The organism is Microbacterium sp. NPDC088619 (genome assembly GCF_044752825.1).
GTDB lineage: Bacteria > Actinomycetota > Actinomycetes > Actinomycetales > Microbacteriaceae > Microbacterium.
Genome location: NZ_JBIVLZ010000002.1, coordinates 55806 through 112118, shown reverse-complemented (window position 1 = coordinate 112118; position 56313 = coordinate 55806). Strand labels below are relative to the sequence as shown.

Annotated in this window: 53 protein-coding genes (2 of these 53 running past the window's edge); 27 read left to right on the top strand and 26 right to left on the bottom strand. The window is 68.2% G+C overall.

Annotation, left to right across the window (positions count from 1 at the left end; genetic code table 11):
- Window positions 1–805, bottom strand: the 5' portion of a protein-coding gene (trpS, locus tag ACIP5T_RS14995) for a tryptophan--tRNA ligase (RefSeq protein WP_400865103.1). The gene continues 200 nt to the left of window position 1, outside the view; only the first 805 of its 1005 coding nucleotides appear in the window; its start codon is at window positions 803–805; its stop codon lies off the left edge, out of view.
- A gap of 57 nt (window positions 806–862) precedes the next feature.
- Between trpS and ACIP5T_RS14990 the strand changes: the two genes are divergently transcribed.
- Window positions 863–1186 carry a hypothetical protein gene (locus tag ACIP5T_RS14990; protein ID WP_400865100.1) on the top strand — a complete coding sequence of 108 codons (324 nt, stop codon included), beginning with the start codon at window positions 863–865 and terminating at the stop codon, window positions 1184–1186.
- Window positions 1187–1219: 33 nt separating this feature from the next.
- Here the strand turns inward: ACIP5T_RS14990 and ACIP5T_RS14985 are convergent, their stop codons facing one another.
- The 6 genes from ACIP5T_RS14985 to sdhC form a co-directional block, all read right to left on the bottom strand.
- Complete coding sequence (locus tag ACIP5T_RS14985; protein ID WP_400865097.1) at window positions 1220–2062, bottom strand: exodeoxyribonuclease III; 843 nt, start codon at window positions 2060–2062, stop codon at window positions 1220–1222.
- 10 nt (window positions 2063–2072) lie between these two features.
- Window positions 2073–3278, bottom strand: coding sequence for a YihY/virulence factor BrkB family protein (locus ACIP5T_RS14980; RefSeq protein WP_400865094.1), 1206 nt, complete (start codon window positions 3276–3278; stop codon window positions 2073–2075).
- Between the two features lie 76 nt (window positions 3279–3354).
- On the bottom strand, window positions 3355–4122 hold the full coding sequence (locus ACIP5T_RS14975) for a succinate dehydrogenase iron-sulfur subunit (RefSeq protein ID WP_400865091.1): 768 nt from the start codon (window positions 4120–4122) through the stop codon (window positions 3355–3357).
- A 2-nt stretch (window positions 4123–4124) separates the two neighbouring features.
- Window positions 4125–5951 (bottom strand): succinate dehydrogenase flavoprotein subunit, encoded by a 1827-nt coding sequence (sdhA, locus tag ACIP5T_RS14970; protein ID WP_400865088.1) that lies wholly within the window; start codon window positions 5949–5951, stop codon window positions 4125–4127.
- A gap of 19 nt (window positions 5952–5970) precedes the next feature.
- Window positions 5971–6414 carry a succinate dehydrogenase hydrophobic membrane anchor subunit gene (locus tag ACIP5T_RS14965; RefSeq protein ID WP_400865084.1) on the bottom strand — a complete coding sequence of 148 codons (444 nt, stop codon included), beginning with the start codon at window positions 6412–6414 and terminating at the stop codon, window positions 5971–5973.
- Window positions 6414–6848, bottom strand: a complete 435-nt coding sequence (gene sdhC, locus ACIP5T_RS14960) for a succinate dehydrogenase, cytochrome b556 subunit (protein ID WP_072591539.1) — start codon at window positions 6846–6848, stop codon at window positions 6414–6416. The genes ACIP5T_RS14965 and sdhC overlap by 1 nt, the downstream gene beginning before the upstream one ends.
- A gap of 179 nt (window positions 6849–7027) precedes the next feature.
- On the opposite strand from sdhC, the gene ACIP5T_RS14955 reads away from it, so the two are divergent.
- The 10 genes from ACIP5T_RS14955 to ACIP5T_RS14910 all read left to right on the top strand — a co-directional run bounded on the left by ACIP5T_RS14955 (window position 7028) and on the right by ACIP5T_RS14910 (window position 18536).
- Window positions 7028–8143: a mannose-1-phosphate guanylyltransferase gene (locus ACIP5T_RS14955; RefSeq protein WP_400865081.1), complete on the top strand. Its 1116-nt coding sequence runs from the start codon at window positions 7028–7030 to the stop codon at window positions 8141–8143.
- A gap of 147 nt (window positions 8144–8290) precedes the next feature.
- Window positions 8291–9403: a BMP family protein gene (locus ACIP5T_RS14950; protein ID WP_400865078.1), complete on the top strand. Its 1113-nt coding sequence runs from the start codon at window positions 8291–8293 to the stop codon at window positions 9401–9403.
- A gap of 161 nt (window positions 9404–9564) precedes the next feature.
- Window positions 9565–11079 carry an ABC transporter ATP-binding protein gene (locus ACIP5T_RS14945; RefSeq protein WP_400865076.1) on the top strand — a complete coding sequence of 505 codons (1515 nt, stop codon included), beginning with the start codon at window positions 9565–9567 and terminating at the stop codon, window positions 11077–11079.
- Window positions 11076–12395, top strand: coding sequence for an ABC transporter permease (locus ACIP5T_RS14940; protein ID WP_400865073.1), 1320 nt, complete (start codon window positions 11076–11078; stop codon window positions 12393–12395). The genes ACIP5T_RS14945 and ACIP5T_RS14940 overlap by 4 nt, the downstream gene beginning before the upstream one ends.
- Window positions 12392–13678: an ABC transporter permease gene (locus ACIP5T_RS14935; RefSeq protein WP_400865070.1), complete on the top strand. Its 1287-nt coding sequence runs from the start codon at window positions 12392–12394 to the stop codon at window positions 13676–13678. Before ACIP5T_RS14940 ends, ACIP5T_RS14935 begins: the two co-directional genes overlap by 4 nt.
- Window positions 13679–13685: 7 nt before the next feature.
- Window positions 13686–14084 carry a cytidine deaminase gene (locus ACIP5T_RS14930; RefSeq protein ID WP_042536471.1) on the top strand — a complete coding sequence of 133 codons (399 nt, stop codon included), beginning with the start codon at window positions 13686–13688 and terminating at the stop codon, window positions 14082–14084.
- Entirely contained in the window at window positions 14081–15373 is a 1293-nt protein-coding gene (locus tag ACIP5T_RS14925; protein ID WP_400865066.1) for a thymidine phosphorylase, read from the top strand. The genes ACIP5T_RS14930 and ACIP5T_RS14925 overlap by 4 nt, the downstream gene beginning before the upstream one ends.
- 52 nt (window positions 15374–15425) lie before the next feature.
- A complete protein-coding gene (locus tag ACIP5T_RS14920) occupies window positions 15426–16541 on the top strand; it encodes an adenosine deaminase (RefSeq protein ID WP_400865063.1) in 1116 nt (371 codons plus the stop codon).
- Between the two features lie 3 nt (window positions 16542–16544).
- Window positions 16545–17648: a polysaccharide deacetylase family protein gene (locus ACIP5T_RS14915; protein ID WP_400865060.1), complete on the top strand. Its 1104-nt coding sequence runs from the start codon at window positions 16545–16547 to the stop codon at window positions 17646–17648.
- A 30-nt stretch (window positions 17649–17678) separates the two neighbouring features.
- Window positions 17679–18536 (top strand): carbohydrate kinase family protein, encoded by an 858-nt coding sequence (locus tag ACIP5T_RS14910; protein ID WP_400865057.1) that lies wholly within the window; start codon window positions 17679–17681, stop codon window positions 18534–18536.
- A 35-nt stretch (window positions 18537–18571) separates the two neighbouring features.
- Here ACIP5T_RS14910 and ACIP5T_RS14905 read toward each other — a convergent pair whose 3' ends face one another.
- From ACIP5T_RS14905 to ACIP5T_RS14870, 8 genes are all read right to left on the bottom strand, one after another.
- A complete protein-coding gene (locus ACIP5T_RS14905; protein WP_400865054.1) occupies window positions 18572–19321 on the bottom strand; it encodes an alpha/beta hydrolase in 750 nt (249 codons plus the stop codon).
- A gap of 48 nt (window positions 19322–19369) precedes the next feature.
- On the bottom strand, window positions 19370–20674 hold the full coding sequence (locus tag ACIP5T_RS14900; RefSeq protein ID WP_400865051.1) for a flavin-containing monooxygenase: 1305 nt from the start codon (window positions 20672–20674) through the stop codon (window positions 19370–19372).
- A gap of 85 nt (window positions 20675–20759) precedes the next feature.
- Window positions 20760–21917, bottom strand: coding sequence for a mannitol-1-phosphate 5-dehydrogenase (locus ACIP5T_RS14895; protein WP_400865048.1), 1158 nt, complete (start codon window positions 21915–21917; stop codon window positions 20760–20762).
- Window positions 21917–22348, bottom strand: a complete 432-nt coding sequence (locus tag ACIP5T_RS14890; protein ID WP_400865045.1) for a PTS sugar transporter subunit IIA — start codon at window positions 22346–22348, stop codon at window positions 21917–21919. Before ACIP5T_RS14890 ends, ACIP5T_RS14895 begins: the two co-directional genes overlap by 1 nt.
- Before the next feature lie 67 nt (window positions 22349–22415).
- Window positions 22416–24050 (bottom strand): PTS mannitol transporter subunit IICB, encoded by a 1635-nt coding sequence (locus tag ACIP5T_RS14885; protein ID WP_400865042.1) that lies wholly within the window; start codon window positions 24048–24050, stop codon window positions 22416–22418.
- Window positions 24047–25732, bottom strand: coding sequence for a phosphoenolpyruvate--protein phosphotransferase (gene ptsP, locus ACIP5T_RS14880; RefSeq protein WP_400865039.1), 1686 nt, complete (start codon window positions 25730–25732; stop codon window positions 24047–24049). The genes ACIP5T_RS14885 and ptsP overlap by 4 nt, the downstream gene beginning before the upstream one ends.
- Entirely contained in the window at window positions 25729–26010 is a 282-nt protein-coding gene (locus ACIP5T_RS14875; protein ID WP_400865036.1) for an HPr family phosphocarrier protein, read from the bottom strand. The genes ptsP and ACIP5T_RS14875 overlap by 4 nt, the downstream gene beginning before the upstream one ends.
- Window positions 26007–26324: a PTS sugar transporter subunit IIB gene (locus ACIP5T_RS14870; protein ID WP_400865033.1), complete on the bottom strand. Its 318-nt coding sequence runs from the start codon at window positions 26322–26324 to the stop codon at window positions 26007–26009. The genes ACIP5T_RS14875 and ACIP5T_RS14870 overlap by 4 nt, the downstream gene beginning before the upstream one ends.
- A 164-nt stretch (window positions 26325–26488) precedes the next feature.
- On the opposite strand from ACIP5T_RS14870, the gene ACIP5T_RS14865 reads away from it, so the two are divergent.
- Window positions 26489–28411, top strand: coding sequence for a BglG family transcription antiterminator (locus ACIP5T_RS14865; RefSeq protein ID WP_400865030.1), 1923 nt, complete (start codon window positions 26489–26491; stop codon window positions 28409–28411).
- 8 nt (window positions 28412–28419) lie between these two features.
- Here ACIP5T_RS14865 and ACIP5T_RS14860 read toward each other — a convergent pair whose 3' ends face one another.
- The 3 genes from ACIP5T_RS14860 to ACIP5T_RS14850 are packed head-to-tail and all read right to left on the bottom strand — an operon-like array spanning window position 28420 to window position 31189.
- Window positions 28420–28683 carry an HPr family phosphocarrier protein gene (locus ACIP5T_RS14860; RefSeq protein WP_400865027.1) on the bottom strand — a complete coding sequence of 88 codons (264 nt, stop codon included), beginning with the start codon at window positions 28681–28683 and terminating at the stop codon, window positions 28420–28422.
- Window positions 28684–28688: 5 nt separating this feature from the next.
- Window positions 28689–30359 (bottom strand): phospho-sugar mutase, encoded by a 1671-nt coding sequence (locus ACIP5T_RS14855; protein ID WP_400865024.1) that lies wholly within the window; start codon window positions 30357–30359, stop codon window positions 28689–28691.
- A complete protein-coding gene (locus ACIP5T_RS14850; RefSeq protein ID WP_400865021.1) occupies window positions 30356–31189 on the bottom strand; it encodes a purine-nucleoside phosphorylase in 834 nt (277 codons plus the stop codon). Before ACIP5T_RS14850 ends, ACIP5T_RS14855 begins: the two co-directional genes overlap by 4 nt.
- Window positions 31190–31237: 48 nt before the next feature.
- On the opposite strand from ACIP5T_RS14850, the gene ACIP5T_RS14845 reads away from it, so the two are divergent.
- Window positions 31238–32692 (top strand): NAD(P)H-quinone dehydrogenase, encoded by a 1455-nt coding sequence (locus tag ACIP5T_RS14845; RefSeq protein ID WP_194285947.1) that lies wholly within the window; start codon window positions 31238–31240, stop codon window positions 32690–32692.
- 64 nt (window positions 32693–32756) lie between these two features.
- Window positions 32757–33638, top strand: a complete 882-nt coding sequence (locus tag ACIP5T_RS14840) for a hypothetical protein (protein WP_400865017.1) — start codon at window positions 32757–32759, stop codon at window positions 33636–33638.
- Window positions 33639–33694: 56 nt separating this feature from the next.
- On the opposite strand, the gene ACIP5T_RS14835 is transcribed toward ACIP5T_RS14840, so the two are convergent.
- Both ACIP5T_RS14835 and ACIP5T_RS14830 read right to left on the bottom strand, forming a co-directional pair.
- Entirely contained in the window at window positions 33695–35461 is a 1767-nt protein-coding gene (locus ACIP5T_RS14835) for an acetyl/propionyl/methylcrotonyl-CoA carboxylase subunit alpha (RefSeq protein ID WP_400865014.1), read from the bottom strand.
- Window positions 35462–35539: 78 nt separating this feature from the next.
- Entirely contained in the window at window positions 35540–36178 is a 639-nt protein-coding gene (locus tag ACIP5T_RS14830) for a Maf family protein (RefSeq protein ID WP_400866975.1), read from the bottom strand.
- Between the two features lie 23 nt (window positions 36179–36201).
- Here ACIP5T_RS14830 and ACIP5T_RS14825 point away from each other — a divergent pair, with 23 nt between their 5' ends.
- From ACIP5T_RS14825 to ACIP5T_RS14805, 5 genes are all read left to right on the top strand, one after another.
- Entirely contained in the window at window positions 36202–37431 is a 1230-nt protein-coding gene (locus tag ACIP5T_RS14825) for a class I SAM-dependent RNA methyltransferase (protein ID WP_400865011.1), read from the top strand.
- A 41-nt stretch (window positions 37432–37472) separates the two neighbouring features.
- Window positions 37473–38135: a response regulator gene (locus tag ACIP5T_RS14820; protein ID WP_400865008.1), complete on the top strand. Its 663-nt coding sequence runs from the start codon at window positions 37473–37475 to the stop codon at window positions 38133–38135.
- Window positions 38125–39357 (top strand): ATP-binding protein, encoded by a 1233-nt coding sequence (locus tag ACIP5T_RS14815; RefSeq protein WP_400865005.1) that lies wholly within the window; start codon window positions 38125–38127, stop codon window positions 39355–39357. Before ACIP5T_RS14820 ends, ACIP5T_RS14815 begins: the two co-directional genes overlap by 11 nt.
- Window positions 39354–40367 (top strand): hypothetical protein, encoded by a 1014-nt coding sequence (locus ACIP5T_RS14810; RefSeq protein ID WP_400865002.1) that lies wholly within the window; start codon window positions 39354–39356, stop codon window positions 40365–40367. Before ACIP5T_RS14815 ends, ACIP5T_RS14810 begins: the two co-directional genes overlap by 4 nt.
- Before the next feature lie 300 nt (window positions 40368–40667).
- Window positions 40668–41867 carry an ROK family transcriptional regulator gene (locus ACIP5T_RS14805; protein ID WP_400864999.1) on the top strand — a complete coding sequence of 400 codons (1200 nt, stop codon included), beginning with the start codon at window positions 40668–40670 and terminating at the stop codon, window positions 41865–41867.
- 195 nt (window positions 41868–42062) lie between these two features.
- Here ACIP5T_RS14805 and ACIP5T_RS14800 read toward each other — a convergent pair whose 3' ends face one another.
- From ACIP5T_RS14800 to ACIP5T_RS14785, 4 genes are all read right to left on the bottom strand, one after another.
- Window positions 42063–42308: an acyl-CoA carboxylase subunit epsilon gene (locus ACIP5T_RS14800; protein ID WP_400864996.1), complete on the bottom strand. Its 246-nt coding sequence runs from the start codon at window positions 42306–42308 to the stop codon at window positions 42063–42065.
- Window positions 42305–43894 carry an acyl-CoA carboxylase subunit beta gene (locus ACIP5T_RS14795; protein ID WP_400864994.1) on the bottom strand — a complete coding sequence of 530 codons (1590 nt, stop codon included), beginning with the start codon at window positions 43892–43894 and terminating at the stop codon, window positions 42305–42307. Before ACIP5T_RS14795 ends, ACIP5T_RS14800 begins: the two co-directional genes overlap by 4 nt.
- 117 nt (window positions 43895–44011) lie before the next feature.
- Window positions 44012–44998 carry a hypothetical protein gene (locus tag ACIP5T_RS14790; protein ID WP_400864991.1) on the bottom strand — a complete coding sequence of 329 codons (987 nt, stop codon included), beginning with the start codon at window positions 44996–44998 and terminating at the stop codon, window positions 44012–44014.
- A gap of 80 nt (window positions 44999–45078) precedes the next feature.
- Window positions 45079–45771 (bottom strand): NTP transferase domain-containing protein, encoded by a 693-nt coding sequence (locus tag ACIP5T_RS14785; protein ID WP_400864988.1) that lies wholly within the window; start codon window positions 45769–45771, stop codon window positions 45079–45081.
- 252 nt (window positions 45772–46023) lie between these two features.
- Here ACIP5T_RS14785 and ACIP5T_RS14780 point away from each other — a divergent pair, with 252 nt between their 5' ends.
- The 3 genes from ACIP5T_RS14780 to ACIP5T_RS14770 are packed head-to-tail and all read left to right on the top strand — an operon-like array spanning window position 46024 to window position 49695.
- Window positions 46024–47847: an ATP-binding cassette domain-containing protein gene (locus ACIP5T_RS14780; RefSeq protein WP_400864985.1), complete on the top strand. Its 1824-nt coding sequence runs from the start codon at window positions 46024–46026 to the stop codon at window positions 47845–47847.
- Entirely contained in the window at window positions 47823–49388 is a 1566-nt protein-coding gene (locus tag ACIP5T_RS14775; RefSeq protein ID WP_400864982.1) for a hypothetical protein, read from the top strand. Before ACIP5T_RS14780 ends, ACIP5T_RS14775 begins: the two co-directional genes overlap by 25 nt.
- A 40-nt stretch (window positions 49389–49428) precedes the next feature.
- Window positions 49429–49695 (top strand): DUF3039 domain-containing protein, encoded by a 267-nt coding sequence (locus ACIP5T_RS14770; RefSeq protein ID WP_042536500.1) that lies wholly within the window; start codon window positions 49429–49431, stop codon window positions 49693–49695.
- 22 nt (window positions 49696–49717) lie between these two features.
- Here the strand turns inward: ACIP5T_RS14770 and ACIP5T_RS14765 are convergent, their stop codons facing one another.
- Entirely contained in the window at window positions 49718–51043 is a 1326-nt protein-coding gene (locus ACIP5T_RS14765) for a nicotinate phosphoribosyltransferase (RefSeq protein ID WP_400864978.1), read from the bottom strand.
- 74 nt (window positions 51044–51117) lie between these two features.
- Here ACIP5T_RS14765 and murI point away from each other — a divergent pair, with 74 nt between their 5' ends.
- From murI to ACIP5T_RS14740, 5 genes are all read left to right on the top strand, one after another.
- Window positions 51118–51951: a glutamate racemase gene (murI, locus tag ACIP5T_RS14760; RefSeq protein ID WP_400864975.1), complete on the top strand. Its 834-nt coding sequence runs from the start codon at window positions 51118–51120 to the stop codon at window positions 51949–51951.
- Between the two features lie 46 nt (window positions 51952–51997).
- Window positions 51998–52732: a ribonuclease PH gene (rph, locus tag ACIP5T_RS14755; RefSeq protein ID WP_400864972.1), complete on the top strand. Its 735-nt coding sequence runs from the start codon at window positions 51998–52000 to the stop codon at window positions 52730–52732.
- Window positions 52732–53325, top strand: a complete 594-nt coding sequence (gene rdgB, locus ACIP5T_RS14750; protein ID WP_400864969.1) for an RdgB/HAM1 family non-canonical purine NTP pyrophosphatase — start codon at window positions 52732–52734, stop codon at window positions 53323–53325. Before rph ends, rdgB begins: the two co-directional genes overlap by 1 nt.
- Before the next feature lie 56 nt (window positions 53326–53381).
- Window positions 53382–53957: a dihydrofolate reductase family protein gene (locus ACIP5T_RS14745; protein ID WP_400864966.1), complete on the top strand. Its 576-nt coding sequence runs from the start codon at window positions 53382–53384 to the stop codon at window positions 53955–53957.
- Window positions 53958–54042: 85 nt separating this feature from the next.
- The gene (locus tag ACIP5T_RS14740; protein WP_400864963.1) at window positions 54043–54963 is read left to right on the top strand and encodes a cation diffusion facilitator family transporter; all 921 of its coding nucleotides are present in this window, start codon (window positions 54043–54045) and stop codon (window positions 54961–54963) included.
- Window positions 54964–54967: 4 nt separating this feature from the next.
- Here ACIP5T_RS14740 and ligD read toward each other — a convergent pair whose 3' ends face one another.
- Window positions 54968–56313, bottom strand: partial view of a non-homologous end-joining DNA ligase gene (gene ligD / locus ACIP5T_RS14735; protein WP_400864960.1) — the 3' portion only. It continues 640 nt past the right edge of the window; 1346 of the gene's 1986 nt are visible here — the last part of the coding sequence; the start codon falls outside the window, past its right edge; the stop codon is at window positions 54968–54970.

Sequence of the window (56313 nt, the reverse complement as noted above, 5' to 3'; positions counted from 1 at the left end):
CGCGGCCCGCGTACTCGTCCTCGATCGCGGGAACCTGTCGTCCTGAGAGCGCGGCGTAGATGGTCAGCAGGTTCGAGACCCCGGGCTTGCTCTCGCGATCGAAGCGGACCGAGCCCTCGTTGTCGGTCACCGCGCGCATGATCTTCTTGGCCGACTTCGCCGGGTCGTCCAGCATCCACAGCACACCCGCGTCGCTCTCTGCCGACTTCGACATCTTCGACGTCGGGTTCTGCAGGTCGTAGATGCGCGCCGTGTCCTTCTGGATGACAGGTCGGGGAACGACGAACGTCTCGCCGAATCGCGAGTTGAAGCGCTCGGCGAGGTCGCGGGTCAGCTCGACGTGCTGCTTCTGGTCGTCGCCGACCGGCACGACGTCGGTCTGGTAGAGCAGGATGTCGGCCGCCATCAGCACCGGGTAGGTGAACAGGCCGACGCTCGTGGCGTCGGCGCCGTATCGCGCCGACTTGTCCTTGAACTGCGTCATGCGGCCAGCTTCACCGAATCCGGTGATCGTCGAGAGGATCCAGGCGAGCTCTGCATGCGCGCGGACGTGCGACTGCACGTACAGCGTCGACAGTGAGGGCTCGATGCCCGCCGCGATGTACTGGGCGGCGGTGCGACGGGTCTTCTCTCGCAGCTCTGCAGGATTCTGCGCGACAGTGAGCGCATGCAGGTCGACCACCGAGAAGTAGGCGTCATAGGAGCTCTGCAGGTCGCGCCACTGCAGGAGAGCACCGATGTAGTTGCCGATCTGCAGAGAGTCGGCGGAGGGCTGCATTCCTGAGTAGAGGCGAGGTTTCGTCACGGTATCAATCCTATGGGGGTGGTGGTGGTCCGCGAGCCGGCGGGGGAGACTCGCTCCATGACGACTGCTGCTGGCACCGAAGGGCAGCGTCGGGATCTTCTCTCCCGCATCATCGGACTCGTGCTCACGGTGCTGTTCGGCGCATCGTTCGTCCTGCTCGCATGGATGGCGTTGAGCAGCCGGTTCGGATGGACGAGCGGCGATCCGCACGGATACGGGATGATCTTCGGCACGTTCCTCGCGCTCATCACCGGCATCCTCGTTGCGATCGCGGTGCCGCTCATGTTCCCACGCGCACGCAGGGGAACCGCCTATCTGTGGAGCTTGATCGGCTACCTCGCGGTCGCGGTCGGGCTGATCGTCGCGCTCGTTACGGCCTGATAGCCCCGAGACCGAGACCGAGACCGCGGGCGATCAGTACGTGTAGTCGACGACGACCGGAGCGTGGTCGCTCCAGCGCTGATCGTAGGCTGCTGCACGGGCGACGTGATAAGCAGTGACCCGCTCGGCGAGAGAGGGAGTCGCGAGGTGGTAATCGATGCGCCACCCTGAATCGTTGTCGAATGCCTGACCGCGCATCGACCACCAGGTGTACGGGCCCTCGACCTCGCCGTGGAACACGCGTCCGACGTCGACCCAGCCGAGACCGGTGCCGGTGGATCCGTCTGCGCCCTCGACCGTCTCGCCAGCTGCTCCGAGGAATCGGTCGAAGTAGGCGCGCTCGCGGGGGAGGAAACCGGCCTTCTTGCGGTTGCCGCGCCAGTTCTTGATGTCGAGTTCACGGTGCCCGACGTTCAGATCGCCGGTCACGAGTGCGAGCGCGTCGTCAGTCTCAGCGAGCGCGGCCAGGCGCGTGCCGAAGGCGTCGAGGAACCTCCACTTCTCCTCCTGCTTCGGAGTGTCGGCCTCGCCGCTGTGCACGTAAGCGCTGACGACGGTGAGAGGCCGGTCGCCGATGAGGAAGTCGGCCTCGATCCAACGGCCCTTCGAATCGAAGTCGGCATCTCCGAAATCGGTACGCGAGGCGAGGGCCGGGACGCGGCTCGCGATCGCCACACCTGCGCGGCCCTTGGCCGTCGCCTCGTCGTGCACGAACGTCCAGCCCGGAAGTGCGGCCTCGAGGTGCTCGTCCTGACCGCGGACCTCTTGCAAGGTCAGGATGTCGACGTCGGCGGCGTCGAGCCAGCCGCTCATGCCGTTGCGAGCCGCCGCTCGGATACCGTTGACATTGACCGAGGCGATACGCAGATGAGGCATGCTCACCAGCCTAACGAGGACCGCCGACATCCTTGGACGGACGCTGCAGCTCCGCGAGGAGGCGCTGAGCGAGAGGCGTGCTCTCATCGACGGGCGGGGGAGCGGATGCCTCGAGGGACTCGAGTTCCTTCTCAGCCGCACGCAGGGCGCGTTCGGTCTGCCAGGTGCGGTACCACGGCGCGTCGTCGCGAGCGGCCCGGGCTTCGCGAACCCGGATCCGCGCCGCCTCCAGCAGCGTCTGATGCTCCGCCAGCCGTCGCTCCGCCTCCGTCTGGGAGAGCAGAGGGAGATCCCGGTCCTGGGCGCTGACTGCGATCCACGAGGACGCCACCAGCATCACCACGCCGTTGACCCGGAACCAGAGCAGCAGGCCGATGAAGATCGCGAACGTCGCGAGCAGGGGGTTGGACGGGGTGTAGCTCAGCAGGAACCCCGCCCCGAACTGCAGCACCGTCATGGCCCCGCCGCCAAGGAGCGCTCCGGGCCAGATCGTTCCCCAGTGCAGAGATGTGCCGGTGAGGAAGCGGACCATCGCCGCGAGCGATGCTGACAGCACCGCGAAGGAGACCAGCACAGTGCCGATGCGGATGCTGGTCAGGCCGTCGAGGGAGGCTCCCCACCCGAGGAGACTGAGAATCCAGGCCAGCGCGACCGCGCTGGCGGAGCTGAGCAGCGAACCGGCGATCAGCGAGACGCCGAAGATGAGTGCGGCGAGCAGATCGCGCGCCTTCAGGATGATGTAGCTGCGGCGATCGGGCGGCAGGCCGAAGATGTCGCGCGTCGCGCGTCGCGAGAACGTCACCCACCCGATGGCGGTCCAGATCACCGTTCCGAGTGCGATCAGACCGGTGATGCTCAGGATCCCCGTCGTGCTGGCCGCGATCTCCCGCACCTGGGCCGGCGTGAACACCCCGCCCTGATCCTGGATCAGATTCGGGATGTAGCTGTTGATGATGTCGATCATGCCGTCGACCGCTTCGCTGCTGCCACCGAGCCAGAGACCGGCGATCGCGAAGGCGAGGTAGATCGCCGCGAAGATCGCGAAGAGCGCCTGATAGCTCACCCCTGCGGCGAGCAGGAATCCGTTGTGCTGCAGGAAGTGGCGCCAGACACGCACAGGGAACAGCCCCAGCGTGCGCTTCGTCAGCGCGGTCGCGCGCTCGACGGCCGCATCCAGGCGGCCGGCCTCTGACGCCGCGCGATCGGGATCTGACACGTCTTCACCTTATCCAAGCGACGAAAACGGGCGGGTCCCCGTGGGGAGCCCGCCCGTTCTCAGATCCGCGTAATCGTCAGGGACGACCGCGCAGCACTGCCTGCTTGACCTCGGCGATCGCCTTGGTGACCTCGATGCCGCGGGGGCATGCCTCGGAGCAGTTGAAGGTCGTGCGGCAGCGCCAGACGCCTTCCTTGTCGTTGAGGATGTCGAGACGGACCGCTGCGTTGTCGTCGCGGGAGTCGAAGATGAACCGGTGCGCGTTCACGATGGCTGCGGGTCCGAAGTACTGACCGTCGGTCCAGAAGACGGGGCACGACGAGGTGCACGCGGCGCAGAGGATGCACTTGGTGGTGTCGTCGAAGATCTCGCGATCGGCGATCGACTGGACCCGCTCCTTGCCCTTCTCCGGCACGGAGTTCGCGACGAGGAACGGCTGCACCTCGCGGTACGACGCGAAGAAGGGCTCCATGTCGACGACGAGGTCCTTCTCGAGCGGCAGGCCCTTGATCGCCTCGACGTAGATCGGCTTCGAGATGTCGAGGTCCTTGATCAGCGTCTTGCACGCCAGGCGGTTGCGGCCGTTGATGCGCATCGCATCGGATCCGCAGATGCCGTGGGCGCACGAGCGGCGGAACGTGAGCGAGCCGTCGACCTCCCACTTGATCTTGTGCAGAGCGTCGAGGACGCGGTCGGTCGAGTACAGCTCCACGTCGTAGTCGACCCAGTGCGGCTCGGAGTCGATCTCGGGGTCGAATCGACGGATGTTGAACGTGACGATGAACGACTGGATGCCCGTCTCCTGCGTCGTGTCCGCGGGAGCTTCGGCGATGGCGCTCGACATGCTCAGTACTTCCTCTCCATCGGCGGGTAGTTCAACTCGCCCTGCTCGTTCTTCGTGAACACGACCGGCTTCCAGTCGAGCTTGATGTGGTCGCTCGGAGTGGAGGAGTGCGGATCGCCCGTCAGGTAGGCCATCGTGTGCTGCATGTACTTCTCGTCGTTGCGAGTGGGGAAGTCGTCGCGCATGTGGCCGCCACGGCTCTCCTCGCGGTTCTGCGCCGCGTAGACGACGACCTCGGCGATGTCGAGCAGGAACCCCAGCTCGACGGCCTCGAGCAGATCGGTGTTGAACCGCTTGCCCTTGTCGTCGACGTGCACGTTCATGTACCGGTCGCGCAGCTCCTTGATGACACCCAGCACGTGCTCGAGCGACTCGTGCGTGCGGAAGACCTGCGCGCCCTTGTCCATCTCGTCCTGGAGCGCCTTGCGGAGCACGGCGATGCGCTCGGTGCCCTGGTTGTTGCGCAGGCCCTCGAGCATGTCGGAGACGAACGCGGCGGGGTTCTCGGGCAGCGGCACGAACTCGGCGGTCTTGACGTACTCCACCGCGTTGCGCCCTGCGCGCTTGCCGAACACGTTGATGTCGAGCAGAGAGTTGGTGCCGAGACGGTTGGCGCCGTGCACCGAGACGCACGCGCACTCGCCGGCGGCGTAGAGACCCGGGACGACCGTGGTGTTGTCGGCGAGAACCTCTGCGTCGTTGTTCGTGGGGATGCCGCCCATCGCGTAGTGCGCCGTCGGCATGACCGGCACGGGCTCGACGACCGGGTCGACGCCCAGGTACGTGCGGGCGAACTCGGTGATGTCGGGCAGCTTGGTCTCGAGCACCTCAGCGCCCAGGTGGGTGCAGTCCAGCAGCACGTAGTCCTTGTGGGGGCCGGCGCCGCGGCCTTCGGCCACCTCCTGCACCATGCAGCGGGCGACGATGTCGCGAGGTGCGAGGTCCTTGATGGTCGGGGCGTAGCGCTCCATGAAGCGCTCGCCCGAGGCGTTGCGCAGGATCGCTCCCTCGCCGCGGGCGCCCTCGGTGAGGAGAATGCCGAGGCCGGCGAGGCCGGTGGGGTGGAACTGGAAGAACTCGAGGTCCTCGAGGGGGAGACCCTTGCGCCAGACGATGCCGACGCCGTCGCCCGTGAGGGTGTGCGCGTTCGACGTCGTCTTGAAGATCTTGCCGAAGCCGCCGGTCGCGAAGATCACGGCCTTGGCCTGGAAGACGTGCAGTTCGCCCGTCGAGAGGTCGTACGCGACGACGCCGGAGACCTGGGTCTTGCCGTCGGCATCCTTCACGGTGAGCAGGTCGAGCACGTAGAACTCGTTGAAGAAGTTGATGCCGAGCTTGACGCAGTTCTGGAAGAGCGTCTGCAGGATCATGTGGCCGGTGCGGTCGGCGGCGTAGCATGCGCGGCGCACCGGGGTCTTCCCGTGCTCGGCGGTGTGGCCGCCGAATCGACGCTGGTCGATCTTGCCCTCGGGCGTGCGGTTGAAGGGGAGACCCATGTTCTCGAGGTCGATGACCGCGTCGATCGCCTCTTTAGCGAGGATCTCCGCAGCATCCTGGTCGACCAGGTAGTCGCCGCCCTTGACGGTGTCGAAGGTGTGCCACTCCCAGCTGTCCTCTTCGACGTTCGCGAGCGCAGCCGCCATGCCGCCCTGCGCCGCGCCGGTGTGCGAGCGCGTGGGGTAGAGCTTGGAGATGACCGCGGTCTTCGCGCCGGAGCCTGCCTCGATGGCCGCCCGCATGCCGGCGCCGCCGGCGCCCACGATGACGATGTCGAACTGGTGGTAGTGCACGCCGTCGCGCACGACGGAATCCTGGGTCTCGGTAGTCACTTCTCGTATGCCTTCTCTTCTACTTGCCCAGCGTCTGGCACTGTTCCCACAGTGTGCTCGACTCGGTCACGCCGAGGCACGGGTCGAATGTGAAGACGACCAGGGTGCCGAGGATGATGAGCAGGGCCGCGGCCAGGCCGAGGGCCCAGATCAGCGCCTTGCGAGCGGTGTTGTTCGTCACATAGTCGTTGACGATCGTGCGCATGCCGTTGGCGCCGTGGATCAGCGCGAGCCAGAGCATGATGACGTCCCACCACTGCCAGAACGGCGTGGCGAACTTGCCGGCGATGAACGCGAAGTCCAGAGCGTGGATGCCCTCGCCGACCATCAGGTTGATGAACAGGTGGCCGAAGATGAGCACGACGAGCACGACGCCGGAGGCGCGCATGAAGAGCCAGCCCCACTTCTCGAGGTTGAATCCGCGCTGACGGCGGACAGGGGCTGCGACGGTCTGAGCGGTCATCAGTGTCCTCCTCCGAAGCCGGCGAACGCGAGCATCAGGTGCCGGGGCACGAAGCCTGCCATGATGATTCCCCACACCAGGAGTACGCCCCAGAACAGCTGACGCTGGTACTTGGCGCCCTTCGACCAGAAGTCGACGGCGATGATGCGGAGTCCGTTCATCGCGTGGAACACGATGCCCGCGACCAGCACGACCTCGCCGAGCGCCATGATCGGGTTCTTGTACGTGCCGATGACGGCGTTGTACGCCTCGGGGGAGACCCTGATGAGTGCAGTGTCGAGCACATGCACCAACAGGAAGAAGAAGATGGCGACTCCGGTGATGCGGTGAAGCACCCACGACCACATGCCTTCGCGACCCCTGTAGAGGGTGCCGCGGGGCGTCTTGGAAGTGGTTTCCGAAATCGACGGTGTCAAGCGAGCGCTTGTGGACACGGTCGTCCTCCCTGGATCGAAGTGACTCGGTCGCGTGCAGTGCGTCTTCCAAGCGTGAGCCTGCTGTCATCAGGCACGGCCGATCGGACACCATCCTATTCCCGTGAAGCGACCGCGGGCGACGAAGGGGAGCCTAAGTGTCTCGATGTCGAGACTTTTCGTGGCTATACCCTTGCAGGGTGAGTCAACCCATCGAGAACTTCTACGCCGTGATCCCCGCCGGCGGAATCGGCAGCCGACTCTGGCCTCTCTCCCGCGCGGACGCGCCGAAGTTCCTGCACGACCTCACGGGCTCGGGGCACTCCCTTCTCCGCGACACGTGGGACAGGCTGGAGCCGTTGGCCGGGGCCGGCCGCATCGCCGTGGTCACCGGACGGGCGCACCGAGCGGCTGTCGAGGCGGAGCTGCCCGGGATACCGGATCTGAATGTGTTCCTGGAGTCGGAGCCGCGGGAGTCCGCCGCGGCGATCGGGCTGGCGGCCGCGATCCTGCATCGCAGGGACCCCGATGTGATCATCGGCTCGTTCAGCGCCGACCACGTCATCCGCAGCACTCGGGTGTTCGAGTTCGCCGTCCGCGACGCCGTCGAGGTCGCGCGCGAGGGATACATCTGCACGATCGGCATCTCGCCGACCGAACCGGCGATCGGATTCGGCTACATCAAGACGGGTGCGGAGCTCGTCGTCGAGGGGGCGCGCGAGGCCGCCCTCGTCGAGAGCTTCGTCGAGAAGCCCGACCTCGAGACCGCGACGGCCTACTTCGCCGACCGTGGCTACCTCTGGAACGCCGGCATGTTCATCGCGAAGGCGAGCGTGCTGCTCGATGAGCTCGCCGCGAACGAGCCTGCCCTGCACGCCGGGCTGCTCGAACTCGCCGAGGCATGGGACGACCGTGAACGCCGCGGCCCCGCGGTGGATCGGATCTGGCCCGGGCTGAAGAAGATCGCGATCGACTACGCGGTGGCGGAGCCGGCTGCGCGTCGCGGACGCCTCGCGGTCGTGCCGGGCCACTTCGACTGGGACGACGTGGGGGACTTCGCCTCCCTCACCAAGCTCATCAACAACGGTCGGAAGAACGACCTCGCCGTCCTCGGGCCGAAAGCCCGCGTGCTGTCGGATGCGGCCAGCGGCATCCTCGTGAGTCAGACCTCGCGTGTGATCAGCCTGATCGGCGTGAAGGACATCGTGGTGGTCGACACTCCCGACGCCCTGCTCGTCACCACCATCGAGCATGCGCAGCGCGTGAAGGGCGTGGTCGAGTCCCTGAAGCTGACCGGTCGGAGTGACGTGCTCTGATGAGCAGGGGGTGTCGCTCATCGGCTGGCTTGGTTTCAGCTTTGTAACCATTCGCCAGCGCTTCGCCGTCGTGCATGCGCAAATGTCGAAACACTGGGTAACTTTGAGCGATCCGCGAGGGCCGCGGCACCGTTCAGGAGGCATGAGTTGACCATCTCCACCACCAAGAAGCTGCTCGGCGCGACCATCGCCGCTGGCGTCGTCTTCGCACTCGCCGGCTGCGGCCAGGCTCCTACCGAATCGGGCGGCACCGGCGGCGGCGAGGCTGACTCCGACTTCATCCCCTGCCTCGTCTCCGACGCCGGCGGCTGGAACGACAAGTCGTTCAACCAGTCTGCCAAGGAAGGCATGGACCGGGCCGCGGAGACTCTCGGCGTCAAGCCGATCGAGTTCGAGTCGGCCAACGACAACGACTACGCGCCGAACCTCGAGACCGCGGTCTCGGAGGGCTGCTCGCTCATCGTCGCAGTCGGCTTCAAGCTCTCGGCCGCGACCGTCGAGTCCGCTCTGGCCAACCCCGAGATCGACTACGCGATCATCGACGACTACGCCGACAACGACTTCGACGGCACGACCGACGCTCCCAACATCAAGCCCCTCGTGTTCGACACGGCTCAGGCCGCCTACCTCGGTGGCTACGCCGCCGCAGGCTGGTCCGCTGCGTCGGGCGTGAGCAAGGTCGGCACCTTCGGCGGAATGCAGATCCCGTCGGTCGCCGTGTTCATGGACGGCTTCCAGCTCGGAGTCGAGAAGTACAACGAGGACAAGTCCGGCGCCGTCGAGGTCTTCGGCTGGGACGCCGCCACGCAGAAGGGCTCCTTCACCGGCGGCTTCGACGCGAACGACACCGCCAAGCAGACCGCCCAGGGCGTGCTCGACCAGGGCGTCGACGTGATCCTCCCGGTCGGTGGACCGATCTACCAGAGCGCTGCGGCTGCCATCGCCGACAGCGGCAAGGACACGCTGCTGGTCGGCGTCGACAGTGACCTCGCAGTGGCCGACGAGAGCGTGGCCGACGTCACCCTCTTCTCGATCATGAAGGCCATCGACGTGGCCGTCGAGGACGCGACCGTCGCCGCATCCGAGGGCGACTTCGACCCGGCTCCCTACATCGGCACGCTCGAGAACGAGGGCGTCAAGCTCTCGGGCTTCGGTGCCTTCGAGGGCGACCTGCCCGACGGCCTGCTCGACGAGATCTCCGCTCTGCAGGAGCAGATCATCTCGGGTGACATCACGGTGGAGTCGGAGAACTCCCCGTAAGCAGTTCACATCCATGGCGGGGCGAGTGGCGCAAGCGGCCACTCGCCCCGCGCCGTGGACGGACGATGACGACTGTTCGCGGCGCATCCGGGCGATCCCCGTGCGATGCGCCGAAGATTCTTCGGACTCTTCTGGATGACACTTCTGGATAAGGTGCAGATATGAAGCTCGAACTTCGCGGTATCACCAAGCGGTTCGGAACCCTGGTGGCCAACGACCACATCGACCTGGTCGTCGAGCCGGGGCAGATCCATGCGCTGCTCGGCGAGAACGGCGCAGGCAAATCGACTCTGATGAACGTCCTCTACGGTCTGTACCAGGCCGATGAGGGCGAGATCCTCCTGGACGACGTCGTCCAGCGGTTCCGCGGCCCCGGCGACGCGATGAACGCCGGCATCGGCATGGTGCATCAGCACTTCATGCTCGTCCCCGTGTTCACGGTGGCCGAGAACGTCATGCTCGGTCATGAGCAGACCAAGGGACTGGGCACCCTCGACATCACCAAGGCGCGTGAGCATGTCCGCGCCGTCGCCGCCCGCTTCGGCTTCGACATCGACCCTGACGCCATCGTCGGCGACCTCCCCGTCGGTGTGCAGCAGCGGGTCGAGATCATCAAGGCGCTTTCGCGCGACGCCAAGGTCCTGGTCTTCGATGAGCCCACCGCCGTGCTCACGCCGCAGGAGACGGACGAGCTGATGGGCATCATGCGTCAGCTCCGAGACGAGGGCACGGCGATCGTCTTCATCACCCACAAGCTGCGCGAGGTGCGCGAGGTCGCGGACACCATCACGATCGTCCGCCTCGGCCGGATCGTCGGCGAGGCATCGCCCACGGCGACCAACGCCGAGCTGGCCTCGCTGATGGTCGGCCGCGCGGTCGAGCTCACGGTGCACAAGGACCCGCCGCGCCTCGGCGAGGGCGGCCTCGAGGTCAAGGGACTTCGCGTGCTCACCTCCGCGGGAGCGATCGTCGTCGACGGCATCGACTTCTCCGTGCGCCCTGGCGAAGTGCTCGCCGTGGCCGGGGTGCAGGGCAACGGCCAGACCGAGCTGGTCGAGGCCATCGTCGGCCTCGCGGCCAGAGTCGAAGGATCGATCACCCTCGGGGGAACCGAACTGGTCGGAAAGAGCGTCCGAGCGATCCTCGACGCCGGCGTCGGCTTCGTTCCCGAGGACCGGACCGAGGATGGACTCGTCGCAGGCTTCTCGGTCGCGGAGAACCTGATCCTCGACCGCACGGGCGACGACGAGTTCAGCCGGGGTGGGACCATCCGCCGATCCGCGCTCGAGGACTTCGCCCGCGCACGGATCAGCGAGTACGACATCCGCACGCAGGGCCCGCACACCCCGGCAGGAACCCTCTCAGGAGGAAACCAGCAGAAGGTCGTGATCGCCCGTGAGATGAGCCGCGAGCTCAGGCTGCTCGTCGCCGCGCAGCCGACCCGAGGAGTCGACGTCGGCTCCATCGAGTTCATTCACAAAAGGATCATCGAGACGCGGGACGCCGGCATTCCGGTCGTCGTCGTCTCGACCGAGCTCGACGAGGTGGCGGCTCTCGCCGACCGCATCGCGGTCATGTACAGAGGCACGATCGTCGGGATCGTTCCCGGCGACACCCCGCGCGAGACGCTGGGACTGATGATGGCGGGCGCCGCCGAGGGAGAGGTGGCCGCATGAGCGGTACGACCCCACAGGGGAGCAGCTCGGCGGGTCAGGGATCCGCTGATCAGCTCTCGGTGAACACGACCACGACGATGCGCGATTCGGGCGCCGTTCCGCCGCCTCCGCGCGGCAACGTGATCCTGAAGGAGATGCTCCGCGGCAGCGCGGTCACGACGATCCTCGCGATCTTCCTCGCGCTGGTCGTCGGCGGCATCCTGATCGCCTTCACGAACGAGGATGTGCTCGAGGCATCCGGCTACTTCTTCCAGCGTCCGAGCGACACCTTCGCCGCGATCTGGAACGCGGTCTACAACGGCTACGAAGCGCTCTTCCGCGGAGCCATCTTCAACGCACGAGGCGCGGACTTCGCCGCGCAGATCCGCCCGTTGACCAACACGCTGGGCTTCGCGGCACCCCTGATCGCCGCCGGTCTCGGCGTCGCCCTCGCCTTCCGCGTCGGCCTGTTCAACATCGGTGCGCGCGGTCAGATGCTGATCGGCGTCGCCGCCGCCGGGCTCCTCACCTTCCAGCTCGACCTGCCGTTCTGGCTGCACATCCCGGTCACCTTGATCGCCGGAATCGCCGGCGGCGCACTGTGGGGAGCGATCGCCGGTCTGCTCAAGGCGCGCACGGGCGCTCACGAGGTCATCCTCACCATCATGCTCAACTACGTGGCGTACTACCTGCTGCTGTGGATGATCCGCACCCCCGGTCTGCTGCAGAAGCCGGGCACGAACCAGGCGCTCGGCTACGCCACCCCGGAGAGCGCGCAGTTCCCCGAGCTCCTCGGCCCGCAGTTCCCGCTGCTCGATCTCGGGTTCGTGATCGTCATCATCGCCACCCTGTTCGTCTGGTGGCTGATCGAGCGCTCCTCGCTCGGAATGCGGATGCGCGCGGTGGGCGAGAACCCGCATGCCGCACGTGCGGCCGGAATCAGCGTGCAGCGCGTCTACGTCTACGCCATGCTCCTCGCCGGCGGTCTCGCCGGACTCGCGGGCATGAACCAGGTGCAGGGAGCGGTCACCACAGGCATCACCGAGACGATCGACGCGGGCATCGGCTTCGACGCCATCACCGTCGCCCTGCTCGGACGGAGCCGCGCGTGGGGCGCCTTCGCCGCAGGCATCCTGTTCGGCGCGCTCAAGGCCGGCTCGTTCTCGATGCAGGCGCAGGACATCCCGGTCGACATCGTGCTCGTCGTGCAGTCGCTCGTCGTGCTGTTCATCGCCGCGCCGCCGCTGCTGCGCACGGTGTTCTTCCTGCCGAAGACCGATGCGGAGAAGGCAGCCAAGGCGAGAGCCAAGGCCGCGAAGAAGGCGGTGACCGCATGACCTCCCTCGTCCAGAGTGAAGCCGCCGACGGAACCGTGCAGCTCGCCACCGTGCGCGAGCGGCACCTGAAGGCGCCGATCGTCCTCGCGGCGGCCACCGTGCTGCTGGCGCTCCTGTTCCTGCTCGTGCCCCGCAGCGGCACCAGCAAGTTCCGACTCAACGACCCGTCGTCGCCTATCGCACTGCCGGATGTGGCGCTGCCGACGGGGCCGACCAGCTGGGTCGTCATCGTGATCCTCGCGCTGCTGTCGGTGCTCGCGTTCCTGCGGGCATGGTCGTACCGCAAGCCCTCGATCTGGCTGGTGATCGCCTTCAGCGTGATCGCCGTCTTCGGGTTCCTCGTGTGGGCGGGCGCCGGAGGCCTCGTTCCCGTCAGCAGCCTGCTCTTCGGAGCCGTCTCTCTGTCGGTCCCGCTCGTGTTCGGTGCCCTCGGAGGGGTCATCGGCGAGCGTGCCGGTGTCGTCAACGTCGCGATCGAGGGCCAGCTGCTCCTCGGAGCGTTCGCTGCCGCGTTGCTCTCGAGCGTCACCGGCAGCCCGTTCGTCGGTTTGCTGGGCGCCATGCTCGGCGGCGTGCTCGTGGCCGCAGTGCTGGCCGCATTCGCGATCAAGTACCTCGTCGAGCAGGTCATCGTCGGTGTGGTGCTCAACGTCCTCGTCAGCGGTCTCACCGGGTTCCTCTACGGGGCGCTGCTGGCGCCGAACGAGACCGCCCTCAACACGCCGGTGCGCTTCAGCCGCATCGAGATCCCGCTGCTCAGCGACATCCCGATCATCGGGCCGGTGCTCTTCAACCAGACGTTCATCGTGTACCTCATGTTCATCACCGTCGCGATCGTCGCCTGGGGCCTGTACCGCACGAAGTGGGGGCTCCGCGTCCGTGCCGTGGGCGAGCACCCGCAGGCGGCGGACACGGTCGGCATCAAGGTGAACGCGACCCGGTTCTGGAACGTGCTCCTCGCGGGCGCGATCGCCGGCATCGGCGGTGCGTACTTCACCCTGGTCTCCGTGCCGCAATTCGGAAAGGACATGACGGCGGGTCTCGGCTTCATCGCCCTCGCCGCCGTCATCTTCGGACGGTGGGACCCGATCCGCGCGACCCTCGCCGCCCTGCTGTTCGGCTTCGCGACGAACCTGCAGAACCTGCTGTCGATCCTCAAGACACCGATCCCCGGCGAGTTCATGCTGATGCTCCCGTATGTCGTGACGCTGCTCGCGGTCGCCGGTTTCGCCGGTCAGATCCGCGGCCCCGCAGCCAGCGGCAAGCCGTACATAAAGTCCTAGGAGAGACATGACCGACATCGACTGGGATGAGCTTCGCCAGGTCGCGACAGACGCCATGACCAAGGCCTACGCGCCGTACTCGCGATACCGGGTCGGCGCCGCCGCCCTCGTCGGCGACGGCCGCATCGTGGCCGGCTGCAACGTCGAGAACGCGTCGTACGGCGTGACGCTGTGCGCAGAATGCGCACTGGTGGGCGACCTGCACATGTCGGGCGGCGGCCAGCTCGTCGCCTTCGTGTGCGTGAACAACGACGGGCAGACGATCATGCCGTGCGGCCGCTGCCGCCAGCTGCTCTACGAACACGCGATGCCCGGGATGCTGCTGGAGACCGTCTCCGGCATCCGGACCATCGATGAAGTACTGCCGGACGCGTTCGGCCCCCGAGACCTGGAGGACGCCCGATGAGCGTTGAGCCCTTCGACGCCGTCGATGTGATCCGTGCCAAGCGTGACGGAGGCGCCGTGCCCGAGAAGGCGCTGCGCTGGATGGTCGACGCCTACACGCGTGGCTACGTGTCGGACGCGCAGATGGCCTCGTTCGCGATGGCGATCTTCCAGCGCGGCATGGAGCGGGATGAGATCCGCGTGCTCACCGACGCGATGATCGCGTCGGGGGAGCGGATGAGCTTCGCCACCCTCGGGAAGAAGACCGTCGACAAGCACTCGACCGGAGGGGTGGGCGACAAGATCACCCTGCCGCTCGCACCGCTCGTCGCCGTGTTCGGCGTCGCGGTGCCGCAGCTCTCCGGACGTGGACTCGGCCATACCGGTGGCACGCTCGACAAGCTCGAGTCGATCCCCGGTTGGCGCGCTGCGCTCAGCAACGACGAGATCTTCGCGCAGATGCAGGGCGAGGTGGGCGCGGTGATCTGCGCCGCGGGCTCCGGCCTCGCTCCTGCCGACAAGAAGCTCTATGCGCTGCGCGATGTCACCGGCACGGTCGAGGCGATTCCGCTGATCGCCTCGAGCATCATGTCTAAGAAGATCGCCGAGGGCACGGACGCGTTGGTGCTCGACGTGAAGTTCGGCTCGGGTGCGTTCATGCAGGACATCGACCGGGCACGCGAACTCGCGCGCACGATGGTGGCCCTCGGCACCGACTCCGGTGTCGCCACGACCGCACTGCTGACGGACATGAACGTGCCTCTCGGACTCGCCATCGGCAACGCCAACGAGGTGCGCGAATCGGTCGAGGTCCTCGCAGGCGGAGGCCCCGCCGACGTCCGTGAGCTGACGATCGCTCTGGCCCGCGAGATGCTCGCACTCGCGGGACAGCCGGATGCCGATGTCGAGGCCGCCCTCGACGACGGTCGCGCGATGGACGGCTGGAAGGCCATGATCCGCGCGCAGGACGGCGATCCGGATGCGCCGCTGCCGACGGCTCGAGAGACGCACGTGGTCACCGCCCCCGCCGACGGCGTGGTGTCTCAGATGGATGCGCTGCCGTTCGGCATCGCGGCGTGGCGTCTCGGAGCGGGACGCGCGCGGGCGGAGGACCCCGTGGTCTTCGAGGCCGGCATCGATCTGCACGCCAAGCCCGGCGAGCGCGTGGTGGCCGGCCAGCCCCTGTTCACCCTCTCCGCCGCCGATGAGGCCCGGTTCCCCCGTGCCCTCGAGGCGCTCGAGGGTGCATGGGCGATCGGCGACGAGGCTCCCGCAGCAGGCCCGATCGTTCGCGAGCGCATCACGGCCTGATCCTCCGACCGCTAGCCTGAACACAGCGAATCCGCGACCGAGAGGAATCCCCATGTCGATCGACGCGAACGGCGATGTCACCATCCAAGGGGCGTCTCTGCGCAGCCTGCCCAAGGTGTCGCTGCACGACCACCTCGACGGCGCGCTGCGCCCATCGACGATCATCGAGTTGGCGGATGCGATCGGCTTCGAGGTTCCGGAGTCGAACCCGGCCGCTCTGGGCAGATGGATCGCGAAGAAGAGCGACTCCGGTTCTCTGGTCGAGTACCTCAAGACCTTCGATCTGACGACGGCCGTCATGCAGACGACGGAGGGCCTGACTCGCGTCGCACGAGAGTTCGTGCAGGACCTCGCGCACGACGGAGTGATCTACGGCGAGGTTCGGTGGGCGCCCGAACAGCACCTCACCCGCGGTCTCTCGCTCGAGCAGGCAGTCGAGGCCGTGCAGCAGGGCATCGAGGAGGGCGAGGACGCCGCAGATCGCGACGGCCACAGCATCCGCGTCGGCCAGCTGATCACCGCCATGCGTCACACCGATCGCTCGCGTGAGATCGCAGAGCTCGCAGTCGGGTTCCGCGGTAGCGGGGCCGTCGGCTTCGACATCGCCGGCCCCGAGGACGGCTTCCCCGCGTCGAACCATCGCGCCGCCTTCGACTACCTCGCGGAGAACTTCTTCCCCGTCACGGTGCACGCCGGAGAGGCGGCCGGCCCGGCGTCGATCCGCTCGGCGCTCATCGACGGGAGAGCCCTGCGACTCGGCCACGGGGTGCGCATCGCCGAGGACCTGCAGGTGATCGCCCAGGAAGGCGACGAGGTGCAGGTGCAGTTCGGCGACCTGGCGCGCTGGGTGCGCGACCGCGAGATCCCTCTCGAACTGTCGCCGTCGTCGAACCTCCAGACCGGAGCGATCGCGGCGTGGGGCGACTCTCTCGCCGATCACCCCTTCGATCTGCTCTACCAGCTCGGCTTCGCGGTCACGGTGAACGTCGACAACCGCACGATGAGCGCGACCTCCCTCACCCGTGAGCTGTCGCTCCTCGTCGAGACGTTCGAGTACGACCTCGATGACCTCGAGACCTTCCAGTTCAACGCCGCGGCCGGAGCCTTCCTGCCCGTCGAGGAGCGCGAGGAGCTCGTGGAGATGATCGCCGACGGATTCGACATCTAGATCATGGCTTCCGGGGGGAAGCGACGCCGCGTCGGCGTCGCAGTGATCATCAGCGCCGTCATCGTGCTCGCGGCGGGCGCGTCGGCGGCATACGCCTGGTCGACGCGCGCGCCGGCGGAGAGCACTCCGCGCGCCGGCGCCGCAGTCATCGAGCGCCCGCTCACGCCCGTTCAGCAGCTCCTCGCGGATGCCGACGACCCGCTCGCGTGCGCGGTGACCTTCTTCGGCGACGGAGCCCCGACCGAGCCCATGCTGCAGCGGCAGGACGGGCTCTATGCGGCGCTCCCGATCCCGGCGCAGGACGGTCGGGTCTTCGCGGGGTGGTACACGACCGAGGCGGATGCCGCGGCGTACACCGTCGCCGCGCGTGTGAACGGCGCCGATCCTGTCGCCTGCGTCGACCAGCAGACCGATCTGTTCGCCGGGTGGACGACCGCCGAGGCGAACGCCGCCGCCGACGTGCAGGTGCCGATCCTCATGTACCACCAGTTCACGGCCAACCCGGACGGCGAGTCGGGGTGGCTTCGCGGCAACTACGCGTACATCGGTGACTTCGACGCGCAGATGACTCACATCGCGACGACCGGCTTCTATCTTCCGACCTGGGACGAACTGAGCGCGTTCATCGACGGACGGCTCTCGCTGCCCGCCCGCTCGGTGATCATCACCGACGACGATGCCGACCAGACCTGGTTCGACCTGGCGGTGCCGGTGATCGAGCGGAACAAGCTCCTCTCGACGTCGTTCATGATCACGGCCTATCGGCAGGACCCTCCGCCGTCGGTCTACGTCCTGCGCCGGTCGCACACCCACGACATGCATCAGGCGGGAGAGAACGGCAAGGGCCGGATGACGAACTGGACGGCCGACGAGATCGCTGCGGATCTGAACGTCTCAGGGGATGTGCTCGGGGTGCGTGAGGTGATCGCGTATCCGTTCGGCCACTACAACGACACTGCCAAGCAGGGCGTCGCACAGGCCGGCTTCGAGATGGCACGCACCATCGAACCGGGGTATGTCGAGATCGGGACGGACAAGCTCGCGCTCCCGGTCGTGCGAATCGACTACGGAATGGGACTGGACTCGCTGATCAAGCGGATCGGCTGATCAGGCGGTCGCACCGGGCAGGATGGAGCCATGACCGCATCCGTCTTCATCGCGGGGCCCGCCTCCTGGAACTCGATCGTCGTGCTGGACCGCCTTCCGGAGCCCGTGCCCCACATGCAGTTCGCCGAGGACTCCTGGGAGACGATCGGCGGCACGAGTGCGGGTAAGGCGCTCAGCCTCACCGCGCTCGGGCGCCAGACGCTGCTGTATGCGCTGAGCGCTGGGGACGAGCCGGGGGAGCGCGTGCGCGATGCCCTCGACAGGGCAGGCGTGCGCACTCTGTGGGGTGACGGCGACGCCACGGAGCGTCACCTGAATCTCATGACCCGTGGCGGCGAGCGGGTGTCGCTCTATCTCGCCTCGCCCGGGGCGACGGATGGCGCCGACGACGATGCTCTGGTCGCTGCGATGAGAGGGGCCGATGTGATCGTGCTCGACCTCGCGGCGGAACCGCTGCGGCTTCTCCCGGCGGCCAGGGCCACCGGACGCCCGATCTGGGTCGACGTGCACGACTACGACGGCGAGGCCGACTTCCACCGGCCGTTCCTCGACGCTGCCGACGCCGTGTTCTGCAACGCCGACCGCCTCGCCGATCCGGTGGCCTTCCTCCGTTCGCGCATCTCGGCGGGATCGTCGCTCGCGGTGTGCACGCTCGGCGCGGAGGGCGCAGTGGCGATCGACGCCGACGGCGTGGAGCACCGCATGGCGGCGGTGCCCGTCGACGTCGTCGATACGAACGGCGCCGGCGATGCCTTCCTCGCGGGCGTGCTCGACACCCGACTCTCCGGCGCCGACGTGCGGTCGGCGCTCACCGCGGGCGCGCGGACGGCGGCAGGGGTGCTCGGCACGCGACACCTGCATCCGCTGCTCGATGCCGTCATCGGCTGAGACCGGAGGCGCTGAGGCGCTGAGCGAAGAGCGGGTCAGCTCCGGGGGAGCTCAGCCATGAACGGATTCAGGATCCCGGCGACCTCGTCGTGCATCTCGTCGTCGGTGATCGTCGGAGTCCCGTCGCCTGCCTGGGGGCCGTAGTCGCCGAACGATGCGTGGGAAGCGCCTTCGATCTCGATCATCTCGGCGTCGGCCGGGAGCTGGTCGCGGGCGGCGTCGATCTTCTCGGGCGTCGAGAGCCCGTCCTCGCTGCCCGAGATGCTCAGCACGGCGAGGTCGGTGTCGGAGACATCATTCGAACAGTACGATCCGAACAGCACGAGCGCCTCCGCGTCTGCGGCGAGCTGGCACGCGCGCACGCCACCGAGGGAGTGGCCGCCGACCGCCCACTCGTCGATCCCAGGGGCCGCCGATGTGAAGGAGTCCAGGCCGCGCAGGTCGAAGAAGGCCAGGTTCAGCCAGGGGCGGGTGATGACGACGGTCACGCCCTCCTCGGCGAGGCTCTGCAGGATCGCGGCGTACGCCCACGGGTCCACCTTCGCCCCGGGGATGAACACGAGACCCGTCTCGGACTCGCCGTCTGCGGGCGTGAGCACGATTCCCTGCTCGGCGTCTTCGACGTGGATCGCGGGGTTCTCCCTGACGCTCGCCAGCGGCGCCTTCTCGGCGGGCATCACGCCGATCTGGCTCCAGGCGACGATGCCGCCGATTCCGAGCACGAGGACGGCGACGAGTCCCCAGACGATCACTTTCAGGACACGACGGCCACGCTTCTTCTGCACGGGTTCAACGCTAGAGCCTGCGCATGTGAAGGACCTCTGACCCGAGGATCAGGACCGCTGCACCGTCGGGGTCTCCAGCGCATGCTTCTCGCGACGGACGGCGCTGCGGTAGGCGTCCTTGTTGACGTAGTACGCCATGCGGTCGAGCCCGAGGTAGCGATAACCACCCGTGAGGTCGGGCCACGGCTCCGAGGTCACCCGGTCGCGGAACCGCGCGGCTCGTGCCGGCGCGTGCTCGGCGGCGTCGAGATAGGTCGCCAGCAGGTCCGCCTGCTCGTATCGCCCCTGCCAGCCGATGCCGGATGCCTCGATCATGCCCATCACATAGAGGCCGTTGAACGACGCGGGGAAGATGTTCAGGAACAGTCGGGGGGCCGCGCCGCGCCAGTGCAGGTGCGCGCGGTCGACGAACGGATAGTCGAGCGTGTACCCGGTCGCGAGGAGCACGAGGTCGTAGTCGTCCGACGTGCCGTCGCGGAATCGCACGGTCGAGCCGTCGAACCGGTCGATGTCGGAACGGATGCGCAGGTCGCCCTGGCCGAGATGATCGAGGACCATGGTGTTGACGATCGGGTGAGACTCGTAGATGCGGTAGCCGGGCTTCGGGAAGCCGAAGCGCACCGGGTCGCCGGTGAAAGCCCGCAGCACGCGACTGTCGACGGCCTGCTTGAGGCGGGCGGGCAGCGGCCGCCCCTGGTTGAGCGTGTCGCTCGGCTTGCCGAAGAGGTACCGCGGCACGAAGTAGTACCCGCGGCGGACACTCATGTCGACGGATGCGGCGTGGTGCACGGCGTCGACCGCGATGTCGCAGCCCGAGTTGCCCGCGCCGATCAGGAGCACGCGCCTGCCTGCGAGCTGATCGGGGGACTTGTAGGTGCTCGTGTGCATCAGCTCGCCGGCGAAGGTGCCCGCGAAGGTGGGGATGTTCGGCTCGGCCAGGGTGCCGTTCGCGATCACGACGCCGGTGTACCACCTGGTCTGCTCGCCCTCGGGGCCGTCGCTGGTGAGGTCCCAGCCGCCGTCCCGCGGTTCGAGGCGCGTGACCCTCGTCGCGAACCGGAAGTGGTCGGTGAGACCGAAGTGGTCGGCGTAATCGCGGAAGTACTGCCGAAGCACCCGGTGGCCCGGATAGTCCACCGTCGATCGCATGGGGAATTCGGTGAACTCGGTGGTGGTGCGAGACGAGATCAGGTGCGCCGACTCATACATCGTGCTGCGCGGGTTGTCGATGTCCCAGAGCCCGCCGACCCCTGCAGAGGCCTCGTATCCGTCGACGCCGATTCCGCGTCTCGTGAGCGCGCGGGCGGCAGCCAGTCCTGACGGCCCCGCGCCGATGACGGCGTATCTGCTCATTCTGCTCCCGCACCTCGCTGTGCACGCACCCGCGCCCTCCGCCGATCGTATCGGCAGAGGGCGCGGGCGATGCGTGCTGCGGCGCTCAGGTGGCGTTCAGAGCCGTCTGACGTGAGATCACGGCGTCGAGCACTGCAGGGAAGAGCGGATGCTCGGGATCCAGCCCCGTCGTGCGCACAGTGAAGGCGAGCGCATCCTCGGTGCGCAGGGCCTCCTGCATCTCGACCGCCTGCTCGTCGTCCGGCGCTTCGAACTCCAGCGCGGCGGTGACGGCGCCGACCAGGGCGATGGTCGGCAGCCCTCTCTCGGCTGCCATCGCCGCGGGTCCGATGAACCGTTCGTGTCGCGAGATCTTGCGCAACGGCTGACGCCCGACGCGCTGCACGGTGTCGACGAGCGCCGGGTTGCGGAACCGCTCGAGGATCGTGGCGCGGTATCCGGCGAGCTCGGCGGGGTCGAGCCCGTGCTCGGCGACGAGCACCGCGGAGGTCTCTTCGAGAGCGGCCGACACGCGAGCTGCGATGTCCGGGTCGGCCAGAGCATCCGAGATGCGCTCGATGCCGGCCCGAGCGCCGAAGTACGCGGTGGCCGCGTGCCCGGTGTTCACCGTGAAGAGCTTGCGCTCGATGTAGGGGGCGAGGTTCTCGACGAAGTGCGCTCCGGGGATGTTCGGCAGCGCGCCGCCGAAGGCCTCGGATTCGATCGCCCACTCGAAGTAGGGCTCGACGGTGACGTCGACGCCGCCGTCTGCGGGCTGCCCTGGGACGATGCGGTCGACCGCGGTGTTCGCGAAGACCGCTCGGGAGAGCAGCTCCTCCGCATCCGCCCCGGCGGCCTTCTCGACCTCTGCGCGCAGGGTGTCCGTCGCGCCGATCGCGTTCTCGCAGGCCATGACCTGGAGGGGAGCGGCTCCGGCGGGTCGGCGGGCGAGGCCCGCGACGATAGTCGGAGCGACGAAACGAAGGACGGTGGGCCCGACCGCTGTGGTGACCACATCGGCGGTCGCGACCTCGTCGGCCACGGCATCCGGGTCGGTCTTGCTGTTGACCGCGCGGAACCCGGTCACCACGTGGTCGGTGCCGCCGGGGCCCGCCTCATGCACGGTGTACGAGTCGACGGCGTTGATCGCGTCGACCAGCGCATCGGCGACGTCGGAGAACACGACCTCGTAGCCTCCCTCGTGCAGCAGCAGTCCGACGAAGCCTCGGCCGATGTTGCCGGCGCCGAAGTGGACGGCTTTCATCAGTCGTTCACCGCCGACAGCAGGGCGTACAGCTCGTCGGGCGTCCGGGCGGCGTTGAGCTTCGCGACGTCGTCCTCGTCGGAGAACAGGATCGCGATCTGCGAGAGGATCTCGAGGTGCTCGTCACCGCGACCGGCGATGCCGACGACGAACGTCGCAGGCTCGCCGTCCCAGTCGACGCCGCCGTCGTAGCGGACGACCGACAGGGCGGATCCGAGGATCGCGTCCTTCGCGTCGTTCGTGCCGTGCGGAATCGCCAGGCCGTTGCCCATGTAGGTCGACACGGTCTCTTCGCGCTGACGCATCGCGTCGACGTAGGCAGGAGTGACGGCACCGACGGACACGAGGATGTCGGTCGCCTCCTGCAGTGCCTCCTGCTGAGTGCTGCTTCCGGAGTGGATGCGGACCTGGTCGAGAGTGAGAACGCTCATGGTGATTCCTTCTTTCTGAGAATGTGGAGGCGGGGCGGATGCCGAAGCACCCGCCCCGCCCGGTCTGTCACGCGTCGGTGCCGCGCTGCTCGCGCACCATCTCGACGACCTCTTCGTACTTCGGAGAGTTCATGAAGTTGTCGACCGACACATGGACGGAGTCCGGCGACTGCGCCTTCGCGCGATCCGTCAGCTGCTGCTGCGTGATCACCAGGTCGGCGGTGCCGTCGAGGTTCGCGATGGCCTGGTTCGTGACGGTGACGCCCTCGACCCCCGCCTTCTTGAACTTGTTTCGCAGCACGCTCGCGCCCATGGCCGACGAGCCCATGCCGGCGTCGCAGGCGAACACGATGTTCTCGATGCGGCGGTCGGTGGCGACGCCTGCGCCTGTACCGGCAGCTGCACCCGCAGCACCCGCACCCGAGGACGCGCGGAGCGCATCCATCGCGGCGGACGACTTGCCCTTGTTCGCCTCAGTCTGTGCGATCGCGTCACCGAAGCTGTCGCCCTCGGCTTCCAGGTCGCGCTTGCGGGAGGCGCGCAGGATGACGCCGGCGACGAGGAAGGTGACCACGGCGGCGATGACGACCGACAGGTAGACGACGAGCAGGTTCCCCACACCCGGGCCGACAGCGGCCGCGGTCACGGCGATGATGCTGCCGGGGGCTGCGGGGAACACCAGACCGCCACCGAGCACCATGTTGGTCGTGACGCCGGCCGCTCCACCCGCGATCAGGGCGAGGATCGTGGTCGGCTTGCTCAGTGCGTACGGGAAGTAGATCTCGTGGATGCCGCCGAAGAACTGGATGATCGCAGCTCCCGGCGCGGACGCCTTCGCCGCGCCGACGCCGAAGAACGAGAATGCGAGAAGCAGGCCGAGACCGGGGCCGGGGTTCGCCTCGATGAGGAACAGGATCGACTTGCCGGTCTCCGCGGCCTGCTCGATGCCGAGAGGGGTGAACACGCCGTGGTTGATGGCGTTGTTCAGGAACAGCACCTTCGCGGGCTCGACGATGATCGAGACCAGGGGCAGGAGGTTCAGTGCGACCAGCCAGTCGACCGCCCCGCCGAGGACGGCGCTGATGCCGAGCATCACAGGACCGAAGGCGAAGAAGCCGAAGATCGCCAGGAGCATGCCCAGGATGCCGGCAGAGAAGTTGTTCACCAGCATCTCGAAGCCGGGGCGGATCTTGCCGTCCCAGATTCGGTCCATCTGCTTGGTGACGTAGGCCGCGAGCGGTCCCATGATCATCGCGCCGAGGAACATCGGGATGTTCGTGCCGACGATGACACCCATCGTGGCGATCGTCGCGACGACGCCGCCGCGCTCGCCGTAGACCATGCGGCCCGCGGTGTTGGCGATGAGGAGCGGAAGAAGGTACGTGACCATGGGGCCGACGAGGCCCACGTACGCGAGGATGTTGCCGTCGGCGCCCTCGGCGACCGCGGTCATGGCGCCCTGCCAGCCGACGACGGCAGAGTCGCCGCCGCCGCCGATGGTCTCGGCGACACCGGCCCAGTGCCAGCCAAACGGGCTTTCCGACCCGAAGAAGCCCTTCGGGATGAACAGCATGGTGATGAATCCCCACGCGATGAACGCGGCGATGTTGGGCATGATCATTCCGGACAGGAACGTGCCGAAGCGCTGCACGCCCGTTCGGAGGCCGCCTGCCTTCGTGGCGGCCGGTGACGTCGTCGTCATGATGTCGTCTCTTTCTGGTGAGGGGGAAGGGTTGCTGTGGCATCGGCCACGGCGAGGCGGGCTCCGGCGGCATCGTCTGCCGCCAGGGCCAGTTCGGCGAGGTTGCGGGCCTCGTCGAGAGTTCGGGTGGAGAGCATCTGGCGCACGTCGGCCAGCGCCGACGGTGCCATCGAGAGGCTGGTGGCGCCGAGCCCCACGAGCACGATCGCGAGCATCGGGTCTGCGGCAGCCTCGCCGCAGATCCCGACCGGCTTGCCGAGCCGGGCGCCTGCCGCGCCGACTTCGCGCACGAGTCGCAGCACGGCGGGGTGCCACGGGTCCTGGAACGAGGCGACCGAGCCGAGCATCCGGTCTGCGGCCATCGTGTACTGCGTGAGGTCGTTGGTGCCGATCGAGGCGAAGTCCGCGTGCGCGAGCACCCGGTCGGCGAGCAGGGCGCTCGCCGGAATCTCCACCATCACACCGGCCGTCTTCAGTCCGTATTCCCGGGCGAGGGAGGTGAAGTACCGGGTCTCCTCGACGGTCGCGACCATGGGTGCCATGACCCAGAGGTCGGCCTCGGTCGCGGCATCCGCCTCGGCCAGCGCGGTCAGCTGCTCTCTCAGGATGTCTTCGCTCGCGCGGAGAGCACGCAGCCCGCGGAGCCCGAGCGCGGGGTTCTCCTCGTGCGCATCGTTGAGGAACGCCAGTGGCTTGTCGGCCCCGGCGTCCAGCATCCTCACGACGACCTTCTTGCCGGGGAAGGCCGCCAGCAGCTCGCGGTACGACTCGCGCTGCTGCTGCACCGTCGGTGCCTGCGCCGAGGAGAGGAACAGGAACTCGGTGCGGAACAGCCCGACGCCCTCGGCCCCGCGTTCGACGGCATCGGATGCGTCTGCAGGTTTCCCCAGGTTTGCCAGCAGCGGGATCGGCGTGCCGTCGGCGAGGGCGCCGGGGGTCAGTGGTGCGGCGTCCGCCGAGCGGCGGGCGGCGGCGCGCTGCTCGGCGCGCGTCTTCTCATCGTCGGACGGATCGACGGTGACGGTTCCGGCGGCGGCATCGACGATGACCGTCCGGCCGGTTGCGAGCTCGGAGGCGGATGCCGCCCCGACGATCGCGACGATGCCCTTCTCACGGGCGAGGATCGCCGTGTGCGAGGTCGGCCCGCCGTCGAACGTGACCAGGGCGAGCACCTGATCGAGGTTCAGCAGCGCGGTGTCCGCCGGGGCGAGGTCTCGCGCCACCAGCACGAACGGATGCCCCGGATCGGGGACTCCGGGTGCATCGACGCCGCGAAGACGCGCGAGCACCCGCTGAGCGATGTCATCGAGGTCGGCAGCGCGCTCGCCGAGGTAGCCGCCGACCGCTTCGAGCGTCGCGCGGAAACCGGCGAATGCGTCGTGCACAGCCCACTCGGCTGTGGCGCCGTCGTCGATGCGCGTGTCGACCTCGTCCTGCAGCGTCGGGTCCTCGGCGATCATCGCCTGCGCCTCGAGCACCTCCTGCGCCGAGCCGCCGGCAGCCTCACCGCGCGCGGTGAGCTCCTGGGCGACCGCGGCGACGGCCTCACGCACTCGTGTGCGCTCGGTGTCCGCGCCCTGGGTGCTGGGGGTGTTCTCGGGAGCGGGCAGCGACTCGGTCATCCGGACGACGACGCCCTGGGCGACCCCGAGACCGATCCCGACTCCTCTGAGCTCGCTCACGCGCCGGCGTCCTGGTCATGGTCGGTCGTGAGCAGCTCGGTGAGCGTGTCGAGCACGCTCTCGGCACTGTCGCCTTCGGCGGTCAGCGTGACGTAGTCGCCGTGCTCGATCGCGAGCGCGATGACGCCGAGGATGCTGGCCGCGTTGACCGCTTTGCCCGAGTCCTTGGCGATGGTCACGGGGATTCCCGAGTCCTTGGCCGCCTGAGCGAAGAGCTTCGCCGGACGGGCGTGCAGTCCGTGTGATGAGCCGATCCGGACGGTGCGAGAGACGGTCATGATGTTCCTTTCGGGGTGTTCCTGACATCGGCGATGATCGAGCGGGCGAGCGCCAGCGTGCGGGTGCCGTCCCGATCGGCGAAGACGTCGTCGGGGAGCACCGCCACGCGAGCGGATGCGGCCAGTCGGATCGCCTCGAAGCGATCGGCGAGGTGCGGACCGACGAGGATCAGATCGTGGTCGCTGCCGGCGACGGACTGCTCCATGCCTGCGGCGGCGTCCCAGTCGAGGCCGGCCTCGGAGGCCGCCCGTCGGAGTCGTTGCGCGACGAACGTGCTCGACGCACCGGCGCCGCACACCACGAGGATCTTCATCGATGCTCACCTTTCCTGAGAACAGTCTGGGAAGAGTCGGCGGCGGTCGCCAACAGGTTCCTTTCCGCCCCTGCGGAACATCGGTTTCGGAGCGGCACCCTCACCTTCCTGACATCATGGAAGTCACGTCAGGACAGTGCGGTCGGCACGGAGGAGGGAGCATCATGTCGCGACAGCGTCAGGACCAGCTCCTGTCATCCTTGCTCCGGCAGGAGAAGTGGGTGACGGCCGCGAATCTCGCCGATCAGCTGGGCGTCACGCCGCGCAGCATCCGCTCGTACGTCGCCGCCCTGAACGCGAGGACCGGTGAGGCGGATGCCGTCGAGTCCGGCCCCGCCGGATACCGTGCCGGGCCGGGGGCGCGGCAGGCGCTGCGCGCCCGTCAGAACGGCGAGTCCGCTCCGCGGGACCGCCTGCACGGGCTCGTGCGCACGCTGCTCGATGTGCCGGACGGCGTCGACGTCTTCGCCACGGCGGATGCCCTCCACGTGAGCGAAGCCACGCTCGAAGCGGATCTCGCCCGTGTTCGCACGCTGCTCGACGGCACCGATCTCACCCTCGAGAGAGACCGCGAGATCGTGCGGCTACGCGGCAACGAGGCGGCCCAGCGCCGTCTGCTGTCGCGATTGGCTCACGACGAGATGGACGCCGCGTCGTTCCATCCCGAGACCTTCCGCCGGGCGCTCGCCGGCGGAATCATCGCCGCCGATGCCGTCGGGCCCTTCAAGTCCGAGCTGGTGCGCGAGCTCGGCGAGCAGGGCTACTACGTCAACGAGCTCGCGATCTCCGATGTCCTTCTGCACATCGCGATCGCCGCCGAGAGGGTGGCGGCCGGCCATGCGCTCGAAGAAGGGCCCGCCGGTGCCCGCGAGGAGATCCCGCGGGTCGGCGCCGTGATCGCCCGTCTCGCCCAGCAGCACTTCTCCGTTGCGCTGGGAGACGGCGACAGCGGCCATCTCGCATCCCTCGTGCTCACCCGCATCGTGGCGCCGGGAGAGGACGCCGCGGGTGATGTCGCCCGCAGCGGTGTGGACCCACGGGTGGAGGCAGCCGTCCGTGCCGAGATCGCGAGGGCCGCGGACGACTTCCAAGTCGACCTGGTCGATGAGACCTTCGTCCTGCGTCTCGCCCTGCACGTGCAGAATCTGATGCGACGAGCCGAGGAGAGCGCGCTCACCCGCAACCCGCTGACGCGTTCGCTCAAGACCTCGTACCCGATGATCTTCGAGGTCGCCGTCTCGATCGCCAGCGGCCTGCACGATCGTCTCGGCACGCCTATCCACGACGACGAGATCGCCTACATCGCCATGCACGTCGGCGGACGTCTCGAGCGCAGCCGCAAGGCCGAGTCGATCCTCACTGCGACCATCGTGTGTCCCGGCTACTACGAGCTCCACGAGCTGCTCCGGTCGAGCGTCGACCGTTCGCTGGGATCGGCGATCGAGGTGACGAGTGTCATCACGAAGGTCGACCCGGATTGGGCGTCGTTCGACACGGATCTCGTGCTCAGCACGATCGAACCGGGAGCGGCCGGGGATCGCTTCGTGCGCATCCAGCCGTTCCTCACGGACGCCGATGTCGATCGGATCCAGCAGGCTGCCGCGCGTGTCAGGCGCGGCAGACGTCTGACCAGGCTCCGTGCCGAGCTCGCGCGCTACTTCGTCGCCGATGCGTTCCTCTACCCGCTGCCGGATGAGGGGGAGGAGTCGATCATCCGGCGACTGGGCGGACTGCTCGTGGATGCCGGCCTCATCGGCGACGATTACGTCGACAACACCATCCTCCGCGAACGGATGTCGTCGACGGCGTTCACCGATGCTCTCGCAGTGCCCCACGCGCTCCAGATGACCGCGACGCGCACCGCGATCGCGATCGGCGTCGCAGACGGATCGGCAGCCTGGGGCGAGGGACGGGTGCAGGTGGTCGCCCTCGCAGCGTTCAGCGAGAGCGACCGTGCCGCATTTCAGACGGTGTTCGAGCAGCTCGTCGAGGTGTTCAGCGAACGCGACAGCGTGCAGCGCATCCTCCGTCGAGGCACGACCTTCGAGGCGTTCCTCGACGAGCTCGTCGCCGTCATCGACGGCTGAGGGCCGGCTCAGCCCCGAGGATCCAGCACACCGGCCAGGGTGTCGAGCACGAATTCGGCATCCGCCGACTCCGCAGTCTCGAGCACCACCGCATCGCCGGGCGCGAGTCCGAGGTCCATCAGCGCGAGAACGCTGCTGAGGTCCACGATCGCGCCCGACGACGTGCGCAGGGTCACGGCGTGCGGGTGCGCCTGCACGAGACGCACGAGCTCGGCGACGGGGCGCGCATGCACCCCGTTGTGGGCGCTGATCACGACATGTCTTCTCGGCATGCGGCCTACGAGCGTTCTTCCAGGAGCACGCGCACCGCGGCCTCGAGCTCGCCGACCGTCGCGCTCGCCCGCTCAGCGGAGTCGGCGGTGGCGTCGATGTAGACCTTGAGCTTCGGCTCGGTGCCGCTCGGACGCACGATGATGCGCGAGCCGTCCGCGAGCCGGTACCGCAGCACATCTCCCGAAGGCTGCCCCTCACCGGCGCGCAGCAGATCCTCGGCAGAGGTGATGGCGTGGCCGCCGAGTTGCTGCGGTGGAAGCGTGCGCAGCGAGAGCATCACACTGCCGATGACCGACAGATCCTGCACGCGCACGGACACCTGCCCGCTGGCGAAGTGGCCGTAGGTGTCGCCCAGCTCGGACAGCAGGTCGGCGAGCGACTTTCCGCGCTCATGGGCTTCGGCCGCGAGACCGAGCACCGCGACGGCGGCCGAGATGCCGTCCTTGTCTCGCACTGTCTCCGGGTTCACGAGGTAGCCGAGGGCCTCCTCGAACCCGAACACGATGCCGGGGGCCCGGGAGATCCACTTGAAGCCCGTGAGGGTCTCGTGGAAGTCGAGACCGTGGTGCGCGGCGACGGCGCCGAGGCCGGGGGAGGAGACGAGCGAGCAGGCCAGCGAGGCGCCGGGAGTGCCCGCAGCCTTCCGTGCGGCGCGCGCGCCGAGCAGGAGTCCGACCTCGTTGCCGGTGAGGCGACGCCATCCGCTCTCGGAGGACGCATCGGGGATCGCCACGGCGAGTCGGTCGGCATCCGGATCGTTCGCGATGATGAAGTCCGCCTGCACACGACGCGCGCGAGCGAAGGACAGGTCCATCGCCCCGGGCTCCTCCGGGTTGGGGAACGACACGGTGCGGAACGTCGCGTCGGGCTTCAGCTGCTCCTCGACGACCATCGGCTGCGGGTAGCCGGCGGCCGACACGATCTTCGACAGCGTCTCCCATCCGACTCCGTGCATCGCGGTGTAGACCCACCGCAGGTCGCGCCCTCCCGCAGGCGCCGGAGCCACCGCGGCGGTCGCGGCCACATACGCCTCGACCACATCCTCGCCCGCCGTCTCGTAGCCGGCGGAGCGAGGCAGGGTCGAGACATCATCCGCGTCGGCGATCCGCTGGATGTGCGCGGCGATCTCGGCATCGGCGGGTGCGACGATCTGCGACCCCTGGTCGGCGCCACCCAGATAGACCTTGTAGCCGTTGTCGTTCGGGGGGTTGTGCGAGGCGGTGACCATGACACCCGCATCCGCACCGAGGTGCCGCACTGCGAAGGCGAGCACCGGCGTCGGCAGCAGTCTCGGGAGCAGGATCGCGCGTAGGCCTGCTCCGGCGAAGAGCTCGGCGGAGTCGGTCGCGAACACCCGGGAGTTGCGGCGTCCGTCGTAGCCGACGATCACGGTCGGCGTGCGCCCGTGCGACTTCTCGCGCAGGAAGGCGGCGAAGCCGGCGGCGGCCTGCGCGACGAGAACGCGGTTCATGCGGTTGCTGCCGGCCCCGAGTGCTCCGCGAAGCCCTGCGGTGCCGAAAGCGAGTCGGGTGCGGAAGCGGTCGTCGAGATCGGCTGCCGCCGCCTCGTCACCGGCCGCGGCGCGAGTGATGACCGCGGCGAGTTCGTCGCGGGTCTCGTGATCGGGGTCCTGTCTCATCCAGGCGCGCGCCTGCGCGAGGCGCTCGTCGTTCACAGCGCCTCGACCACTCGGGCCAGCAGTGCCGAGATCACCGGCTCGGCCTCACGGCCGGCCTCGATGACCTCCGCGTGGCTGAGCGGTGTCTTCTGGATGCCGGCGGCGAGATTGGTGATGAGCGAGAAGCCGAGGATCTCCATGCCGGCCTCACGAGCGGCGATCGCCTCGAGGGCGGTCGACATGCCGACGATGTCGCCGCCGATGTGCTTCGCCATCTGCACCTCGGCCGGCGTCTCGTAGTGCGGGCCGCGGAACTGCGTGTAGACGCCCTCGTCGAGGGTCGGGTCGACGCTGCGAGCGATGTCACGCAGGCGCTTCGCATAGAGATCGGTCAGGTCGATGAAGGTGGCGCCCTCGAGCGGCGAGTCGGCCGTGAGGTTGATGTGGTCGCTGATCAGCACGGGCTGGCCGGGTGTCCAGGTCTCGCGGACGCCGCCGGCGCCGTTGGTGAGGACCATGATCTTCGCCCCCGTGGCAGCGGCAGTGCGGACCGAGTGCACGACCCGACGGACGCCGTGGCCCTCGTAGTAGTGGGTGCGGGCGCCGATGACGAGCACGTTCTTGCCGTCGGGGGTGCGGATGCTGCGCAGAGTGCCCACGTGCCCTTCGAGAGCGGGCTTCGAGAAGCCGGTCACCTCGGTGGCGGGGATGGTCGCGACGGTCTCGCCGATGATGTCGGCGGCCTTGCCCCAGCCGCTGCCGAGGGTCAGGGCGATGTCGTGCTTCTCGACTCCGGTCAGGCGCGCGATGTCGGCGGCTGCGTCGGCTGCGACCTCGAACGGGTTCGCATTCGGGTCGTCGAGGGGGTTGCTGTGTGTTTCAGACATGGATCCACTCTAGGAAGGTGCAGGCTCCGGGGCCAGGATTGCGGAAGAATGGAGATCATGTCTTCCACCCCTTTTGAGCGCACTCAGCGCGTCGCCGTCCTCGGTGGCGGTCCCGGCGGTTACGAAGCGGCACTCGCAGCCGCTCAGCTCGGAGCCGAGGTGACCCTGGTCGAGCGCGTCGGCGTGGGTGGTGCGGCGGTGCTCACCGACGTCGTCCCCTCGAAGAGCCTGATCGCGACGGCCGATGCGGCCATCGCGATCTCGGAAGCATCCGACCTGGGCGTGCAGTTCTACGCGAAGGGCGAGCACGGCAAGCCGCTGAAGCCCGAGATCGCGATCAACCTCGCCGCCGTCAACAAGCGCCTCATCGCCCTCGCCGGACAGCAGTCCGAGGACATGCGCTCCGCACTGCTCGAAGCCGGCGTGCGGATCCTGTCCGGACACGGACGCCTCGAGGGGCCGAACGCGATCATCGTCTCGACCGGTCACGGCGGCACGGATTTCGACCGCATCGAGGCCGACACGATCATCGTCGCCGTCGGTGCGTCGCCGCGCGAGCTGGATTCGGCCAAGCCCGACGGCAAGCGGATCCTCACGTGGACGCAGCTGTACGACATGAAGGCTCTCCCCGAGCACCTGATCGTCGTCGGGTCCGGTGTGACCGGTGCCGAGTTCGCCTCCGCCTACATGAACCTCGGCGCCAAGGTCACCCTGGTGTCCAGCCGCGACCAGGTGCTTCCGGGCGAGGATCAGGATGCCGCGCGCGTGCTCGAGAAGGTCTTCAAGCGCGGTGGCATGACGGTGCTGTCCAAGGCTCGCGCCGAGAAGGTGGAGGTCACGAAGGACGGTGTGACGGCGACGCTGTCGGATGGCCGCACGGTCGACGGCAGCCACTGCCTCATGGCCGTCGGCTCGATCCCCAACACCGCGGGCATCGGCCTCGAGGATGCGGGAGTCGAACTCGACGAGAGCGGACACGTCCGCGTCAACCGCGTGGCTCGCACCTCGGTGCCCAACGTCTACGCCGTCGGCGACTGCACGAACTTCTTCCCGCTCGCATCGGTCGCGTCCATGCAGGGCCGCACGGCCGTGTTCCACGCGCTGGGCGACATCGTGATCCCGCTCGAGCTGATCAAGATCACCTCGAACATCTTCACCGCTCCCGAGATCGCCACGGTCGGCTACTCGGAGAAGGACGTCGAAGACGGCGTGGCCGACGGGCTCGTCTACAAGCTGCCGCTCGCCGCGAACCCGCGCGCGAAGATGATGGGCATCAAGGACGGCTTCGTGAAGCTGATCGCACGCAAGGGCTCGGGCACCGTGATCGGCGGAGTGATCGTCGGACCGAAGGCATCCGAGCTGATCTACCCGATCGCCGTCGCGGTCGAGCGACGCCTGACCGTCGATCAGGTCTCCCGCGTCTTCGCGGCGTACCCGTCGCTGTCGAGCAGCATCACCGATGCGAGCCGTGCGATGCACCTCGTCAACGCGAAGATCTCCTGACGCTGACGAAGGCCATGCTCTCCGCTCATCCACTCCTGCTGCTCGTCGTCGTGGGAAGGGACCGGTGACGGACCTCAGCGAATTGCCGCCGCTGCAGGAGTGGCCGTCGCCGTGGGGTGCACGTCGACCCCGACGACGTGTCGGCATGCTCTGGGTCGGCCTCGCCCTCATCGCGGCCGCAGCTGCCATGATCGGCTTCTCGGGTGGTGCCGCTGGCCCGCTGTGGTCGGGTGCGTTCGTCGGCCTGTTCGGAATCACGGCGTTGGCGGTCGCGGGGCGCAGCCCGTTCGTCGACGGGCGCGCGCGGCTGGTCGACACGGCGACACTGACGCGCGGGCGGATGGCGAGTCCCGATGCGCGCATGCACTTCGTGCCGGAGCGGCGGCCGGGCGTCGTCACCTTGACGCTGTGTATCGTGTGGGCCGTCGTCTTCACGGCTGCGACGGTCGTGGCGGTCGGAATCGGGCTGACCGGCCGTCCCGAGGCCTTCCTCGGAGTGGCGGTGCTCGCGGCGGCCGCCGCGCTGTTCGTCTACACGGCCGTGCGCGCGACCGTCACGCAATACCGCGCCGATTCCTTCGGGCGTCGACCGCTGGGCATGGGCATCGGCCAAGACGGGGTGCTCCTGATGCGTGTCACCGAGACCCTGTACGTGCCGTGGAGCGCGATCCGCCGCGTGGAGCCGGACACGACCGAGCCGCGACGCGGCATGGACGAGCTCCCGCTCATCAGACTCCGCGTGGATCCGAGTCGCGTGACCGCATCCGACGGGATGCGTGTTCCCGGCACGGTCACCGTGGCCCCGGCGATGCTGAAGACGCACCCGCAGGTCGTCTGGTCGGCGTTGCGTGAGTTCCACGATTCGCCGGCGGCACGCGCTGCTCTCGGCACCTCGGCAGGGCAGCGGATGTTCGACGAATGGTGCGCCTCCGCCCCTGCGGACTGAAGGAATGGCGAAGGCCCCCGCCTCGAGGCGGGGGCCTTCGCCATGACTCTCTGCGGTCAGCTGATCGTGAGCAGCTGGTGCCCGGCCGAGACCGTCGCGCCGGCTACCGCGCTGATGTTGCTGATCGTGCCGTCCTTGTGCGCCTGCAGCGGCTGCTCCATCTTCATCGCCTCGAGGACCACGACCAGGTCGCCCTTGACGACCTCCTGGCCCTCCTCGACGGCGATCTTCACGACGGTGGCCTGCATCGGCGACTTCACGGCGTCGCCCGACGCGCCGGCGCTGACCGAGGTCGCGTGGCTGCGGCGAGACGGCGGAACTGCGGCGGGGCGTCCGGCTGTACCGGCCGCGACCGCGACACGGTCCGGAAGGCTGACCTCGAGGCGCTTGCCGCCGACCTCGACGACGACTGTGTGGCGGTTCTCCGACGCTGCGGGCGACTCGAGCTCGCCGTCCCAGGCGGGGATGTCGTTCTCGAACTCGGTCTCGATCCAGCGCGTGAAGATGCCGAACTCGCCGTTCTCCGCGGTGAAGGCTGGGTCGCGGACGACCTTGCGGTGGAAGGGGATCACGGTCGGGAGTCCTGCGACCTCGAACTCGTCGAGAGCACGGCGTGACCGCTCGAGAGCCTCGGCGCGGTCCTTGCCCGTGACGATGATCTTCGCGAGCAGCGAGTCGAACGCTCCAGACACCGAGTCACCGGCGGTGACACCGGAGTCGAGCCGGATGCCGGGGCCGCCGAAGGTCTTGAAGACGTGGATCGGGCCCGGCTGGGGGAGGAACCCGCGACCGGGGTCCTCGCCGTTGATGCGGAACTCGATCGAGTGTCCGGTCGGCTTCGGGTCGTCGTAGTCGATGGTGCCTCCGGCGGCGATGCGGAACTGCTCGCGCACCAGGTCGATGCCGGTGACCTCTTCGGAGACGGGGTGCTCGACCTGCAGGCGGGTGTTGACCTCGAGGAACGAGACGGTGCCGTCGGCGCCGATCAGGAACTCGCAGGTGCCCGCACCGACGTAGCCGACCTCCTTGAGGATGGCCTTCGACGCCGAGTACAGCAGGTCGTTCTGCTCGTCCGTGAGGAATGGCGCAGGCGCCTCCTCGACGAGCTTCTGGTGACGGCGCTGCAGAGAGCAGTCGCGGGTCGAGATGACGACGACATTGCCCTCGGCATCCGCCAGGCACTGAGTCTCGACGTGGCGGGGCCTGTCGAGGTACTTCTCTACGAAGCACTCGCCGCGGCCGAAGGCCGTGACGGCCTCGCGGGTCGCGGATTCGAACAGCTCGGCGACCTCGTCGAGTTCGCGGGCGACCTTGAGGCCGCGTCCGCCGCCGCCGTACGCGGCCTTGATCGCGATCGGCAGGCCGAACTCCTTCGCGAAGGCGACGACCTCGTCGGCGCCGGCCACGGGGCCGGGGGTCCCGGGGGCGAGCGGGGCGCCCACCTTCTCGGCGACGTGACGGGCTGTCACCTTGTCTCCGAGCGCCTCGATGGCCTCGGGGGAGGGACCGATCCAGGTCATTCCCGCACCGATGACTGCTCGGGCGAACTCCGCGTTCTCGGCGAGGAAGCCGTAACCGGGGTGCACGGCATCTGCGCCGGCGCGGCGGGCGATCGAGAGGATCTTCTCGATCTGCAGGTAGGTCTCGGCGCTCGTCGCTCCGCCGAGGGCGTACGCCTCGTCGGCAAGACGTGTGTGCAGAGCGTCGCGATCCTGGTCGGCGTACACGGCGACGGAGGCGATCCCGGAGTCACGAGCGGCACGGATGATGCGGACGGCGATCTCGCCGCGGTTGGCGATGAGCACCTTGGCGATATCAGGCATGGTTGCCAGCCTAGCGAGAAGGCAGGCGTTCGCTTTGACGACTCTCCACAAGAAAGAGGCAGAAACGTCGACGAGACCCTACGACCAGAGGTCGGTCCAGGTGACTCCGAGGTCCGCAGCGAGTCGGCGCACGGTCGACAGCGACATCCCGACCACCGTCGACGGGTCTCCGTCGACGCGCGTGATGAACGCTCCGCCGAGGCTGTCCACCGTGAACGCGCCGGCGACGAGCAGGGGCTCGCCCGAGGCGACGTAGGCGGCGATCTCGGCATCGGTGATGTCCTCGGCGAATGTCACCGAGGCCTCCGCCGTCGCGGTGGCCTCGACCGGTGCTGCGCCCGGCGAGACGCGGAAGATCGAGTGGCCCGAGTGCAGGATGCCGGTGGCTCCGCGCATCTCCTGCCAGCGCCTCGTCGCCTCCTCCGCCGTGTAGGGCTTGCCGTAGACGCGGCCGCCGAGCTCGAACATGGAGTCTCCGCCGACCACGATGCCGTCGAACGATCCGTCCTCGGCGAGCCGGTGCGCGACATCAGCGGCCTTCGCGCGAGCGAGCAGGAGCACGAGCTCCGCCGGCGCGAGCTCGGTGCCCCGTTCCGCCGCGGCGGCTGCTGCGACGGCATCCTCATCCACCTCGGGTGACTGGGTCAGCGGTTCGATGCCGGCCTGACGCAGCAGCATGAGACGGGCGGGCGAGGTCGAGGCGAGGCAGACGCGCATGTTCACCACCGTATCCTCGAAGAATGACTTCCTCCCCAGTCCTGCTCGATCTGGACATCACCGGCATCGCGCACGGCGGCACGTTCATCGCCCGACACGAAGGTCGGGTCGTCTTCGTCTCCGACGCCATCCCCGGCGAGCGTGTCCGCGCGCGCCTGAGCGAGGATTCGACGGGGGACTCGAAGAGCTTCTGGCGTGCTGAGACCGTCGAGGTGCTCGACGCCTCGCCGCACCGCCGTCCGCACATCTGGGCAGAGGCCGATGTCTCTCGTGCCCCGGAGGAGCGGCCGGGCGGTGCAGACCTGGGGCACATCGATCTTGCTCACCAGCGCGTCCTCAAGCGTCAGGTCCTGACCGAGGCGTTCGATCGGTTCGCCGGGCCCGGACTCGAGGCCCCCGAGATCGAAGCCGTCGACTCGACCGACGGCACGGGCTGGCGCACGAGGGTCACGCTGCACGTCGACGACGAAGGCCGAGTCGGACCCTATGCCGCGCGCAGCCACCGGGTGATCCCCGTCAGCTCTCACCCGCTCGCACGCCCCGCGATCGCGCAGGCGGCTCTGCGCCTAGCCGGCGGCGAGGCCAGCAGCGTCGACCTGGTCGAACCCGGCGACGGCGAGGTGCGGGTCATCCGGCGTGAGCGTCTCGAGGAGCGCCCGGCCCGAGGACAGGGCCGACGCCCCGCGCCCGAGGTCGTCTACGAACAGGTGGGCGATCGACGGTTCCAGGTCGACGCCGGCGGCTTCTGGCAGGTGCACCCCCGCGCCGCATCGGTGCTCGACGGGGCCGTCTACGGCATCCTCGACGGCCATGTCGACCCCGAGAAGAAGCACTTCGATCTGTACGGAGGCGTGGGCCTCTTCGCCGCATCGCTCGCCGATCTCGGCGGCACCGACATCGTCACGGTCGAGTCCAGCAGGCGCGCGACGGCTCACGCCCAGCAGAACCTCGCTCCGCTCGACGTCAGCGCCGTCACCGCACGCGTCGACCGCTATCTGGCAGGTGTCCCCGCCGGCACGAGCGCGGGCGCCGTGGTCCTCGATCCGCCGCGTGCGGGCGCAGGCCGCGCGGTGGTCGACGCTCTCGACGCGCTCGCCCCCGATGCCATCGCCTACGTCGCGTGCGACCCGGTCGCCCTCGCCCGCGACCTCGGCACGTTCCGTGCGCACGGGTGGAACGTGGGGACTCTGCGAGGCTTCGACCTGTTCCCGCACTCGCATCACTTCGAGGTCGTCGCGCTGCTCACGCGGTGACCGATGATCTCGAGACGCTGACTACTCAGTAGGCTGGGCGGATGAGCAGGGTCGCACTCATCGACGATCACGAGTCCGTCCGCCTCGGTCTCGAGGCGGCGTGCGCTCGTGACGGAGCGCAGACGGTGGTCTTCTCCGGCAGCACCGTCGTGTCATATCTCGAGTGGAGGTCGGCGACGTCAGCGCAGCCGGCCGACGTCGTGGTTCTCGACCTGACGCTCGGCGACGGCACCACGGTGACCGAGAACGTCCGCTCGCTGGTCGCAGACGGCGCGAGCGTGGTGATCCACAGCGTCGCCGATCGACCGGCGGCTGTGCGCGAGGCGCTGGCGGCCGGCGCTGCGGGCGTAGTGAGCAAATCCTCGGCGCTCGACGACGTGCTCGACGCCATCCGCACTGTCGCTCAGGGCGAGGCGCTCAACAACGTCGAGTGGGCGAGCGCCGTCGACGGTGATCGTGACTTCGCAGATGCGCAGCTGTCGACCCGTGAGCGCGAGGTCCTGCGGCTTTATGCCACAGGCCTGCCGCTGAAGGCGGTGGCCGAGAGACTCGGCGTCGCGTACTCGACCGCGAAGGAGAACATCACGCGGATCCGGGTCAAGTACGTCGAGGTCGGGAGACCGGCCCCGACGAAGGTCGACCTTCTGCGTCGCGCGATGGAGGATGGGATCGTCGCCGCAGACGGGGCGCCGAGTGGCCGCTGACCCGCTCAGCATCCGCGAGGCCTGGAGCAAGATCCCCTCTCCCGGCAGTGTGGAGACCGAGTTCGAGCGCTTCACGGGCAAGCGCATGGAACGCATCCTCGCGACCGTCGTCGCGATCGGATCGGGTGTTCTCGGAGCGCAGGCGCTGATCGCCGGCATCACGACCACAGCCGGGTCGGATGCCGCACGGATCACGATGCTGCTCGTGGTCTTCATCCCGCTGATCGTGATGCTCATCGCCTGCATCATCGGCCGAGGTGTCAGGACCGCATCGGGAGCGTTCGCGATCGTCTACACGCTCGCGCTGGGGGCGTGGCCGAGTTTCGTCGAGCCGGTGGGCGAGGCTGCCGACCAGCCCTGGATCTTCTTCCTCGTGAATGTGGGCGTCGTGGCCGCGATGCTCGCATTTCCGCTATGGCTGCAGTTCGTGTGGGCCCTCTGCCTGCCGTTCGTCTACGGCTACGTCCGTCTCGTCGAGGGTGACTTCTCCCGCGACTTCTGGGTGACGACGGCCTTCGACGTGTCGTTCACGCTGATTCTCGGCTTCGTCATCATCGCGCTGGGCTGGATGTTCCGCTCGGTCGCCGCGGGCGTCGACGAGGCTCGCGCGCGTGCGGTCGCCTCGTATTCGGGGGCGGCGGCGGCAGCCGCGGCGGAGGAGGAGCGGGCGGCGATGTCTGCCCTCATGCATGACAGCGTTCTGGCGGCATTGATCGCCGCCGAGCGTGCCGAAGGCGAACGGGCGCAGGACCTGGCCGTGGGCATGGCCCGCGAGGCGCTCACGCGTCTGGCGAATACGGAGGCGGCGGTCGCTGAGGAGGGGAGCGACGAACCGGTCGGTGCGGCGCAGATCGTCGTGGAGTTGCGCCGAGCGCTCTCGGAGCTCGGAGCCGATGCGCTCGTCGAGGAGCGCGGCGGGATCGGCCTGATCCCCGGACGTGCCGCGCGAGCACTCGTGCTCGCTGCCAGACAGGCGCTCGGCAATGCCGTCACCCACGCGAGCGGGCGCGGGCTGCACATCCTCGTGGAGGGCCGAGGCGATGAGGGCATCGCCGTGACGATCTCGGACACCGGTCCGGGGTTCGATCTTCGGGCGATCGGTGCGGATCGCCTCGGCATCAGGGCCTCGATCTTCGCGCGCATGGCCGGGGTGGCCGGCACCGCGGAAATCGACTCGAGTGAGTGCGGCACCACCGTGACTCTGGGCTGGGAGCGTCCATGAACCGCACTGTGCGCAGTGTCGCGACCTCACTCGCTGTCGGCTTCGCGATGTACTTCGCGGCCAGAGGCGTCTGGTGGATCGAGCAGCCCTCCGCGCCCCTGATGATGGTCGCGGCGATCGCCCTGTATCTCGTCGTCGTCAACGTCGCGATCCTCTGGGACTCGGCGATCTCCGTGCGGATGCCTCTCTGGGCGGCGCTGGCGACCCTGGTCTCGAGCATCCTGATCCCGGTGCTCGCGACGTTGTCTCTCGATCCGCTCACGCGTACGGCCCCTTTCGCGACCTGGTACATCGGCGCGCTCGGCCTGATGGGTGTGGTGTGCATCGTGCGGCGTCGTTTCGTGATCGGCTGGCTGGTGGTGGCCATCCTCGTGGCCACCTCGTCGGCGTATCTGGGTTTCTTCGTCGCGCTGTCGCTCGGCCTCGTGGGTTCCCTCATGTGGGTCGTGATCGCTCACCTGCTGGTGATCTTCTGGGACAGGGCCGTGCGCGACACCGAGCGTCTCGCGGGAATCCAGCAGGCGGTCTCCGCGTGGCATGCGACCCAGCAGGTGCGTCAGAAGGAGCGCCGACTGCGCACGCAGTTCGCGCTCGCGGTCGCCGGGCCCGTCCTCAGTCGGACGGTCGCATCACGCGGCTCGCTGAATGAGGAGGAGCGTCTGCAGGCGCGCCTCGCAGAGGGACGCCTGCGCGACGAGTTGCGCGGCGCCGATCTGCTCAACGACGCCGTGCGGGATGCGATCGAAGACGCGCGTCGGCGGGGTGCCGTGGTCACGGTCTTCGACGAAGGTGGCCTGGCCGATGTCGACGAGGGGAGGCGTGCGGCGATTCGTGACGAGCTCGCACGGGTGCTGCGCGACGCCGATGCGGAGCGATGGATCATCCGCGCGGCTCAGGATCCTCGCATCGCCGTGACCGTGGTCGGTCGGGCCGGCGCAGGCGGGCAGAGCGACGATGACGCCGTCGATGTGTGGCACGAGATCCCGCGGGACGCGCCCGAAGCCTCATGAGTGACCCCTGCCCTCGGCTCTGGCCGGGGGAGGAGGTCAGAGTCGAGGTCAGACAGAGTGGGCGAGGGGCGGCGATACCGCCAGCCCCCCGCCAAGCGGACCAGTTACCCGAAAACCGTCCGCTGGTGGCCGGTCTGCGTCTATCTACCCTGGGACAGAGAGACCAGCCGAACGCTGAGCGTCTTACTTAGTTTCTCGGTTATTCAAGTCGTTGTCTGTAGGTACTTTGGGGGACACGGATTCGACACCGGTGCGAGAAGATGGGGCATGGGATCGCGCCGAGGAACAAATCTCCCCCGTATGGGTGACTTCAATCAGTCGGTGATCCTCGAGGCCATCCGTCGATCCGGCGAAGGGCTCAGTCGGATCGAACTCGTCGAAGCGACGGGTCTCTCGGCGCAGACGATCACGAACATCACCCGGCGTCTTCTCGACGAGGGGCTCATCGCCGAAGCCGGGCGCACCATCAACGGACCGGGTAAGCCGCGGGTCACACTGCGGCTGGTGGCGGAGAGCCGTTTCTCGGTCGGCGTGCATCTCGACCCGGCTGTGATCACGTTCGTGCTGCTGAACATGACCGGTGCGGTGGTCGGTCGCCGGGTGGTGCGCACGCAGCACAGCGATCCGAGTCGCGTCGTCGAGACGATGGCTCAGACGATCGATGTCCTGATCGATGAAGCGGGTATCGATCGCGCCCTGGTCGCGGGGGTCGGCGTCGCTGCTCCTGGTCCGCTCGACGCCGCGCGGGGCACCGTGATCGACCCTCCGAAGCTCGACGGGTGGCATCGTGTTCCGCTGCGCTCGGTGCTCGCGGCGGCGACGGGTTTCGAGGTCACGCTGGAGAAGGACACCACCGCCGCCGCGGTGGGGGAGCTGTGGACCGGCGATGCGTCGGCTGAGGCGTCGTTCCTGTTCGTCTACCTCGGTACGGGGCTGGGAGCGGCCGCCGCGCGAGAGGGGAGCGTGGTCGCGGGCAGCACTCACAACTTCGGAGAGATCGGCCACATCATGGTCGACCCCGACGGGCCGCCCTGCGACTGCGGCTCGCGAGGATGCGTCGAGGTGGTGTGCACGCCGCAGGCGATCGTCGAGCAGGCCGAGGCGGCCGGGGTGTTCGGGGACGACCCGGAGGGCGTCGGCGCGACCGGGGTCGACGAAAGGTTCAGGCGTCTGTGTGAGCGGGCCTCAGCAGGCGAGAAGCCTGCGCTCGAGGTGCTGCGTCGTTCTGCCGGCCACCTCGCGGTGCTGATCTCGGTGCTCACGAATGTGCTCGACGTCGACCGGGTCGTCCTCGGGGGCCCGTTCTGGGGACCGCTCGCGGAGATCTATCTGCGCGAGATCCCCGAGCCGTTGCATCGGCGGAGTGCGACTCACGCCGTTCGCACGCTGAGCGTCGACGGCGCCCTCATCGGCGACGACGTCGGAGCGGTGGGCGCAGCCTGCGTCGTGCTCGACGCGGTCCTCACACCCCGGGCCTCGGACCTGTACCTCGAGGATTGAGCGGTTCGTAATTCACATACCGGTATATCGGTTAGGCCCCGGAGCGATAACTCCAATCGATGTACTATCGAAGAGATGCGCCATCTGGGGTTACAAGGTGCCAGGGGCGACGGCCCCGCATCAATCGGAGGGTCGTCTGCGTGGCCCGGTAGCTGGGGGGCTCCGGGTCTCGCAGGCACTCCGTGCCCTCCGCATTCAGCGTGAGAAGCGGCCCCACGGGATGTCGCGTCGCAGCGGACGTCGCAGCGGTCGCTGAGTGCGAGCCCAGGCGGAGACGCGGGGCTCGTCGGCCACGGCCTCGGAGGCCTCCTGCGAGTAGGCGTCGCTGACCACCGCGATCAGCGCGGCGAGCTCCTCTTCGGTCGCCGCGCCCCGAGTGATCTCCATCGTCGGCAGCTGGTGCTCCTCCGACGTCGCGTCCTGCGTCGCGCGCACGGTCACAGCGGGATGTTCCCGTGCTTCTTGGGCGGCAGCTCAGCGCGCTTCCCGCGGAGCGCACGGAGAGCCTTGGCGATCGATACGCGGGTGTTCGCCGGTTCGATGATCCCGTCGATCTCGCCGCGCTCGGCGGCGAGGAAGGGCGAGGTCACACTGTAGGTGTATTCGTTGGCGAGGCGAGTGCGGACTGCGGCCACGTCCTCGCCGGCCTCTTCGGCGCGCTTGATCTCACCACGGTAGAGGATGTTGACCGCGCCCTGACCGCCCATCACAGCGATCTCCGCCGTCGGCCAGGCGAGGTTGACATCCGCGCCGAGCTGCTTCGAGCCCATCACGATGTAGGCACCGCCGTAGGCCTTGCGGAGGATGACCGTGACCAGCGGAACCGTCGCCTCGGCGTACGCGTAGATGAGCTTGGCGCCACGACGGATCACACCCGTCCACTCCTGGTCGGTGCCCGGCAGGTATCCGGGCACGTCGACGAGCGTGACGATCGGGATCGAGAAGGCGTCGCAGAAGCGCACGAACCGACTGGCCTTCTCGCCCGCCTCGATGTTCAGGGTTCCCGCCATCTGAGACGGCTGGTTGGCGATGATGCCCACGGAGCGTCCCTCTACGCGGCCGAAGCCGATCACGATGTTCGGCGCGAAGAGCGGCTGGACCTCGATGAAGTCTCCTGCGTCGACGACGTGCTCGATGACCGTGTGGATGTCGTACGGCTGGTTGGCGGAGTCGGGGATGATCGTGTTCAGAGCGCGGTCGGCATCTGTGGTCTCCCACTCGAAGCCGCTCTCGTAGGCCGGAATCTCCGCCATGTTGTTGTCGGGGAGGAACCCGAGCAGCGTGCGGGCGTAGTCGATCGCGTCGTCCTCGTCTTCGGCGAGGTAATGGGCGACGCCAGAGCGGGTGTTGTGCGTGAGGGCTCCTCCGAGCTCCTCCATGCCGACATCCTCGCCGGTGACCGTCTTGATCACGTCGGGGCCGGTGACGAACATCTGGCTGGTCTTGTCGACCATGATCACGAAGTCCGTCAGCGCCGGGCCGTAGACGGCGCCACCGGCGGCGGGACCCATGATCAGCGAGATCTGCGGGATGACGCCGGATGAACGGGTGTTCAGACGGAAGATCTCGCCGTACTTGCTGAGCGCGAGCACGCCTTCCTGGATGCGGGCTCCGCCCGAATCCAGGATGCCGATGATCGGCATCCCGCCGGAGAGTGCGAACTCCATGATCTTGATGATCTTGTCGCCCGACACCTCTCCCAGAGAGCCGCCGAACGTGGTGAAGTCCTGCGAGTAGACCGCGACCGTGCGGCCGTGGATCGTGCCGACTCCCGTGACGACCGAGTCGCCGTAGGGGCGGTTCCGATCCATCCCGAATGCTGTGGTGCGGTGGCGCACGTACTCGTCGAACTCGACGAAACTCCCCGGATCGACGAGCAGTTCGATGCGCTCGCGGGCGGTCATCTTGCCCTTGGCGTGCTGCTTCTCCTGCGCGACCTTCTCAGCGTCGACAACGGCTTCGTTGTAGCGAGCGCGGAGGTCTGCGATCCTGCCGGCGGTGGTCGAGAGTTCGGGCTTGTCCGTCACGGATTCCACCCTATCGTCGGGTCGGGCCCGTCCGTTGGATGCTCGCCACAACGGGTCGGCGGATCCTTTGGCGGCTGTCGTGCAGTCGACGGTGCTGGTCGCGGGTGACGAGCGGAGTCAGTCCTGGGCGACGTCAGACGCGACGGACCCGAGCTCGCCCGGGAGGTCGTGGGTTCCCGTCGTGCTTATCTCGCCGTCACCGGACTTGCGGCGTCGTCCCACGGATGCGATCCGCCGCCCCGCCCAGCCGACTCCGCGCACTGCCGACCCGGCGGCACCCGCCACGGCACCTCCGACGAACTGCGCGCCGTGCAGCATCCTCAGTTCGAGCTTCTCCGCGCCGTCGACCGGTTCGAGCTCGAGGGGGAAGTCCATCGGGGCTGCGCCGAAGGCGTGATGCGACGTCGTGAGGACCCGGCGTCCGAGGATGTGGTTGCCGGCGCCGCCCACCGCGGCACCCACTCCGAACGGGAGGGCCTTGCCGATGAAGGATGCTCCGCCCTTCGCAGCGAACTGCTTCACGAAGCGGGTCTTGAGCTGATCGACCAGAGGTCCGACGGCGGCCCGCGGGAGTGACTTGGTCACCGTCTCGCCCCAGTACGACGATCGCGTGCCTCCGCGGCCCGACGCCTGTCCTGCCAGCTGTCCGACGAGCGCCACGCCCTCTTTGCCGAGCATCAGGGTCATGACGAGCGCCCGGGCCCTGTCGGGGTTGGACACGGCGATCCCGTGGACCTCGGCGACCGATTGCGCGAACAGTGCTGTCGATTCGACGAACCCCACGGTCTCCACCCCCGAGAGGGCCAGGGTGATGCCTGTGCCGATGCCGGGAACCACGGCGGTCGCGCCGACTGCTGCGCCGCCGGTCGTGACAGCGGCGAGGTAGCGCCGTTCGAGGATGCGCACGATCTGCTCCGGTGACGCCTGAGGGTTCCTCAGGCGGATGCTGCGGATGTGCGCCAGCACGAGAGGACGCTGGATGGCGAGGACACGGTCGAGCCCTCGGACCATCAGCGGGTGCTCCGCCGAGCCCACCGGCGGCACCCCCTTGTCCCACGCGGCGTCGTCGGGGAGGGAGTGGATCTTGTGCACCTTGGGGGCCATGACTCGATCCTAGGAAACCAGGCCGCGAAAACGCCGAAAGCCCGGCACCCTTGACGGGGCCGGGCTTTCGTGAAACGAGATCAGACGAACAGGTTCGCCCGCTCGAGGTCTTCGGCGAAGTCGACCTCGACCGCGTAGAGGTCGGAGACGTCCATCGGCTCGAGCAGCAGGCCGTCTTCGGCGATCGCGAGTTCGAGTCCACGCTCGAAGTAGTCCTGGTCCTCGACGCGCTGCAGCTGGCGCATGAACGCCTTCTTGTTCGCGGACGAGATGTAGTTGATGCCCACGGCCTCGCCGAGTCCGCCCTTGACGGTCTTGGAGAGCTCGTTGATGAAGCCCTCGGCCGTGACCGTGTACTTCACCTCTTCGTCGCTCACCTTCGAGGTGTTCACCGTGACGAACGACTGGTCGCGCTCGATGTACGCGGCCGCACGGCCGAGGATCATCGGGTCGAAGACGACGTCGCCGTTCATCCAGAGCACGCCGGACTTGCCCGTGGCGCCGAGGGCGCGCAGCAGGCTCTTCGAGGTGTTGGTCTCGTCGTAGCGCTCGTTGTGCACGTAGTTGACGTTCGGGAACGCCTCGATGATGGTCTCGGCGCGGTATCCGACGACGGACGTGATGCGGGCGTCCGAGCCGAAGGCGGCGCGGATGTTGTCGTGCTGCTGGCGCATGATCGTGCGGCCGTCGCTCAGCTCCGTGAGCGGCTTCGGCAGCGCCCGGCCCAGGCGAGAGCCCATGCCTGCTGCGAGGATGACGGTCTGAAGAGTCACGAGTGCTCCTAAATGAAGTATGTGTTCACGGTCGGTTCACCGACCAGACACTTCGTCGTGCCGAGAGTCATGCTAGCGATCAAGCCTGGGAAGCCCCGGGGGTTGACGTCGCTGTTGCCAATTCGTGATCCAGTACACACCCAACACTCAGATTCGTCCAGATCCGGGCGAGAAGAGGTGAGTAAGGCGATCCTATGGGCGATTTGTTGCGGCGACCCGAAGAAAGTCGGCACCCGTTGATACCGTAGGACGGTGACTCCTTCTTCCCCCGACGACCGCACCGATCAGGTGGCTGACGCCGCGCCCGCCGCCCCGAAGAAGACCCCCGCTCGCAAGACGCCCGCTCCTCGCGAGACGCCCGTCAAGAAGGCGGGCGGCAGACGAGCTCCGTCGAAGGCTGCGGCCGACAAAGCGGCTGCGACCGTCGAAGTGGTGGCTGAGCCCGCACTGAAGATCGACCGGAGCGCCGAGAGCGCCGGCCCGCGATCCGCAGCACCGAAGAAGACGACCGCGGCCGCGGCGCGCGCAGCCGCCGCCAAGAACTCGACACGCGACACGACGGGTCGTGCAGCCGCAGCGAAGTCCGCTGCGGCGCGATCCGCTGCGACCAAGACGACGGCCGCGAAGACTGCGGCTGCCAAGACCGCGGCTGCAGCCGCATCGAGCGCGTCGGCATCGAAGACCGCTGCTGCAAAGGCCGCGGCGGCCAAGGCCACGGCGGAGAAGAGCGCCGCGACGAAGTCCGCTGCGCGCACGTCGGCTGCGAGAGCCGCGGCCGCGAAGGCGGCTGCGACGAAGGCAGCTGCGGCGAAGGCGGCGGCGGCGAAGGCGGCGGCAACCGACGCAGAGGAAGACGCACAGGAGACTGCCTCGGTCGAGGCCGTCGTCGCGGATGCCGAAGCGCGCGAGTTCGACGCCGACGCGTCGGGCGCGACGGACGAGGCTGCCGAAGAGAGTCCGCAGGTCGCGATCGGGACACCGATCGAGCAGCAGCCGCCGACGACCGAGTCGGACGTATCCTCAGACGCACCCGCCGTCGGGAGCGACGCCGCGGAGCCGGTGGCACCCGTCGAGTCGTCGTCGGAGACGCGCGCCGCGGACGAAGCGCCCAGCGATCCCGCCCTTGACACCGCGCCGGTGGAAGACACCACCCCGCTCGAAGACACCACGGCAGATGTCGCGGCGGATGAGGCGCAGGTCGCCGAACCCACCGAGGAGGCGTCCGTCGACGGGATCGCCACCTCCGAATCGGTCGACGCGGTGTCCGATTCGGACGAGACGGATGAGGCCGTCGGCGGTGTCGAGGCGGCATCCGGCTCGGAGGCCATCCGCATCCGCGGCCTCGTGAAGAGCTTCGGCGACCCCACTGCTGTCAACGGCATCGATCTCACGGTGCCCGCGGGGTCGTTCTACGGCATCGTCGGTCCCAACGGGGCGGGCAAGACGACGACGCTCTCGATCGTCGCGGGCCTGCTGCGCGCCGACGCGGGCGACATCTCGATCTGCGGCATCGACCAATCGGCGAAGCCTCTCGCGGCGAAGCGCATGATGGGTGTGCTGCCCGACCGTCTTCGCACGTTCGACCGGCTCACCGGGCGGCAGCTCCTCTATTACTACGGGCTCCTGAGGGGGCTCGCCTCGGCGGTCATCGAGAAGCGCGTCGCCGACCTCGCACGAGCCTTCGACCTCGGAGAAGCGCTGAACCGCGTCGTCTCGGACTACTCGGCCGGAATGACGAAGAAGATCATGCTGGCGGGTGCGATGATCCACTCGCCGAGGGTCCTGGTGCTCGATGAGCCGTTCGAGGCCGTCGACCCGGTGTCCTCCGCCGTGATCCTCGACATCCTGCGTGCCTACGTCTCGCACGGCGGAACGGTGGTCCTCTCGAGCCACGGCATGGATCTCGTCGAGCGCGTCTGCTCTCGCGTCGCCATCATCGTCGGGGGAGAGGTGCTCGCCGAAGGCACGATCGATGAGGTGCGCGCCGGACAGACGCTGGAAGCGCGCTTCGTCGAACTCTCCGGCGGCATCGGCGAGGTGGAGGGGCTCGAGTGGCTGCACACGTTCTCCGACTGAGGGCGGCGCTCCTGATCGGTTCGCTTCGCGGTGAACGTCGGGTGCGCACCCTGGTCATGCTCGCTGTCGTGGTCATCCTGACCGCTGTGGTCTGCGCTGCGGTGCTCAGCCTCGACGACGCGCCCGTAGCCGTCGCGCGCACGGTCATCGTGCTGGGCAGCGCTGCTCTGCTTCTGGGGTTCCTGGTCGGGCCTATCCTCGTGGGTGCCGCTGACCAGCTCGATCCCCGGCGCTTCGCGGTGTTCGGAGTCGACGAGCGGCAGATGCCCTGGATCCTCGCACTCGCCGCATTCGTCAGCGTTCCGAGCCTTGCTCTGGTCGCGGTGAACATCAGCGTGTGCATCGTCGCGATCAGGCTCGGTGCGCCCTGGTTCACCGCGGTGCTGATGAGCTTCGTCAGCCTGCTGTCGACGATCCTCTCGGCACGCATCGGGATGGCGGTGAACGCGCTGCTGCTGCCGGAGCGCCGGTCGCGAGAGCTCACCGCCCTCTTCGCGCTGGCCGTGATCGTGATCGCATTCCCCGTCGCCGTGTTCCTCGCCTCGCTCAAGTGGGACGGGCAGGTTCCTGCGGCCGTCGCGGCGCTCACTGCGACGATCGGGTTCACCCCCTTCGCCGCGTCGTCGCGGTTCCTCTACTCGTTCTCGAGTGACGACGTCGCCGGAAACTGGATCAGCGGCATCGTGACGCTCGTCACCGCCGTGGCGCTCTGGGCAGCGTGGACATGGCTCGTGCGCAGGCTGCTCACCACGACCGAGCGGCCCGTGACCTCTCGAGAGCGCTCAGGGCTCGGATGGTTCGGCCTGCTCCCGTCGAATGCGTTCGGGGCGATCGCGTCTCGGAGTCTCGTGTACTGGCTGCGCGATCGCCGCTACATCATGAACCTCATCGTCGTCCCGGTCGCCGGGGTCCTCACCGTGCTGCCACTCCTCGTGGCCGGGGTGCCGCTCGAGATCGCTGCGCTCGTCCCGGTCCCAGTGATGGCACTGTTCTTCGGGTGGCTCCCGCACAACGATGTCGCCTACGATTCCACGGCTTTGTGGACGCACGTGGCGAGCGGTGTCCGCGGCATCCCCGATCGTCTGGGGCGACTGGTCCCGGTCATGCTCGTGGCTGTTCCCGTGCTCGCCATCGCCGTTCCCCTCACCCTGCTGTGGATCGACGACTGGCGTCTGCTTCTTCCCCTCACGGGCCTCGGGGCCAGCCTGCTGCTGTCGGCGCTCGGACTCTCGAGCATCGTCTCGGTGATCGCTCCCTACGCCGTGTCCCGCCCCGGCGACAGCCCGTTCCAGCAGCCGCAGCGTCCCACGTCACGGGGTGCATACGGTCCGGCGGCGGCGTTCCTCGGCGCGATCGTCGTGAGCGTCCCGACCATCTGGCTGCTCGTGCTCACGATGCTCGAGGGATCGCAGTTCGCGCCCGCGACATTCTGGGCTGGACTCGCGACGGGCATCGCCGTCTTCGCGATCGGCGTCGGTGTGGGCGGGCGGATCTTCGAGCACGAGGGCGAGCGCCTCATGGAGTTCGTCGAGACGGCATGACAGCCGCCCAACCCGGCGCTACCGCGGCTAGACTCTCGGCATGAGTACTCCGCTGGACAGCCCCGATCAGGGCGGCGTGGCAACGCTTGATCGCGAACTGGAAGAACTTCTCCGCGAGGAGAACCTCGAGCCGGGCGACCACGAGCGCTTCTCCCATTACGTCAAGAAGGACAAGATCCTCGAATCGGCGATCACCGGAAAGCCGGTGCGTGCGCTGTGCGGCAAGAAGTGGACTCCGGGTCGCGACCCGGAGAAGTTCCCGATCTGCCCCACGTGCAAGGAGATCTACGAGACGATGGTCGGCTGAGCCTGCACCGCCTCAGCGGCACTCAGCTCGCGTCGACGAAGACGGTGGGGATCGCCGGGTCCGACTTGCTGAGCGCGAGCGCCCGCACGGGAAGCTCCTCACGCACCCGAAGGTGATGTGCTCGCGCAGAGGCGGTGCCCTCGGGACCTTCGAACGCGGTATCGATCTCGCCGCGCTCGACGAATGTGGTCTGCAGTGCGCGCCCGTCCGCATGCTCCGCCGGGGTGTCGAGCTCTTCGAAGCCGTCCGAGACCACGACGGTCTCCGTCTCGGCCACACCGTCGACGAGAGTGCGGAACGCGGCCTTGCGCCCGCCGTGCGACGCCTTGTCGGTCGAGGCCTTCGCGACTCCGATCCATGCTCCGCTCGGATCCTGGCGGGCCACCAGCTTGTAGACCATGCTCGCCGTCGGGTAGCCGGAGCCGGTGACCACCGAGGTGCCGACACCGTACGCGTCCACGGGTGATGCCGCCAGAGCGGCGATCGCGTATTCGTCGAGATCGCTCGTCACCGTGATGCGAGTGCCCGTCGCTCCGAGCTCGTCGAGCTGCGCCCGGACCTCTGCGGCGACGATCGGAAGGTCGCCCGAGTCGATTCGCACACCGCCGAGGCCGGTGCCGGCCACGCGGATGGCCGTCTCGACGCCGGTGCGGATGTCGTAGGTATCGACGAGCAGGGTCGTGTCGGTCCCGAGGCTGTCGATCTGCGAACGGAAGGCGTCTTCCTCGGTCTCGTGCAGAAGGGTCCAAGAGTGCGCGGCGGTACCCATCGTCGGGATGCCCCACCGGCGCCCGGCCTCGAGGTTGCTCGTCGCGCGGAAGCCGGCGATGTAGGCGGCGCGCGCGGCGGCGACGGCGGACTGCTCGGCTGCTCGGCGGGAGCCCATCTCAGCCAGCGGGCGCTCACCTGCAGCGATGCTCATGCGGGATGCGGCGGTTGCGACGGCCGAATCGTGGTTGAGCACGCTGAGAGCGAGCGTCTCGAGCACGACGGCGTCGGCGAAGCTGCCCTCGACCGTCAGGATCGGAGACCCGGGGAAGTACAGCTCGCCCTCGCGGTAGCCCCGGATCGAGCCGGTGAAGCGGTAGTTCTCGAGATAGGTGAGCGAATCGGCATCGACGACGTCGTTGTCGCGGAGGAAGCGGAGCTCGTCCTCTCCGAAGCGGAAGTCGCGCAGCAGAGTGAGCAGGCGGCCGGTGCCTGCCACGACGCCGAAGCGGCGGCCTCCGGACAATCGCCGCGAGAACAGTTCGAACACACTCGGCCGTGATGCCGTGCCATCGCGAAGCGCGGCCGCGAGCATGGTGAGTTCGTAACGATCGGTCAGAAGCGCCGTGGACGTCGTCATCCGCTCAGCTTAGTGACGACACCCGCACGCGTTGCTGAGCGTGACGCGGTCGCACGCGGGTAGGCTGGGTAGTCATGAACGACGCCCCGATCGGAATCTTCGACTCCGGTGTCGGCGGACTCACGGTGGCACGTGCCATCCGAGCCCAGCTGCCCCGGGAATCGTTCGTCTACATCGGCGACACGGCCCATTCCCCGTACGGTCCGAAGCCGATCGCCGAGGTTCGTCGTTACAGCCTCGAGGTCCTCGACACGCTGGTCGACCAGGGTGTCAAGATGCTCGTGATCGCCTGCAACACCGCGTCCGCCGCCATGCTCCGCGATGCCAGGGAGCGGTATGACATCCCTGTCGTCGAGGTGATCGGTCCGGCAGTGCGCCGAGCCGTCTCGACCACGCGAAACGGCCGAGTCGGTGTCATCGGAACAGTCGGGACGATCGGCTCGCGTGCGTATCAGGACATGCTCGAGGTGAACGAGCGGCTCGAGGTGTTCACCGCGGCATGCCCCCGCTTCGTCGAGTTCGTCGAAGGGGGCATCACCGGCACCCCAGAGGTCCTCGCCACAGCCGAGGAATACCTGGCCCCGTTGCGCGATGCCGGCGTGGACACCCTGGTGCTCGGGTGCACGCACTACCCGTTCCTCCGCGGCGCGATCAGCTATGTGATGGGGGAGGGCGTCACGCTGGTCTCGAGCGACGACGAGACCGCGGGCGACGTCTACCGTCAGCTGGTCCGTGGAGACCTCCTTGCGTCCCCTGATGCCGCTGCGTCGTACGTCTACGAGGCGACGGGTGACTCGACGACCGAGTTCACCGCCCTCGCCAACCGTCTGATGGGCCGGGAGGTGCGCGACGTGCAGCTCGTGCAGACCGGCGTCATCACCCTCCCAGCGACGGCCTCAGGCTCGTAGCTCTCCTGCAGCACCCGCTTCATCCACCTCCACCCGAAGGAATCCCATGACCAGCATCGTCCGCGCCGACGGCCGCTCCACCGACCAGCTCCGCGAGATCACGATCGAACGCGGATGGAGCAGCCACGCTGAGGGATCCGCGCTGATCAGCTTCGGGGGCACCAAGGTGCTGTGCACGGCCTCGTTCACGAACGGCGTGCCTCGCTGGCTCACGGGCAAGGGCAAGGGGTGGGTCACCGCCGAGTACTCGATGCTGCCTCGCGCGACCAACAGCCGTAACGACCGTGAGAGCGTCAAGGGCCGTATCGGCGGACGCACCCACGAGATCTCCCGCCTGATCGGTCGCGCGCTCCGCGCCGTGGTCGACACCAAGGCTCTCGGCGAGAACACGATCGTCATCGACTGCGACGTGCTGCAGGCCGACGGAGGGACGCGCACCGCTGCGATCACCGGAGCATACGTCGCGCTCGCGGATGCGATCGAGTGGGGCCGGGAGAAGAAGTTCATCGGCAAGAACGCCACGCCGCTGCTCGATTCGGTGGCCGCGATCTCGGTGGGCATCATCGACGGCGAGCCCATGCTCGATCTCGCATACGTCGAAGACGTCCGCGCCGAGACCGACATGAACATCGTCGTGACCGGCCGTGGGCTCTTCGTCGAGGTGCAGGGCACCGCAGAGGGGGCGCCCTTCGACAAGCGGGAGCTCGATGCTCTGCTCGAGCTGGGTGTCGCGGGATGCGCCGACCTGAAGGACCACCAGCTGAAGGCGCTCGCGGGCTGATGAAGGTCGTCCTGGCCACTCACAATCCCCACAAGGTCGCGGAGTTCCAGCAGATCGTCGCGTCGACGCGCCCCGATCTCGAGATCATCGCCTACGACGGCCCGGAGCCAGTCGAGGACGGCGTCACCTTCGCGGAGAACGCTTTGATCAAGGCGCGCGCCGCCGCGCGGCACACGGGCCTCGCTGCCCTCGCTGACGACTCGGGCATCTGCGTCGACGTTCTGGGCGGGTCGCCCGGGGTGTTCTCGGCGTACTGGGCGGGACAGAAGAAGGATGCTGAGGCGAACCTCGGGCTGCTGCTCGACCAGCTGCGCGACGTCGCGGATCCCCACCGTACCGCCCACTTCAACTCGACCATCGCGCTGGTGACCCCCGAGGGTGCGGAGCACGTGGTCGTGGGGAACTGGCCGGGGCGCCTTGCCACCGCGGCATCCGGCGGGGGTGGGTTCGGCTACGACCCCATCTTCATCCCGGACGACCAGCCGGAGGGTGCCGAACGCACCGTGGGAGATTTCACGGCCGACGAGAAGCAGGCGCAGTCGCACCGCGCGCGTGCGTTCGTGGAACTGATGCCGTTGCTCGCCGATCTCTGACAGGGATTAACCACTACGCTTGACGTACTTCATGCGTAGTGGTTAATCTGATCGACATGCGAGAACTCACCTATTACATCGGCGTGACCCTCGACGGGTTCATCGCGGGACCCGCCGACGAGGTCGACTTCTATCCCGTGACTTCCGCTTTCGCCGAGACGCTCGGCACGGAACTCTCCGACATCCAGCCAGCATTCGTCCGCGCCGGTCGGGGAGGCGCCGACGAGCCGCTCATCCGGTTCGACACCGTAGTGATGGGGCGTCGAACATACGAGCCCGCTCTGCAGGCGGGCATCACCGACCCGTACTCGCAGTTGCGCACAGTCGTCTTCAGCGGCTCGCTCGACGACCCTGGTGAGGCGAACGTCGAAATCGTGCGCCGGGATCCTGTCGCGCGGGTGCGCGAGCTCAAGGCTGAGTCCGGTCTCGGCATCTACCTGGCGGGAGGGGCAGTGCTCGCGGGGGTGCTGCTCGACGAGATCGATCGCCTGATCGTCAAGAAGTACCCGGTCATCGCCGGCTCCGGCATCCCGATGACGAGCCACCCCTTCGCGCCGACGCACTTCGGCCTCGATCAGGTGCGCGCCTTCGACAACGGCTGTGTCGTGCTGGAGTACACACGCCTGCGCTGAGAACGTGCGGCTACTGAGAATCATCACCATTCCCGACTGCGCCCAGACCCGCCGAACCGCCCGATCCCCGGTCTAGCCTGGAGGCATGCACGATCACGCGCCCGCCGCCGGCGGCATCCGCTCCGCGAGTCATCGCCGTCTTCTGGCGATCTCCCTGAGTCTGACCGCGACCATCATGGTCGTGCAGGTCGTGGGCGCGATCTTCACCGGCTCCCTCGCGCTGCTGGCGGATGCCGCTCACATGTTCACCGATGCGTCGGCGCTCGTGATCGCGCTCATCGCCGCGGCGGTCGCGGCGCGACCTGCGGATGACCGACGCACCTTCGGATATCAGCGAGCCGAGGTGTTCGGAGCGCTGATCAACGCGATCATCCTGATCCTGCTTGCCGGATGGGTGGGGATCGAGGCCGTCGGTCGTCTGCTGAACCCGGGTGAGACCGAGGTCGTGGGTGGGCTGATGCTCCTCGTCGCGGTCGTGGGTCTCGTCGCCAACGCGATCTCGATGTGGCTGCTGAGCCGTGCCCAGCGCACCAGCATCAACGTCCGCGGCGCCTACCTCGAGGTGATGGGCGACCTGATCGGCTCGGCGATGGTGATCATCGCCGCGATCGTGATCGTGTCGACGGGATGGATGCCGGCTGATGCGATCGCGTCGCTGATGATCGCGGTGCTGATCATTCCTCGCGCGATCTCGCTTCTTCGTGAGGTGTTCTCGGTGCTCTCGGAATCGGCGCCGAAGGGCACCGCGGTCAGCGACATCCGCCAGCACCTCCTCGACTACGACGGGGTCGTCGGAGTGCACGATGTGCACGTGTGGCAGCTGACCCGCGGTGCTCCGGTGTTCAGCGCGCACGTAAGCGTCGATCCGGCGCTCCTCGCCGACGGGCGATCCGCGAAGCTGCTGAGCGACCTGCAGTCCTGCCTGTCGCACCATTTCGACGTCGCGCACTCGACGTTCCAGATCGAACCGGCCGAGCAGTCGGACTGCGAACCGCACCACGCGTGAGGTGTCAGGCTTCGACGACGACCTCTGCGGGGGTCTTGTCGGGGCGCAGCCCTCGCCAACGCGAATGGCGGAGCACTCCGTCGGGAGTCCAGTTCGCGAACTCGACTTCGCCCACGAGCTCCGGCTCGACCCACAGAGCATCCGAGGCATCGAGGGCCGGGACCCCGTCGAGCGGCGCCGAATCGACGCGCAGGGTCGCGAGGCTGGCCAGCAGGTCGCGCAGCATGCGGTCAGTGAATCCGGTGCCCACGCGGCCGACGTACCTCAGTCGGCCGTCGTCGGGAACAGCGAGCAGCAGTGAGCCGAACGTCCCCTCCCGGTTACCCTTGCCGGGGCGGATGCCGACGATGACGACCTCCTGCATCCGCGTGTGCTTGAGCTTGAGCCACGACGGCGAGCGCTGACCCGGGCGATAGCGCGACGCCGGATCCTTCACGACGACACCTTCGAGGCCGAACTCGTCGCTCGCAGCGAGGGCCGCGTCGAGGTCGTCGAACACGGGCGGCACCTGCACCGGCGCATCGAGGTCGGAGATCACGTCTTCGAGCAGGGTGCGTCGCTGCGAGAGCGGCATCGAGCTGAGGTCATGGCCGTCGAGGCGCAGCAGATCGAAGGCCATGTAGACGATCGGGGTGCGCACGACCTCGCGCTCGATCTCGCGGGGCCGAGTCAGGTGCATGCGGTTCTGCAGCATCGAGAAGCTCGGCCGGCCGTGCGGGTCGAACGCCACGATCTCGCCGTCGATGATCGCGTCGGCCACCGGCAGGAAGGGTGCTCCGTCAGCCGTGAGCTCGGGATAGCGGGCGGTGATGTCCGTGCCGCTGCGGGCATGCAGCAGCATCCGTCCATCGGCCCAGGTACCGATCGCGCGGATGCCGTCCCACTTCACCTCGACCCACGAGGGGGAGCTGAGGCTGCGGGCGATGGCCGGGGTGCCGTTCTCGGCGAGCATGGGGGAGACGGATGCGGGGGAGCCTGGTGTGGAGGCGCTCGGTGCCCCGGAGGTGCGCTGTCGGGGACGCCCGGTGGCTGGTCGCGCGGCTCTCGCGGTGGGGTCCTGCTCCGACTTCGCCTCGACTCGGCGCGGGCCCTCGGGGGGGTGTTCGGTGCGCAGCGTTGCGATCGGATCGATCCCCGATTCCGCGCGCTCCAGCACGGTCGCGAAGTCGAGCTGCGCCAGGTCGGGGTCGTCGAGCTCGTCCCAGGTGCGGGGAGCGGCCACCCACGGCTGGGCGCGGCCGCGCATCGAGTACGGGGAGATGGTCGTCTTCTTGCCGTTGTTCTGACTCCAATCGAGGAAGACCTTGCCTCCGCGGGCAGCCTTCGCCATGGTGCTGGTGGCGAGGTCGG

What these genes read in the sequence shown, in the direction of transcription:
- ACIP5T_RS14990 (WP_400865100.1), top strand. Translation starts at nt 863, where the DNA reads ATGACGACTGCTGCTGGCACCGAAGGGCAGCGTCGGGATCTTCTCTCC.
- ACIP5T_RS14985 (WP_400865097.1), bottom strand. Translation starts at nt 2,062, where the DNA reads ATGCCTCATCTGCGTATCGCCTCGGTCAATGTCAACGGTATCCGAGCG.
- ACIP5T_RS14975 (WP_400865091.1), bottom strand. Translation starts at nt 4,122, where the DNA reads ATGTCGAGCGCCATCGCCGAAGCTCCCGCGGACACGACGCAGGAGACG.
- ACIP5T_RS14965 (WP_400865084.1), bottom strand. Translation starts at nt 6,414, where the DNA reads ATGACCGCTCAGACCGTCGCAGCCCCTGTCCGCCGTCAGCGCGGATTC.
- ACIP5T_RS14945 (WP_400865076.1), top strand. Translation starts at nt 9,565, where the DNA reads ATGAAGCTCGAACTTCGCGGTATCACCAAGCGGTTCGGAACCCTGGTG.
- ACIP5T_RS14940 (WP_400865073.1), top strand. Translation starts at nt 11,076, where the DNA reads ATGAGCGGTACGACCCCACAGGGGAGCAGCTCGGCGGGTCAGGGATCC.
- ACIP5T_RS14935 (WP_400865070.1), top strand. Translation starts at nt 12,392, where the DNA reads ATGACCTCCCTCGTCCAGAGTGAAGCCGCCGACGGAACCGTGCAGCTC.
- ACIP5T_RS14930 (WP_042536471.1), top strand. Translation starts at nt 13,686, where the DNA reads ATGACCGACATCGACTGGGATGAGCTTCGCCAGGTCGCGACAGACGCC.
- ACIP5T_RS14925 (WP_400865066.1), top strand. Translation starts at nt 14,081, where the DNA reads ATGAGCGTTGAGCCCTTCGACGCCGTCGATGTGATCCGTGCCAAGCGT.
- ACIP5T_RS14920 (WP_400865063.1), top strand. Translation starts at nt 15,426, where the DNA reads ATGTCGATCGACGCGAACGGCGATGTCACCATCCAAGGGGCGTCTCTG.
- ACIP5T_RS14915 (WP_400865060.1), top strand. Translation starts at nt 16,545, where the DNA reads ATGGCTTCCGGGGGGAAGCGACGCCGCGTCGGCGTCGCAGTGATCATC.
- ACIP5T_RS14910 (WP_400865057.1), top strand. Translation starts at nt 17,679, where the DNA reads ATGACCGCATCCGTCTTCATCGCGGGGCCCGCCTCCTGGAACTCGATC.
- ACIP5T_RS14900 (WP_400865051.1), bottom strand. Translation starts at nt 20,674, where the DNA reads ATGAGCAGATACGCCGTCATCGGCGCGGGGCCGTCAGGACTGGCTGCC.
- ACIP5T_RS14895 (WP_400865048.1), bottom strand. Translation starts at nt 21,917, where the DNA reads ATGAAAGCCGTCCACTTCGGCGCCGGCAACATCGGCCGAGGCTTCGTC.
- ACIP5T_RS14890 (WP_400865045.1), bottom strand. Translation starts at nt 22,348, where the DNA reads ATGAGCGTTCTCACTCTCGACCAGGTCCGCATCCACTCCGGAAGCAGC.
- ACIP5T_RS14885 (WP_400865042.1), bottom strand. Translation starts at nt 24,050, where the DNA reads ATGACGACGACGTCACCGGCCGCCACGAAGGCAGGCGGCCTCCGAACG.
- ACIP5T_RS14875 (WP_400865036.1), bottom strand. Translation starts at nt 26,010, where the DNA reads ATGACCGTCTCTCGCACCGTCCGGATCGGCTCATCACACGGACTGCAC.
- ACIP5T_RS14870 (WP_400865033.1), bottom strand. Translation starts at nt 26,324, where the DNA reads ATGAAGATCCTCGTGGTGTGCGGCGCCGGTGCGTCGAGCACGTTCGTC.
- ACIP5T_RS14865 (WP_400865030.1), top strand. Translation starts at nt 26,489, where the DNA reads ATGTCGCGACAGCGTCAGGACCAGCTCCTGTCATCCTTGCTCCGGCAG.
- ACIP5T_RS14860 (WP_400865027.1), bottom strand. Translation starts at nt 28,683, where the DNA reads ATGCCGAGAAGACATGTCGTGATCAGCGCCCACAACGGGGTGCATGCG.
- ACIP5T_RS14850 (WP_400865021.1), bottom strand. Translation starts at nt 31,189, where the DNA reads ATGTCTGAAACACACAGCAACCCCCTCGACGACCCGAATGCGAACCCG.
- ACIP5T_RS14845 (WP_194285947.1), top strand. Translation starts at nt 31,238, where the DNA reads ATGGAGATCATGTCTTCCACCCCTTTTGAGCGCACTCAGCGCGTCGCC.
- ACIP5T_RS14835 (WP_400865014.1), bottom strand. Translation starts at nt 35,461, where the DNA reads ATGCCTGATATCGCCAAGGTGCTCATCGCCAACCGCGGCGAGATCGCC.
- ACIP5T_RS14830 (WP_400866975.1), bottom strand. Translation starts at nt 36,178, where the DNA reads ATGCGCGTCTGCCTCGCCTCGACCTCGCCCGCCCGTCTCATGCTGCTG.
- ACIP5T_RS14825 (WP_400865011.1), top strand. Translation starts at nt 36,202, where the DNA reads ATGACTTCCTCCCCAGTCCTGCTCGATCTGGACATCACCGGCATCGCG.
- ACIP5T_RS14820 (WP_400865008.1), top strand. Translation starts at nt 37,473, where the DNA reads ATGAGCAGGGTCGCACTCATCGACGATCACGAGTCCGTCCGCCTCGGT.
- ACIP5T_RS14810 (WP_400865002.1), top strand. Translation starts at nt 39,354, where the DNA reads ATGAACCGCACTGTGCGCAGTGTCGCGACCTCACTCGCTGTCGGCTTC.
- ACIP5T_RS14805 (WP_400864999.1), top strand. Translation starts at nt 40,668, where the DNA reads ATGGGTGACTTCAATCAGTCGGTGATCCTCGAGGCCATCCGTCGATCC.
- ACIP5T_RS14790 (WP_400864991.1), bottom strand. Translation starts at nt 44,998, where the DNA reads ATGGCCCCCAAGGTGCACAAGATCCACTCCCTCCCCGACGACGCCGCG.
- ACIP5T_RS14770 (WP_042536500.1), top strand. Translation starts at nt 49,429, where the DNA reads ATGAGTACTCCGCTGGACAGCCCCGATCAGGGCGGCGTGGCAACGCTT.
- ACIP5T_RS14765 (WP_400864978.1), bottom strand. Translation starts at nt 51,043, where the DNA reads ATGACGACGTCCACGGCGCTTCTGACCGATCGTTACGAACTCACCATG.
- murI (WP_400864975.1), top strand. Translation starts at nt 51,118, where the DNA reads ATGAACGACGCCCCGATCGGAATCTTCGACTCCGGTGTCGGCGGACTC.
- rph (WP_400864972.1), top strand. Translation starts at nt 51,998, where the DNA reads ATGACCAGCATCGTCCGCGCCGACGGCCGCTCCACCGACCAGCTCCGC.
- rdgB (WP_400864969.1), top strand. Translation starts at nt 52,732, where the DNA reads ATGAAGGTCGTCCTGGCCACTCACAATCCCCACAAGGTCGCGGAGTTC.
- ACIP5T_RS14745 (WP_400864966.1), top strand. Translation starts at nt 53,382, where the DNA reads ATGCGAGAACTCACCTATTACATCGGCGTGACCCTCGACGGGTTCATC.
- ACIP5T_RS14740 (WP_400864963.1), top strand. Translation starts at nt 54,043, where the DNA reads ATGCACGATCACGCGCCCGCCGCCGGCGGCATCCGCTCCGCGAGTCAT.